At 59.8% G+C, this 47,967-nt stretch carries 51 protein-coding genes and 1 riboswitch; of the genes, 21 read left to right on the top strand and 30 right to left on the bottom strand.

The genetic code is table 11. The features are described from left to right. Positions 1-184: 184 nt before the first annotated feature. Positions 185-901 carry a histidine utilization repressor gene (hutC, locus tag JHD62_RS11260; RefSeq protein WP_231588830.1) on the bottom strand — a complete coding sequence of 239 codons (717 nt, stop codon included), beginning with the start codon at positions 899-901 and terminating at the stop codon, positions 185-187. Positions 902-1,084: 183 nt separating this feature from the next. Here hutC and JHD62_RS11255 point away from each other — a divergent pair, with 183 nt between their 5' ends. Both JHD62_RS11255 and JHD62_RS11250 read left to right on the top strand, forming a co-directional pair. Beyond that, positions 1,085-1,930, top strand: coding sequence for a D-hexose-6-phosphate mutarotase (locus JHD62_RS11255; RefSeq protein ID WP_199102965.1), 846 nt, complete (start codon positions 1,085-1,087; stop codon positions 1,928-1,930). Between the two features lie 88 nt (positions 1,931-2,018). After that, positions 2,019-2,588: a hypothetical protein gene (locus tag JHD62_RS11250; protein WP_199102964.1), complete on the top strand. Its 570-nt coding sequence runs from the start codon at positions 2,019-2,021 to the stop codon at positions 2,586-2,588. Between the two features lie 445 nt (positions 2,589-3,033). On the opposite strand, the gene JHD62_RS11245 is transcribed toward JHD62_RS11250, so the two are convergent. Continuing rightward, entirely contained in the window at positions 3,034-3,762 is a 729-nt protein-coding gene (locus JHD62_RS11245) for a 16S rRNA (uracil(1498)-N(3))-methyltransferase (RefSeq protein ID WP_199102963.1), read from the bottom strand. Positions 3,763-4,034: 272 nt separating this feature from the next. Between JHD62_RS11245 and JHD62_RS11240 the strand changes: the two genes are divergently transcribed. After that, positions 4,035-4,820: an inositol monophosphatase family protein gene (locus tag JHD62_RS11240; protein WP_199102970.1), complete on the top strand. Its 786-nt coding sequence runs from the start codon at positions 4,035-4,037 to the stop codon at positions 4,818-4,820. 65 nt (positions 4,821-4,885) lie between these two features. On the opposite strand, the gene gmhA is transcribed toward JHD62_RS11240, so the two are convergent. The 8 genes from gmhA to rarD form a co-directional block, all read right to left on the bottom strand. Then, positions 4,886-5,470 carry a D-sedoheptulose 7-phosphate isomerase gene (gene gmhA / locus JHD62_RS11235; RefSeq protein WP_062788943.1) on the bottom strand — a complete coding sequence of 195 codons (585 nt, stop codon included), beginning with the start codon at positions 5,468-5,470 and terminating at the stop codon, positions 4,886-4,888. Between the two features lie 129 nt (positions 5,471-5,599). Beyond that, positions 5,600-6,487 (bottom strand): DMT family transporter, encoded by an 888-nt coding sequence (locus JHD62_RS11230; protein WP_199102962.1) that lies wholly within the window; start codon positions 6,485-6,487, stop codon positions 5,600-5,602. A gap of 56 nt (positions 6,488-6,543) precedes the next feature. Further along, positions 6,544-6,939 carry a GFA family protein gene (locus JHD62_RS11225; protein ID WP_199102961.1) on the bottom strand — a complete coding sequence of 132 codons (396 nt, stop codon included), beginning with the start codon at positions 6,937-6,939 and terminating at the stop codon, positions 6,544-6,546. Beyond that, positions 6,933-7,586 (bottom strand): alanyl-tRNA editing protein, encoded by a 654-nt coding sequence (locus tag JHD62_RS11220; protein ID WP_199102960.1) that lies wholly within the window; start codon positions 7,584-7,586, stop codon positions 6,933-6,935. The genes JHD62_RS11225 and JHD62_RS11220 overlap by 7 nt, the downstream gene beginning before the upstream one ends. Then, positions 7,583-8,512, bottom strand: coding sequence for a class I SAM-dependent methyltransferase (locus tag JHD62_RS11215; protein WP_199102959.1), 930 nt, complete (start codon positions 8,510-8,512; stop codon positions 7,583-7,585). Before JHD62_RS11215 ends, JHD62_RS11220 begins: the two co-directional genes overlap by 4 nt. A 5-nt stretch (positions 8,513-8,517) precedes the next feature. Further along, positions 8,518-8,982, bottom strand: coding sequence for a GNAT family N-acetyltransferase (locus tag JHD62_RS11210; protein ID WP_233160858.1), 465 nt, complete (start codon positions 8,980-8,982; stop codon positions 8,518-8,520). 165 nt (positions 8,983-9,147) lie between these two features. Beyond that, positions 9,148-9,348, bottom strand: coding sequence for a hypothetical protein (locus JHD62_RS11205; RefSeq protein WP_199102958.1), 201 nt, complete (start codon positions 9,346-9,348; stop codon positions 9,148-9,150). Positions 9,349-9,488: 140 nt separating this feature from the next. Continuing rightward, positions 9,489-10,403: an EamA family transporter RarD gene (gene rarD / locus JHD62_RS11200; protein WP_199102957.1), complete on the bottom strand. Its 915-nt coding sequence runs from the start codon at positions 10,401-10,403 to the stop codon at positions 9,489-9,491. A gap of 391 nt (positions 10,404-10,794) precedes the next feature. Here rarD and JHD62_RS11195 point away from each other — a divergent pair, with 391 nt between their 5' ends. After that, positions 10,795-14,271, top strand: a complete 3,477-nt coding sequence (locus JHD62_RS11195; protein ID WP_199102956.1) for an indolepyruvate ferredoxin oxidoreductase family protein — start codon at positions 10,795-10,797, stop codon at positions 14,269-14,271. Between the two features lie 151 nt (positions 14,272-14,422). Here the strand turns inward: JHD62_RS11195 and JHD62_RS11190 are convergent, their stop codons facing one another. Further along, positions 14,423-14,662, bottom strand: a complete 240-nt coding sequence (locus JHD62_RS11190; protein WP_045845953.1) for a hypothetical protein — start codon at positions 14,660-14,662, stop codon at positions 14,423-14,425. A 172-nt stretch (positions 14,663-14,834) separates the two neighbouring features. Here JHD62_RS11190 and JHD62_RS11185 point away from each other — a divergent pair, with 172 nt between their 5' ends. Together JHD62_RS11185 and JHD62_RS11180 are read left to right on the top strand one after the other, a co-directional pair. Beyond that, positions 14,835-15,728, top strand: coding sequence for an NYN domain-containing protein (locus JHD62_RS11185; protein WP_199102955.1), 894 nt, complete (start codon positions 14,835-14,837; stop codon positions 15,726-15,728). A 65-nt stretch (positions 15,729-15,793) separates the two neighbouring features. Next, positions 15,794-16,306, top strand: coding sequence for a GNAT family N-acetyltransferase (locus tag JHD62_RS11180; protein WP_199102954.1), 513 nt, complete (start codon positions 15,794-15,796; stop codon positions 16,304-16,306). A gap of 123 nt (positions 16,307-16,429) precedes the next feature. On the opposite strand, the gene pyrI is transcribed toward JHD62_RS11180, so the two are convergent. The 4 genes from pyrI to JHD62_RS11160 form a co-directional block, all read right to left on the bottom strand. Next, entirely contained in the window at positions 16,430-16,888 is a 459-nt protein-coding gene (gene pyrI / locus JHD62_RS11175) for an aspartate carbamoyltransferase regulatory subunit (RefSeq protein ID WP_045845950.1), read from the bottom strand. An 18-nt stretch (positions 16,889-16,906) separates the two neighbouring features. After that, a complete protein-coding gene (gene pyrB / locus JHD62_RS11170; protein ID WP_199102953.1) occupies positions 16,907-17,827 on the bottom strand; it encodes an aspartate carbamoyltransferase in 921 nt (306 codons plus the stop codon). Positions 17,828-18,189: 362 nt separating this feature from the next. Next, positions 18,190-20,265 carry a methyl-accepting chemotaxis protein gene (locus tag JHD62_RS11165; protein ID WP_199102952.1) on the bottom strand — a complete coding sequence of 692 codons (2,076 nt, stop codon included), beginning with the start codon at positions 20,263-20,265 and terminating at the stop codon, positions 18,190-18,192. A gap of 196 nt (positions 20,266-20,461) precedes the next feature. Then, the gene (locus tag JHD62_RS11160) at positions 20,462-20,716 is read right to left on the bottom strand and encodes a YkgJ family cysteine cluster protein (RefSeq protein ID WP_233160857.1); all 255 of its coding nucleotides are present in this window, start codon (positions 20,714-20,716) and stop codon (positions 20,462-20,464) included. Between the two features lie 168 nt (positions 20,717-20,884). Between JHD62_RS11160 and JHD62_RS11155 the strand changes: the two genes are divergently transcribed. Continuing rightward, the gene (locus JHD62_RS11155) at positions 20,885-22,099 is read left to right on the top strand and encodes an HD-GYP domain-containing protein (RefSeq protein ID WP_199102951.1); all 1,215 of its coding nucleotides are present in this window, start codon (positions 20,885-20,887) and stop codon (positions 22,097-22,099) included. Between the two features lie 72 nt (positions 22,100-22,171). Here JHD62_RS11155 and JHD62_RS11150 read toward each other — a convergent pair whose 3' ends face one another. The 5 genes from JHD62_RS11150 to JHD62_RS11130 all read right to left on the bottom strand — a co-directional run bounded on the left by JHD62_RS11150 (position 22,172) and on the right by JHD62_RS11130 (position 25,353). Further along, on the bottom strand, positions 22,172-22,975 hold the full coding sequence (locus JHD62_RS11150) for a mechanosensitive ion channel family protein (protein WP_045845945.1): 804 nt from the start codon (positions 22,973-22,975) through the stop codon (positions 22,172-22,174). A gap of 93 nt (positions 22,976-23,068) precedes the next feature. Then, positions 23,069-23,803: an NAD-dependent protein deacylase gene (locus JHD62_RS11145; RefSeq protein WP_233160856.1), complete on the bottom strand. Its 735-nt coding sequence runs from the start codon at positions 23,801-23,803 to the stop codon at positions 23,069-23,071. A gap of 93 nt (positions 23,804-23,896) precedes the next feature. Continuing rightward, the gene (locus tag JHD62_RS11140; protein ID WP_199102950.1) at positions 23,897-24,253 is read right to left on the bottom strand and encodes a nucleotide pyrophosphohydrolase; all 357 of its coding nucleotides are present in this window, start codon (positions 24,251-24,253) and stop codon (positions 23,897-23,899) included. A 99-nt stretch (positions 24,254-24,352) separates the two neighbouring features. Next, a complete protein-coding gene (gene gstA / locus JHD62_RS11135; RefSeq protein ID WP_199102949.1) occupies positions 24,353-24,964 on the bottom strand; it encodes a glutathione transferase GstA in 612 nt (203 codons plus the stop codon). Between the two features lie 110 nt (positions 24,965-25,074). After that, complete coding sequence (locus tag JHD62_RS11130; protein WP_199102948.1) at positions 25,075-25,353, bottom strand: VF530 family DNA-binding protein; 279 nt, start codon at positions 25,351-25,353, stop codon at positions 25,075-25,077. A 213-nt stretch (positions 25,354-25,566) separates the two neighbouring features. On the opposite strand from JHD62_RS11130, the gene JHD62_RS11125 reads away from it, so the two are divergent. The 3 genes from JHD62_RS11125 (at position 25,567) to JHD62_RS11115 (ending at position 27,042) form a co-directional block, all read left to right on the top strand. Then, positions 25,567-26,061, top strand: coding sequence for a Spy/CpxP family protein refolding chaperone (locus tag JHD62_RS11125; RefSeq protein WP_199102947.1), 495 nt, complete (start codon positions 25,567-25,569; stop codon positions 26,059-26,061). 83 nt (positions 26,062-26,144) lie between these two features. Further along, positions 26,145-26,567, top strand: coding sequence for a hypothetical protein (locus JHD62_RS11120; RefSeq protein ID WP_199102946.1), 423 nt, complete (start codon positions 26,145-26,147; stop codon positions 26,565-26,567). Positions 26,568-26,583: 16 nt separating this feature from the next. Continuing rightward, complete coding sequence (locus tag JHD62_RS11115) at positions 26,584-27,042, top strand: glycine zipper family protein (protein ID WP_199102945.1); 459 nt, start codon at positions 26,584-26,586, stop codon at positions 27,040-27,042. Positions 27,043-27,113: 71 nt separating this feature from the next. Here JHD62_RS11115 and JHD62_RS11110 read toward each other — a convergent pair whose 3' ends face one another. From JHD62_RS11110 to JHD62_RS11100, 3 genes are read right to left on the bottom strand one after another with little or no spacing between them, the layout of a single operon-like run. Then, positions 27,114-27,578 carry a DMT family transporter gene (locus JHD62_RS11110; protein ID WP_199102944.1) on the bottom strand — a complete coding sequence of 155 codons (465 nt, stop codon included), beginning with the start codon at positions 27,576-27,578 and terminating at the stop codon, positions 27,114-27,116. Between the two features lie 52 nt (positions 27,579-27,630). Continuing rightward, positions 27,631-28,044, bottom strand: coding sequence for a YkgJ family cysteine cluster protein (locus JHD62_RS11105; RefSeq protein WP_199102943.1), 414 nt, complete (start codon positions 28,042-28,044; stop codon positions 27,631-27,633). A 10-nt stretch (positions 28,045-28,054) separates the two neighbouring features. Beyond that, positions 28,055-30,031 carry a U32 family peptidase gene (locus tag JHD62_RS11100; protein WP_199102942.1) on the bottom strand — a complete coding sequence of 659 codons (1,977 nt, stop codon included), beginning with the start codon at positions 30,029-30,031 and terminating at the stop codon, positions 28,055-28,057. Between the two features lie 292 nt (positions 30,032-30,323). Here JHD62_RS11100 and JHD62_RS11095 point away from each other — a divergent pair, with 292 nt between their 5' ends. Continuing rightward, a complete protein-coding gene (locus tag JHD62_RS11095) occupies positions 30,324-32,021 on the top strand; it encodes a methyl-accepting chemotaxis protein (RefSeq protein WP_199102941.1) in 1,698 nt (565 codons plus the stop codon). A gap of 77 nt (positions 32,022-32,098) precedes the next feature. Here the strand turns inward: JHD62_RS11095 and JHD62_RS11090 are convergent, their stop codons facing one another. Beyond that, complete coding sequence (locus tag JHD62_RS11090; RefSeq protein ID WP_231588828.1) at positions 32,099-32,380, bottom strand: DUF2789 domain-containing protein; 282 nt, start codon at positions 32,378-32,380, stop codon at positions 32,099-32,101. A 155-nt stretch (positions 32,381-32,535) separates the two neighbouring features. On the opposite strand from JHD62_RS11090, the gene JHD62_RS11085 reads away from it, so the two are divergent. Next, positions 32,536-33,747, top strand: coding sequence for a winged helix-turn-helix domain-containing protein (locus tag JHD62_RS11085; RefSeq protein WP_199102940.1), 1,212 nt, complete (start codon positions 32,536-32,538; stop codon positions 33,745-33,747). On the opposite strand, the gene JHD62_RS11080 is transcribed toward JHD62_RS11085, so the two are convergent. The 3 genes from JHD62_RS11080 to thiC form a co-directional block, all read right to left on the bottom strand. After that, positions 33,744-34,058 carry an EthD family reductase gene (locus JHD62_RS11080; protein WP_045845934.1) on the bottom strand — a complete coding sequence of 105 codons (315 nt, stop codon included), beginning with the start codon at positions 34,056-34,058 and terminating at the stop codon, positions 33,744-33,746. The two genes, JHD62_RS11085 and JHD62_RS11080, sit on opposite strands and share 4 nt — an antisense overlap. A 59-nt stretch (positions 34,059-34,117) precedes the next feature. Further along, positions 34,118-34,570, bottom strand: a complete 453-nt coding sequence (locus JHD62_RS11075) for a GNAT family N-acetyltransferase (protein ID WP_199102939.1) — start codon at positions 34,568-34,570, stop codon at positions 34,118-34,120. Positions 34,571-34,928: 358 nt separating this feature from the next. Next, entirely contained in the window at positions 34,929-36,839 is a 1,911-nt protein-coding gene (gene thiC / locus JHD62_RS11070) for a phosphomethylpyrimidine synthase ThiC (RefSeq protein ID WP_199102938.1), read from the bottom strand. A gap of 73 nt (positions 36,840-36,912) precedes the next feature. Beyond that, a riboswitch (TPP riboswitch) is annotated at positions 36,913-37,060 on the bottom strand. A 118-nt stretch (positions 37,061-37,178) separates the two neighbouring features. On the opposite strand from thiC, the gene JHD62_RS11065 reads away from it, so the two are divergent. The 4 genes from JHD62_RS11065 to JHD62_RS11050 all read left to right on the top strand — a co-directional run bounded on the left by JHD62_RS11065 (position 37,179) and on the right by JHD62_RS11050 (position 40,467). Then, complete coding sequence (locus JHD62_RS11065; protein WP_199102937.1) at positions 37,179-37,838, top strand: protein-L-isoaspartate O-methyltransferase; 660 nt, start codon at positions 37,179-37,181, stop codon at positions 37,836-37,838. After that, positions 37,835-38,164, top strand: coding sequence for a rhodanese-like domain-containing protein (locus tag JHD62_RS11060; protein ID WP_370302995.1), 330 nt, complete (start codon positions 37,835-37,837; stop codon positions 38,162-38,164). The genes JHD62_RS11065 and JHD62_RS11060 overlap by 4 nt, the downstream gene beginning before the upstream one ends. 141 nt (positions 38,165-38,305) lie before the next feature. Continuing rightward, the gene (gene ung, locus JHD62_RS11055) at positions 38,306-39,034 is read left to right on the top strand and encodes a uracil-DNA glycosylase (protein ID WP_255522937.1); all 729 of its coding nucleotides are present in this window, start codon (positions 38,306-38,308) and stop codon (positions 39,032-39,034) included. Between the two features lie 113 nt (positions 39,035-39,147). Continuing rightward, entirely contained in the window at positions 39,148-40,467 is a 1,320-nt protein-coding gene (locus JHD62_RS11050) for a hemolysin family protein (protein WP_199102935.1), read from the top strand. Between the two features lie 30 nt (positions 40,468-40,497). On the opposite strand, the gene JHD62_RS11045 is transcribed toward JHD62_RS11050, so the two are convergent. Then, positions 40,498-41,712, bottom strand: a complete 1,215-nt coding sequence (locus JHD62_RS11045; protein ID WP_199102934.1) for a cation:proton antiporter — start codon at positions 41,710-41,712, stop codon at positions 40,498-40,500. Between the two features lie 370 nt (positions 41,713-42,082). Between JHD62_RS11045 and JHD62_RS11040 the strand changes: the two genes are divergently transcribed. Then, positions 42,083-42,763: a hypothetical protein gene (locus tag JHD62_RS11040; protein WP_199102933.1), complete on the top strand. Its 681-nt coding sequence runs from the start codon at positions 42,083-42,085 to the stop codon at positions 42,761-42,763. Between the two features lie 29 nt (positions 42,764-42,792). On the opposite strand, the gene JHD62_RS11035 is transcribed toward JHD62_RS11040, so the two are convergent. Together JHD62_RS11035 and JHD62_RS11030 are read right to left on the bottom strand one after the other, a co-directional pair. After that, positions 42,793-43,290, bottom strand: a complete 498-nt coding sequence (locus JHD62_RS11035; protein ID WP_199102932.1) for a GNAT family N-acetyltransferase — start codon at positions 43,288-43,290, stop codon at positions 42,793-42,795. 220 nt (positions 43,291-43,510) lie between these two features. Then, positions 43,511-44,269: a glycosyltransferase family 2 protein gene (locus JHD62_RS11030; protein ID WP_199102931.1), complete on the bottom strand. Its 759-nt coding sequence runs from the start codon at positions 44,267-44,269 to the stop codon at positions 43,511-43,513. 509 nt (positions 44,270-44,778) lie between these two features. Here JHD62_RS11030 and waaC point away from each other — a divergent pair. The 4 genes from waaC to JHD62_RS11010 form a co-directional block, all read left to right on the top strand. Beyond that, positions 44,779-45,738, top strand: a complete 960-nt coding sequence (gene waaC, locus JHD62_RS11025; protein ID WP_199102966.1) for a lipopolysaccharide heptosyltransferase I — start codon at positions 44,779-44,781, stop codon at positions 45,736-45,738. Then, a complete protein-coding gene (gene waaA / locus JHD62_RS11020) occupies positions 45,735-46,991 on the top strand; it encodes a lipid IV(A) 3-deoxy-D-manno-octulosonic acid transferase (protein ID WP_199102930.1) in 1,257 nt (418 codons plus the stop codon). The genes waaC and waaA overlap by 4 nt, the downstream gene beginning before the upstream one ends. A gap of 124 nt (positions 46,992-47,115) precedes the next feature. Further along, entirely contained in the window at positions 47,116-47,760 is a 645-nt protein-coding gene (locus JHD62_RS11015) for a TetR/AcrR family transcriptional regulator (protein WP_199102929.1), read from the top strand. Continuing rightward, positions 47,757-47,967, top strand: a 211-nt coding sequence (locus JHD62_RS11010; protein ID WP_199102928.1) for a biotin/lipoyl-binding protein, incomplete at its 3' end; no start/stop codon positions are given. The genes JHD62_RS11015 and JHD62_RS11010, both read left to right, overlap by 4 nt.

The following is a 47,967-nucleotide window of genomic DNA, read 5'->3' as shown; positions in this document are numbered from 1 at the left end:
AAATTCGGTCAGCCCTTCGACAATGCCGAGAATGGCTGCCTTGAGCAAAAGCAGTGTGTCCATGATGTGATTGATTAAGTAGGCGGGTTAACAGGAAAAAGCAGAAAAATAAACCGCTAGCATAGCCTAGCGCGATGACAGAATCACAACTGACGTGCACCGCGGCTGCCACAGGCAGCCTGGCTTATTTCTTCACCCGGCTTTGCGAGCGTAATTTGTAACGCCCGCCCGGATGCACCAGCCGGGCAAAAGTCACCAGATTCTTGTACGACCAGGTACGGCGCAACACCAGCAGGCAGGGCTCACCGGCGGCGATATCCAGCATGGCCAGCTCGCGTGCATCCGGCAGAATGGCTTCCACGCTGTGCTCGATATCGGTCAGCGGGCAGGTTTCCATCAGGTATTCATTGGGCGTGCGGCGGGTGAAATCCTGCAGGATGTAATCCGGTGCCCAGGCCGGGTTCACATAGCGGTCTTCCAGCTGAATGGGCAGGCCGTCTTCGCGGTGTACCAGGATGGAGTGATAAATCGGCGTGCCCACCTTCACCCCCAGTTGCAGGGCAATCTCTTCACCTGCCGCAATGGTTTCCAGCTGATGCACGTCGGCACTGTGGGTGTGGCCGCGCGCCGCCACTTCGGCGGCGATATTGTTGATGTCCAGCAGCGGCGATTCGGCCTTGCGCTCGGCCACATAAGTACCGTCCCCGGCAAAACGCAGCAGGATGCCGGCCTCGGCCAGGTCGCGCACTGCCTTGTTGACGGTCATGCGCGACACGGAAAACTGGCTGGCCAGTTCCAGCTCGGGCGGAATCTTGCAGCCTGGCAGGAATTCCTTCTTGCGGATGCCTTCCAGAATGTATTCCTTGATACGCAGATAGCGCGGTTGAGCTGTGGCAGACACCTTGTATTCCATGCAAACGTTAAGATGAGGCATTCTAGACCGGACTGCGCCGGCTGTGGCTGATCCAGCGCATGGTAAAGCCAATGTACAACAGCCCTGCCCTGTCTGCCCATCACCCGCCAGGCAGTTGTCACGGCCACCTTGGGTTATGATTTGTCCATTTCCCGCCAGCGAGACATCCGAATGTCCATTTCCCTGCCCCCCGCCGCCCAGCTGATTCCGCTTGGCAATGCACTCACCCTGTTGCAACTGGATGGAGGCAGCTTCTCCGCCACCTTGTCCTTGCTGGGTGGGCAATTGCTCTCCTTCCAGCCCTATGGACAACAACCCTGGCTGTACATGTCGCCCCAGGCCAGCCTGCAACAGGGCAAGGCCATCCGTGGTGGCGTGCCGGTTTGCTGGCCCTGGTTCGGCCCGCACCCGACCGACACTGCCGCCCCGGCCCATGGCGTGGCGCGGCAGCAAGACTGGCAGCTGCTTTCAGTGGAGCAGGATGGCGATGCGTTTCACGTGAAACTGCAAGGCCCGCACTGGCAAGGGCTGGATGTTGAACTGGAATACACCCTGTCCGACCACATTGCCATGCAGCTGCACACCCATAACCGCAGCCAGCAGCCACACACGGTGAGCACGGCGCTGCACAGTTATCTCGCGGTCAGCGACAGCCGCCGCATTCAGCTGTCCGGGGTGGAAGAAGCCGTTTTCGAAGACAAGGTGGCTGCTCGCTTCAGCCGCATGCCATCCGCGGCACTGCAACTCAATGGCGAGTTCGATGCCATTGTCTACAGCGAGGCCGATATCATCCTGCACGACCCGCAATGGCAGCGTCGCCTGCGCATCAGCCGCAGCGGTTCTGGCAGCGTGGTATTGTGGAACCCCTGGCAGGACAAGGCTGCGCGGCTGGCCGACCTGCCGAACGAGGGCTGGCACGACTTTGTCTGCATCGAGGCAGCCAATGCGGGTGAAGACAGCTACACGCTGGAACCAGGCAACAGCCATACGCTGGGCTGCCAGATACGGGCCGACTGAGGCCGGCTTCCCGATGCCCCCATCCTTATGGACAGGGTATACTGCACAGCATCCCGCCATGCTTGGCGTTGTAGTGGACAGGTAGTCAATGGCAAGACAGAACACGATTTCCAGTTATCTCCCCGTCACCTTTTCCAATGGCAACCGGGTGCGCCGCTTTGGCAAGCACTGCCCGCATTGCCATGCCATGGTAGGGTGCGAACACATGTCAGGGCTGGCCAGCCTGCAGCAGGACAAGCTGTTTCTGGCCGCCAAAGGCACCTGCCCGGCGTGCCATCATCGCTTTCCCATAGCCTGCGTCATCACCGACGACAAACGGGTACACCGCGTGATGCTGCCCTTGTGGGCCTACCGCCTGTGGCTGCAACTGGCCACCCGCAACAGCCCGCAGCTGCCGGCGCGGGAAAACTGGGAAGTGGCCGAGGAAGTGCCGCTGCCGGTGGGCATTGTGGTGCCGGATGTGAATGCGGTGACACACTCCAGTGAAATCCTGGGGCGTTTTCATGACCAGACCATCAGCGCCTGGGTGGAATACGAAGGCCGCCGCTTCCTGTTTGAACGCGCCGCGCCGCCCGGTCAGTTTTCCCTGAGCGAGCACGAGTTGCTGCTGGCCGGTGCGCTGATTTACCGGCAACAGGAAATCGCCACCACAGCTTGAGCAAGCTTACGCTCTGATCGACATCATCCAGCCCGGTCTAACCGGGCTTTTTGTTGGCTGCACCTACCTGCCATCCCTGGCAGGAGTGCTAGTTTGTCCGCTACGCGGCGATGTTTGCATGGCGAGCAGTGGCAAGACCGGAAGCCATCACGCTGACGACGCAGCCCCCTCCCCGTGGCGCGCGCCGACTGGGGCGGGTTGGGCAAGGTTTTAAGCCGCCGCAATGTCTGAGCCATTCGACGATAGCGAATGGCGAGTTCGGCGGTGCCTTGCCCGGCCCGAAGCAGGCGGGGTTTCGCGCAACCCGGGGTCGCCCAGGGGTGCAGGGGAGCTGGCGAGGCAGCTCCCCTGCCTGCTCGGCGGGCAGCCCCGCCATGAAAAACAGCACCGCGAAGCGGTTCGCCATATTTCCAAACACGGTGGGAATGGCGCTACCGACCAAGCTCTAGATACAGTAATCCCCCCACACCGCCTGCACCGCCGCCACCGCCGCCAGCGCAGCGGTTTCGGTACGCAGGATGCGCGGCCCCAGTTTTAGCGGCGTCCAGCCGGCATCCAGCGCAGCACCTTCCTCGCGGGCGGAATAACCACCTTCCGGCCCTGCCATCAGCCAAGCCCGCTTGGGTGCGCTGGCGATGTCAGCCAGCTTTTGCGTCCCCAGTGGCGAAAGGATCAGCCGCGCATCCGCCTGCTGTTGCTGCTGCAGCCATTCATTCAGGCTGAGGATGGGCAGCACCTGCGGCAAGGTATTGCGGCCGCACTGCTCGCAGGCCGATTGCACGATTTCCTGCCAGCGCTGCACCCGCTTGTCGGCACGGTCGCCGGACAGTTTCACCACCGAGCGTTCGGCAGCAATCGGCTGAAACAGCGATACGCCCATTTCCACCCCCTTTTGCAGGGTGAATTCCATGCGGTCGCCACTGGAAATGGCCTGCGCCAGGCCCAGCCAGATGGGCGATTCGCGGCTGATGTCGTCAAAGCGGGTGATCTCACAGCTGGCATCGCGCTTTTGCAGTGACAGCAAGCTGGCCTGGTATTCCCCCCCCTGTCCGTTGAACAGGGTCAGACTGTCACCTTCCTTCAGGCGCAGCACCTGGATGTGACGGACAACGGCATCGGGCAGCGACAGGGTTTGGCCTGCCGCCAGGGCTGTTTCGATAAAAAACCTTGGCATGGCGTATTGAAAGTCCGTGGTGATAACGGTATTTTGCTTTGTTTGCTGCAGTTGCAACAACTCGTCTTTGGCAAGTGGCTATTCTGACAGCTTTTCCCGCCAGGCCCGGCCCTGACGACGCATGACGCGTCCGCATTCCTGATGAGCACCACCATTGAATGGGGGCATGGCATGCCGGATTTGCAACTATTCTTCCAGAGTGAGCCAAGCTTACCCTACCTTGCCCGCACCGGCTGACCGATAACAGCGGGACCCAGGAGAACATAATGCAGGTGGTTGAACAGGTGATGCAGGTTGTCCGTGACGTGGCACGCCAGGAGGTGATGCCGCGCTTTTTGCGCGTGGGTAAAACGCGCAAGGACGACGGCTCGCTGTTTACCGAAGCCGACATGGCCTGCCAGCAGGCACTGGGCGAGATGCTGCCGCGCGTGCTGCCGCACCCGGTGCTGGGCGAGGAAATGACGCGCGAAGAGCAGGATGCGCTGTGGCAGGACAACCCTGACGGCTTGTGGGTGGTGGACCCCATCGATGGCACCACCAACTTCGTCAACGGCCTGCCCTACTTTGCCATTTCCGTTGCGCTGGTGGTGCGCGGCGTCAGCGAGCTGGGGGTGATCTACAACCCGGTGTCCGACGAAATGTTCTATGCCCGCCGCGGCCAGGGGGCCTGGCTCAACGGCCGTCGCCTGCCCTTGAAAACCACCCGCAACAGCATGGGTGATGCCATTGCTGCGGTGGAAGTGAAATACCTGCGCTCCGGCAAACTGGCGGCACGCATGAGCAGCGTGGCACCGTTCGGCAGCCAGCGCAGCATGGGTTCCAGCACGCTGGATTGGTGCTTTCTGGCAGCAGGCCGTTACGACCTCTACCTGCATGGCGGTCAGCGGCTGTGGGATTACGCTGCCGGCGCGGTCATCCTGGAAGAAGCCGGCGGCAGGCTGGCCAGCCTGAATACCGACGACTACTGGACGGATACCGTGTGGAAACGTTCGGTGATTGCCGCCATCGATCCCGAGCTGTACTGCCAGTGGCACCGCTGGGTGCGGGCCAATCAGTAACAGGTGATATCAATGCAAAACGGCCCTCAAGGGGCCGTTTTTGCTGCAGTTGCCGAATACTGGAATCAGTAGTTTTCCGGGCAGAAATGCCGTTCCACCAGCTCGATCAGGATGTGCAGCACCTTGATGTGCAGCTCCTGCACGCGGTCGGCATACTGGCCGCCCGGGGTGTTGACGTAGACATCGGCCAGCGGTTCCAGCCGGGTTGCCGCACGGCCGGTGAGGATGATCACCTTCATGCCCAGCTCACGCGCCACCGTGGCGGCGTTGACGATGGTCTGGCTGTTGCCGCTGGTGCTGATGCCGATCAGCACATCGCCAGCACGGCCATGGCTTTCCAGATAGCGTGAAAACACGTGTTCGTAGCCAAAGTCGTTGGCCACACAGCTCATGTGGCTGGGGTCGGAAATGGCAATGGCAGCCATGCCGCGCCGGTTGTTGCGGTAACGGCCGGTCAGCTCTTCGGCAAAGTGCATGGCATCGCACATGGAGCCGCCATTGCCGCAGGAAAAGATGCGGCCACCGGCGGCCAGGCTGGCAATCAGTTGCTGCGCAGCGGCCTCGATGCTGGCCAGCGCCTCTGGATTGGCCAGCAGATTGTTGAGGGCAGTTTGCGCTTCAGTCAGGCTGGACTGGATATGGGAAATCATCAGCGATCCATCATGCTTGCGGGCAAAGGCACACTGCCATTGCCACCAGTAAACAGGGCTGGCTCATGTGCCAGCCCCGACATCATACCCCGAGGCCATCTGCCACAGGAAATGGCAGGCGGGTAAATTTCAGCGAAGCACGATCAAGGCCGTACCGGCACAGCTGACAAAAGCACCCAGCCAGGCCACCAGCGCCGGCGGCTGCTTGTTCACCCACCACAGCATGGGCAGGATCAACACCGGGCTGAGCGCGGAGAGCATGCCCACCGTGGCCACATTGGCATGTTGCAGTGCCAGCATGATCAGCGTCATGCCCAGGCCCAGCGCCACCACCCCGTTCAGCCCCGTCTGCCCCAGCATGCGCAGGCTGTATACGCCACGGCTTTTGGCCAGCGGCAGGCCACCCAGCCACAGCACATTGTGCGCAAGACAGGCCACGCCCATGCGGATGGCCGAGGCGGTGACCGGCTCCAGCCCGCCGGCAATGGCCGGTTTGGCAAAGAAGGTACCCAAGGCCTGGCATAGTGCTGCCGCCATGCCCAGTGCCACACCCAGCTTGAAGTGTGCCGGGTGCTCCCAGGCCTTGCCTTGCTGCTTGCCACGGCCAAAAGCCACCGCCAGCATCACGCCGCCAAACACCATCACGCTGCCGATAAAACCGGGCAGGCTGAGTTTTTCCTGCAAAAACAGCATGCCCAGCAGCACGGAAAACACCGAATGGGTAGCAAACAGCAGGCCGGAACGACGCGGCCCCAGCCGGTTCATTGCAGAAAAATACAGGGTGTCGCCCAGGAAAATGCCGGTCAGGCCGGAGAGCAAGGCGGGCAGCACATTGGCCCACTGCATGCTGTGCCAGCCGCCAATGGCCAGGCTGATGCCGCCCAACAGCAGCGTCATCAGGCTTAGCCGCAGGCGGGTAAAGGTGAAGGGGCCAAAATGCATGGCCGGGCCGGCGCCCAGAATGGCGCCCCAGGCCCAGCAGGCTGCCGCGCCCACGGCGGCAAGGTCGTACCACATGACAATCCAGTCAGTCCCCGGCGCAGAGCCGGACAGGGGTTGGGAAAAGCGCCAGCTTACCTGTCCGGCGGCCACTCCGGCCAGTGCGGTGCCGCTTCGGCTTGCAACCAGGGCCGGTCATGACTGGTCCAGATATGCTGGCTGGCCTGTTGTGCCGGTGCTTCGTCCAGCGTGGCCACGCGCAGGATGACATAAGGGCTGCCCTCGCGCTCGGCCAGCAAATGGCTGCCACACTGGCGGCAGAAATGGCGCAGCTTGCCGGGTGAGGACTGAAAACTGCCCAGCTGTTCCACACCACACAGCCAGCGGAAATGCTGGCGCAGCACCCCGGCCGTTGGCACAAAGGGCGCGGCATGGGCTTTCTGGCAAGTGTGGCAATGACAATGGCTGACGGGCAGGTCCAGTTGATCCGCTTCATACGTGATGGCACCGCACAGACAGCTGCCTAGCATGGCGCGTCATCCAGCAGGGTGATTTCCACCCGCTCCTTGCCCTTGCCGATATTCTTGCGCTTGAGCGCGATGCGGCCCACCTCGCCGGTGCGACGCAGGTGCGTGCCACCACAGGGCACCCGGCAATAGCCCGGCACTTCCCAGTAACGCCGTTCGGCCTCGATGTCGGAGAAGGCGCTGACAATCTCGCTGTCAGTATCAATCAGGCGCTGCACCCTGGCCGTGATGGCGGGCAGATGCGGGGTGATGGGTTCGGGCAGGGCAAAGTCGATGCGCGCCTTGTCCGCCGCAATGTGTGCGCCGATTTTCTCCACCCCGGCAAAGTCGCGGTAAATGGTTTCCAGCGTCAGTTCGGCGGCAAAGTGCAAGCGCATCAGGCGGTAGCGACGCGGCCAGTCAATAGCCACCGTCACCTGCGCCCCGGCAGTCAGACCATGCCCCGGCGGCAGGGTGTAGACAATGTCCTGTCCCTGTTTTTCCGCCAGCTCGACAGGCCAGCCGGCAATGGTGCCGGCATCGCTTTCCTGCCCGCCAGAAAAGGCATAGAAGATGGTGTCCTGCAGCCATAACTGCTGGCCGTCCACCCGCGCCACGGTGGTGGTGAGCGTGGTCTGGTAGGGATCGGTCCAGAACAGCTTGCCGGTCACAGCATGCGCGCCAGGTAGTCGACCAGGCTCATCGGGTAGCTGAATGGCTGGCCCAGCAGCTGCTGGTACACATTGCGGTACTCGGCATGCTTGGGCTGCAATACCAGTGCCTGAGTCAGCGACTGCACGGCCGCGCGCGAATCTCCCAGTTGCAACTGGGACATGGCCAGGATGAACCAGGCTTCATGAATGCGGAAATTCAGCGACAGGGCCTGGCGGGCCAGCAAGGCCGCCTCCTCATAGCGTTCGCTGCTGAAGGCGCTGCCCAGCTGGCCAACGCTGCCTTCCAGTACCGGCAAGCTGGTTTGCTTGCTCAGCACCAGGGTGTGGCCGTTACCGACATTGCTGTCGCTTTCCTCCTGCGCTTCCAGCAACCAGTAAGCGCCCAGACCTTGCTGGTTGAACCAGTTGAGCGCATCAAACAGGCCTTGCAGGGTGAACACGTGATAATGCGTGCGCCAGGGCAGTTCCGGCAGCAGGGATTGCGGCGTCACCCCTTGCTCGAAGGCCTCGACATGGGCCTGCAAGCCGGTAATCGGCCGTACGCTGTCTTCAATCAAGGCATCCCGCTTGGGGACAATCATGAAATTGATGCCGCCCGGACGTAGCACCCGCAACCATTCCTGCCAGGCGGTAAAGATGGCAGGCAGGTGCTCCAGCACATGCGAACTGGCCACGTAGTCCAGCTCGCCATTGGCAAACGGCAGCGCGGTGGCTTCAGCCACCACATCCACCTGATCCACCCCGCGGCCATGGCGTTGCTGTTCAGCGGCATATATCTGGTAGTCGGCCAGGTCGCGTTCGTCCACATAGCGCACCCCGTCACACGGCGCCACGCTGATGCAGTCGGCCGGGGCCAGCGGATTATGCGCGCCGCGCCCCAGCTCGATGCCCTTGCCCTGCAAATACTGTATTGCCAGTTCCATGCTGCTTATCCTTGTTGCGCGCTCAATTCAGCGGATAGCCGCTGATAGACCTGCTGATCCAGCTTTTCCATCATGCGCTGCGGGCTGGATAGCGCGGTAAACCCATATTGGGCATACAGGCCATGCGCATCCGCCGTGGCCAGCATCATGCGCCGCAGCTTCTGCAGGCCGGGATGCGCCATGATGAAGGCCATCAAGGCCTTGCTGATGCCCTGCCCGCGCCACTGGGGCAGCACAAAAACATCAGCCAGATAGGCAAAGGTGGCCTGGTCGGTAATCATGCGGGCAAAGGCCACTTGCTGACCGTCGGCATAAGCGCCAAAGCACAACGAGCCGGCCAGCGAGCGCTCGAAAATATCACGCGGCAGCCCGGCGGCCCAGTAGGACTGCTGGCTGAGGTAATGGTGAATCATGTCGCGGTCCAGCCGGGCCGGATCACAATCAAATTCCAGTGGCAGCGACTGAGGCATGCGCACGCTCCGTAATGGTCGGTGCCGGATGAGGCTGGCACGGTGTCTGCATTCAATGCCACGGCAATGGTTGCCGGATCAAGGCATTACTGCCCGACAAGGCGGTATGGACGCGCCGGTCAGGCCAACTGGCAGTGTCGACCGGAAGCCGTTTTCGGTCAACGGCTATTCACGGTGCATGCGCTGTTTACAGTATTGCCAGCAGCGTTGCAGCCAGCTATCCGGCGCGGCATGTGCCGCCACAGCTGTGGGCACTTCGCCTGAGGTCTGGCTCAGGCGGGCATATTCATGCGCCGACAGCTCTTCGGGCAAGGAGGAGGGCCGGGCTTGCCGCCTGTGCTTCACCCGGGAAAAGATGCGTACCATGCTGACATTTCCTGTGCAAAAACCCGGCCTGACTGCGAATAAAAGATGACAGGCCATGATCTGCACATTTAATGCCAAAGTCATTACAGTGCCAAGTCGTGGTGATTACCTACTGCTGCACAGCTGGCACTCGGGGGACATCAGGCGGCAGCTGTCCGCTTGTCGGCGCGCATTTGCAGCAGGCCGGCGGCCGAATACAGCAGCAAGGCCAGCCAGATCAGGCTGAAACCGAACAGCTTGCCGCTATCGAAGGGTTCACCAAACAACAACACGCCCAGCGCCAGCTGAATGGTGGGGCCGATGTACTGGATCAGTCCCACCGTGGCCAGCTTCAGCCGTCGCGCGCCAGCGGCAAACAGCAACAGCGGGATGGCAGTCACCACGCCGGCCCCCACCAGCAGCACATCCAGCGACAGGGCCTGATGCAGGAAAGCACCCTGCCCCTGCCATTGAAACCAGCCCAGCGCCAGCAAGGCCAGCGGTGCCATCAGGAAGGTTTCCAGCGCCAGTCCCTCCAGCGAGGCCAGCGGTGCTTTCTTGCGCAGCAGGCCGTACAGGCCGAAGGTGGCTGCCAGCGACAAGGCAATCAGCGGCAGCGTGCCGGTGCACCAGGTAATCCAGGCCACCCCTGCCGCCGCCAGAGCGACAGCAGTACGCTGTGTGGTGCTGAGTTTCTCGGCCAGGAACAAACGCCCCAGCAACACATTGAACAGCGGGTTGATGAAATAACCCAGGCTGGCTTCCACCACGTGGCCGGCATTCACCGCCCAGATGTAAATCAGCCAGTTCAGCGACAGCATCAGCGAGGACAAGCCGAAAATAGCCAGCTTTTGCGGCTGGCGCACTGCCTCGCCCAGCCAGGCCCAGTTGTGACGCACGGTGAGGATGCCGGCCACAAACACGGCAGACCAGACAATGCGGTGACAGAGAATCTGCAAGGCCGGCACCTGGTGCAGCGGCTTCCAGTAGAGCGGAAACAGGCCCCAGATGACGAAGGCAATAAACGCAAACAGGACGCCACGGGTGGCATCCTGACGGGAAGGGGTAGCGGACATGAAGCGCTCGATGGCTGGTTTTTTGATGTTGCAGCTTAACGGCTTCTGCCGCGCAAAAAAACCATGGCAGCCATAACATGCTGTTCTGCCAGACAAACAATCGGCCGCGGCAACACGGTCAGACCATGCTGCACTGGCACAATCGCCGCAGTTGCTCTGCCTGTCCGTCAATACCTTTGACGTTGACGTAAACGTAAGCTACAGTCCGCCACATGAAGCCCCTGCCACTGCACCTGTCAAAAGGCTGCGCTCTGGCAGCAAAACGGCCTACAACATAATGAAAGGCGGGTGCTTTCTTGCCGGAAAACCCGCCCCCGCCACAAGCGAAAACAAGCCGCAGGCCGTACCGGCCACCTTACCGGACAGGACCTGAGCGGCAGGAGGAGAAACCATGTCGATCCGTCATGTTGATCTGGAAGAAAAATACACCGCCCCCACCGGCCAGGTACTGATGACCGGCATCCAGGCGCTGGTTCGCCTGCCCATGCTGCAACAGGAGCTGGACCGTGCCGCCGGTCTGAATACCGCAGGCTATGTCACCGGCTATCGTGGCTCGCCGCTGGGCAATGTCGACCAGACCATGCAGAAGGCCGAGCCCTACCTCAAGCAACACAATGTGGTGTTTCATCCCGGCCTGAACGAAGACCTGGCCGCCACTGCGGTGTGGGGCACACAACAGGTCAACATGTTCGAAGGGGCCAAGTACGATGGCGTGTACGCCATGTGGTACGGCAAGGGCCCCGGTGTGGACCGCTCCGGCGACGTGATCAAGCACGGCAACGTGGCCGGTACCAGTGCCAAGGGCGGTGTGCTGCTGGTGGCCGGTGACGACCACGCGGCCAAATCCTCCACCTTTCCGCACCAGTCCGACCACATCCTCGCTGCCAGCATGATTCCGGTACTGTCCCCGTCCGGCGTACAGGAAGTGATCGACTTCGGCCTGCACGGCTGGGCGATGAGCCGCTACTCCGGCTGCTGGGTTTCCATCAAGGCCATCTCCGACACCATCGAAAGCTCGGCGGTGGTGGACATCTCCCCGGAACGCTTCAACTTTGTCATTCCACAGGACTTCCCCATTCCGGAAGGCGGCCTGTCCATCCGCTGGCCGGACCCGCCGCTGGTGCAGGAAAAACGCGTGCTGCACCACCGCCTGTATGCCGCGCTGGCTTATGCCCGCGCCAACAAGCTCAACCACATCACGCTGGATTCACCCAAACCGCGTCTGGGCATCATCACCTGTGGCAAGAGCTATCTGGACGTGATGCAGGCACTGGACGACCTGGGCATCGACGAAGCACTGGCCGCCGACATCGGCCTGCGCATCTTCAAGGTGGGCATGGTGTGGCCGCTGGAACCGGAAGGCGTGCGCCACTTTGCCGAAGGGCTGGATGAAATCCTGGTGGTGGAAGAAAAACGCCAAATCATCGAATACCAGTTGAAGGAACAGCTATACAACTGGCGTGACGATGTGCGCCCGCGCGTGGTGGGCAAGTTTGCCGAAAAAGGCGAATGGGCCTTGCCACACGGCGACTGGCTGCTGCCCGCTGCCGGCGAGCTGACCCCGGCCATGATTGCCCGCGCCATTGCCAGCCGCCTGGCGCTGATTTTCGACAGCCCGGTGATTCACGACCGGCTGAAGTTCTACGATGAAAAAGAAGCCCAGCTGGTAAAGCCGCGCGAAGCCATTGCCCGCGTGCCGCATTACTGCTCCGGCTGCCCGCACAACACCAGTACCCGCGTGCCGGAAGGCAGCCGCGCCGTGGCCGGCATCGGCTGCCACTACATGGCGCACTGGATTGAAGGCGACAGCACCAAAACCTTCACCCAGATGGGTGGCGAGGGCATTACCTGGGTGGGCCAGGCACCGTTCACCAATACCAGACACATCTTCACCAATCTGGGTGACGGCACTTACTTCCACTCCGGCCTGCTGGCGATCCGCGCCGCGGTCGCCGCCAAGGTCAACATCACTTACAAGATTCTGTACAACGATGCGGTGGCCATGACCGGCGGCCAGCATGTGGATGGTTATCTGGACGTGCCGATGATTACCCGCCAGCTGGCAGCCGAAGGCGTCAAACGCATCGTCATCACCAGTGACGACCCGGACAAATACCAGAGCGTGCAAGGCCTGGCACCCGGTGTGGACGTGTTCCACCGCCGCGAACTGGACCGTCTGCAAAAAGAGCTGCGTGAAACAGAAGGCACCACCGTGCTGATTCACGACCAGACCTGTGCCGCAGAAAAACGCCGCCGGCGCAAACGCGGTGAATTCCCCGACCCGGCCAAGCGCGCCTTCATCAACGAAAAAGTGTGCGAAGGCTGTGGCGACTGCAGCAAGAAATCCGGCTGCCTGTCGGTGCTGCCGGTGGAAACGGCACTGGGCCGCAAACGCAAGATCGACCAGTCCAGCTGCAACAAGGACTACTCCTGCGTGGAAGGTTTCTGCCCCAGCTTTGTCACCGTGGAAGGCGGCAAACTGAAAAAACAAAGCGGTGCCGGCGCCACGCTGGACAGCATGCCCGCCCTGCCTGCACCGCAGACTCCCGCGCTTGAAGACCCGTTCAGCATCATGATTACCGGCGTGGGCGGCACCGGTGTGGTCACCATCGGCCAGGTACTGGGCATGGCCGCTTATCTGGACAACAAGGGCGTCACCGTACTGGACATGGCAGGCCTCGCACAAAAAGGCGGCTCGGTGTGGTCGCACGTGCGTATTGCCAACAGCCAGCAGCAACTGCATGCCGTGCGCATTGCCGCTGGCGATGCCAACCTGGTGCTGGGCTGTGACCTGGTGGTCACCGCCGCGGAGGAAGCACTGGCCAAGATGCGCGAGGGCTTCAGCCACGCCATCGTCAACAGCTACGAATCCCCTACCAGCGCCTTCCTGAAGAACCCGGACGTACGCTTCCCCAGCCGTGCCATGAAGGATGCGGTGATCGAATCGGTCGGTGCCGGCCGCTTCTGGGAAGTCAATGCCACCCGCCTGGCCACCGCGCTGATGGGCGATGCCATTGCCAGCAATATGTTCATGCTGGGTTACGCCTGGCAGAAGGGTTTGGTGCCGGTCAGCGAAGAGGCGCTGATGGAAGCCATCCGCCTGAACGGTGCAGCGGTGAAATTCAATCAGCAGGCCTTTATCTGGGGGCGTCATGCTGCTCACGATCCGGGCCGGGTGGAAGCACTGACCAACCCGTCTTCCGTGGTGCAGTTTGTTCCACGTGAAACGCTGGATGGCGTACTGCATCACCGCGCCAAGGAACTGCTGAACTACCAGAACCAGGCGCTGGCCGAGCGTTACAAAGCGCTGGTGGGCAAGGTACAGGCAGCGGAACAGGGGCTGAACCCGGCCAGCAGCGCACTGTCGCTGGCGGTGGCCCGTGCCTACTTCCATGTGCTGGCCTACAAGGACGAGTACGAAGTGGCCCGCCTGTACACCGACGGCGACTTCCTGCGCGAGCTTGCCAGCCAGTTCGACGGTGATTACCAGCTGCGCTTCCATATTGGCGCCAGCTGGGTTACCGGTGGCGTGGCCAAGAAAATCGCCTTCGGCCCCTGGCTGTTCAAGGGCATGAAGTTGCTGGCCAAGCTGCGCTTCTTGCGCGGTACTGCACTGGACCCGTTTGGCTGGCAGAGCGACCGCAAGCTGGAACGTCGGCTGATTACCGAGTTCGAGCAGCTGGTTGACGGCCTGCTGTCTGGCTTGGGCCTGGACAATCTGGCAACGGCTACCGAGCTGGTGAAGCTATACGAAGGCGTGCGTGGCTTTGGTCATGTCAAGGAAGCGGCCTATCGTCAGGCCAGTGACAAGCAGAAAACCTTGCTGGAGCAGTTTCGCCAGCAGGCCGGCCAACGCAAGGTAGCCTGATGGAATTGTGAGTGTTGTAGCAGTAAAGAGAGGGTGGTTCAGGCGCGGATGACATCATCCGCGCCCTTTTTTTGATCAAAAAATCCCGGTTCTGGTGAATCACTGCACTGTTTCAAGGCAGTGCCGATGCGACAAAAGCCTCGCTGGGCCATCAGGACAGCATCAGGCTCAGGCGGCGCGCTTCATCCAGCGCCTGGTCCACACCATTGTATTCATCCTGCCAGACCCAGATGCCATGGACCGCATCCAGCGCCTCCACCAGCCACAGCCGGCCATTGCTGCCCAGTGCCACCTGACGGGCACGCACCGGACGACGGTAGTTGAACATCACGATATCACTGGTTTTTTGCACAGCGGGGGTATGCTTGCGCGGGCTTGAAAAGAAGGGCATGGCGAAACCTCCTGTTGGGCGATATGCCACTACTGGTACAGCAAATGCCGTGCCAGCTTTGTGCAAGGCAACATGAAAAGCCAGCGCGGCCGTCTGATCACAAGCTGCACAGTTTTTGACGTCCGCTTGCCTGCGGCTTAGCATGACCCATTGCCCCACGGGAAGCGCATGCATGGAAAACCGTAAACTCGCTGTACTGATTGATGCTGACAATGCCCAGGCCAGCCTCACCGCCGAACTGTTGGCCGAAGTGGCCAAATACGGCACGGCCATTGTCAAGCGCGCCTATGGCGACTGGACCACCACCCAGCTCAAAAGCTGGAAAGAGGTACTGCACAAACACGCCATTCACCCCATTCAGCAGTTTGCCTACACCAGCGGCAAGAACTCCACCGACTCGGCCCTCATCATCGACGCCATGGATTTGCTGTACACCGGCAATTTCGATGGCTTCTGCCTGGTGTCCTCCGACAGCGACTTCACCCGGCTGGCCACCCGCCTGCGCGAAGGTGGGCTCACTGTCATCGGCATAGGCGAAAAATCCAAGACGCCACGCCCCTTCATCGCCGCCTGCGACAAGTTTGTGTTTACCGAAATCCTGCGTCCGGAAAAAACACCGGAGGTGGCAGTCAGCAGCGACAAGCCCAAGGCACGCAGCACGCGCCAAAGCAAGAGCAAACCCGCAGCAGCCAAGGACATCCACCCGCTGCAGGCCATGTTTACCTCTGCCATCGATGCGGTGGCACGGGAAAGCGGCTGGGCCGAGCTATCCGCCGTGGGGTCTTACATCGCCAAGAACGACCCTTCGTTCGACCCGCGCAATTACGGCCATTCCCGCCTGTCGCAAATGGTAAAGAAGCTGGATTTCCTCACCGTGCAGGAGCAGCGCAACGGCTCCAAGCTGCACAGCGAAATCCGGCTCAAGGAAATCGACAGCAGCGAGACGGCCAACAACACGGCGACAAAACCGGACAGCACAGAGTCAGGCAGCGCCGGCAAGCCGGCCAGCGTGCGTAAAAAACGCAGCCCGCGCAAGAAAACCGATACCCCGGCCGAACAAGGCTGAAACAGACTATCGGCCGTGGCACTGCCCTGCCCGGCCCGGCCGCCAAGCAAGCAAGAGGAGAAACCATGCAAATTCGTGATGCCAAGCTGGAAGATCTGGCCGTCATCCTGGATATCTACAATGAGGTGATTGCCACCTCCACCGCCATCTACAATGACGATCCGCTCAATCCCGGCGAGTTTGCCGTCTGGTTCCAGGACCGTCTGGCCGCAGGCTATCCGGTGCTGGTAGCCGAAGAAAACGGCGAAATCCTGGGCTTTTCCAGCTTTGGTGATTTCCGCCCGCGTCCGGGTTTTCGCTTTACCGTGGAACACAGCGTGCACCTGACCCCGGCCGCCCGTGGCAAGGGTATTGGCAGTGCACTGGTCAGCGCCCTGTTCCCGCGTGCGCAAGCACTGGGCAAGCACACCATGCTGGGCGCGGTGGATGCCGCCAATGAAGGCTCGATCCGCTTTCACGAGAAACTGGGCTTCATCAAGGTAGGTGTGCTGCCGCAGGTGGGCTTCAAGTTTGGCCGCTGGCTGGACCTGGTCTACATGCAGAAATTCATCGACGGCCAGAGCGAAGGCCCGGTGTAATACACGCAAGGTATTGATGAAAAAGAAAAACGCCGCAGTTTCCTGCGGCGTTTTCTGTTCTGCTACTGCGCTGTTGAAACAGCGTCCGTTCTTGAAGTTCTCTATTCTCTGCCTCTGCACGACTTAGCGCACGACTGCAACAATATCCTTACTGAACACCTTTTCGCAATACTTGCATTTCATTTTCACGTCCTTGGATTGTGCGCGTACCGAGAAAAAGCTCTTTACCGGTTCGGCATGCGAAATGCAGTTGGAATTGGGGCAGGCGAAAATGCCTTCAATGCTTTCCGGCAATTCCAGCTTGTGCTTCTTCACCACTTCGAAGTTGTCGATCACGTTCACCGTGGCCTTGGGGGCAAACAGGGCCAGTTCGTTGGCCTGTTCTTCAGTCAGGGCAACGTTTTCCACCTTGATGATGTCCTTGGCACCCATGTGGCGCGAGGACAGGTTCAGGCCAACGGTAATGCGCTCGCCGGTTTCGGCCAGCTTGAACAGACGCAGGATGTTGACGCCCTGCCCGGCCGGAATGTGGTCGATGACGGTGCCTTGTTTCAGGGCTTCGACGGTACGGGTGTATTGCATGATGTTTCCTTCCCTGATTTAGACGGTTTCGTTCAGTACCAACGACAGCAGCGCCTGACGGGCATACACACCGTTCTTGGCCTGCTCGAAGTAATAGGCATGCGGGGTGGCATCCACATCCACAGTGATTTCATCCACGCGCGGCAGCGGGTGCATCACCTTCATATTGGTACGCGCGCTCTTGAGCATGTCGGCACGCAGCACGAACTGGCCCTGGATTTTCTTGAACTCGGCTTCGTCAAAGCGCTCGCGCTGCACACGGGTCATGTACATGATGTCCACCAGCGGAATCACATCGTCCAGGCTGTCCACCAGGGTGTATTCAATGCCCTTTTCGTCCAGCTCTTCGCAGATGTAGTCCGGCATGGCCAGCTGCTCGGGCGCAACAAAGTAGAAACGCGCGCCAAACAGCGACAGTGCCTGGGTCAGCGAATGCACGGTGCGGCCGTATTTCAGGTCGCCGACAAAGGCAATGGTGAGGTTTTCCAGCGTGCCCTGGGTTTCACGGATGGTGAACAAATCCAGCAGGGTTTGCGTGGGGTGCTGGTTGGAGCCGTCGCCACCGTTGATCACCGGTACGCTGGAGAACTCGCTGGCCAGTCGCGCCGCGCCTTCCTTGGGGTGGCGCATCACCACGGCATCGGCATAGGAGCTGATGATCTTGATGGAGTCGGCCAGGGTTTCGCCCTTCTTGGCGCTGGTATTGCCACCGTCGGCAAAGCCGATGATGTCGCCACCCAGGCGCTGTACCGCGGTTTCGAAGGACAGGCGGGTACGGGTGGACGGCTCGAAGAAACAGCTGCCCACCAGCTTGCCTTGCAGCAGGTCGTTGCGCGGCGCGCGTTTGAGCTTGCCCGCCGTTTCAACCACGAGCTCAAGCTCCTCGCGTGAGAAATCCGGGATGGAAATGATGTGTTTCCGATAGAGCGGGTTTGCCATGATAGGGGTCCTTGGTTCTGCGAATTCTGCGAATGTTGTTTTGCCCATAAAAAAAAAGCCCCTGAGCAATCAGGAGCTTTTTTTCTGGAATAGCCGGGGTTCGGGAACAGTCAGGCCTTGCAGCAACGCTTTTGCGCCACCCTCGCGGGTGGTGGTGAGGCGGGTGACAACAACTGCAAATGGCGACAAGACGGCTCCTCCGAACAAACCCCGCGATTCTAATCCCAAACCTTGCGCTTGATAAGAGCGGTGTCGCATTTTGCCAATTCCATGACCCCAGGCATGTTGATCGGCCAACTCAGCGCGCAAACAAAACGCCACCCCGGAAGGTGGCGTTGTCATCATCGGCAGCCAATCAGCAACTAGAGCTTGAAGTGGCTGACCAGGCTTTCCAGGTTGGCGGACAGCTCGCGCAACTGCGTTACCGAATCGGACACCTGCTGCACCACGTCAGCATTGCTTTGCGCCATGGCGCTGATGCGTTCCACGTTCTGGGCAATTTCCTGGCTGGCCGAGGATTGCTCGCGGGTGGAAGCGGCAATGTCCACAATGCTGGCCACCAGACCCTGGCTACGTCCCAGCACGGTATTCATCGCCGCATTGGCTTCGGCGGCAATCTCCACGCTCTGGCTGACCTGATCGCGGCTGTTTTTCACATCTGCCACTGCATCACGCGTTTCGCTGCTGATGGCATTGACGATGCGGGAGATCTGCACCGTGGCTTCGGCAGTGCGGCCCGCCAGGTTACGCACTTCGTCGGCCACCACGGCAAAGCCACGGCCCATTTCGCCAGCCCGCGCTGCTTCAATGGCTGCGTTCAGCGCCAACAGATTGGTCTGGTCGGCAATGTCCTTGATCACCCGTACGATGGTGCTGACTTCTTCGGAACGTTCGCCCAGGCCGTTCATGCGTTCGGCCAGCGCCTGCATGCTGTTCGTCATGCGCTCGATCTCGCCGGTGATGCGGGTTACCGTAGCCACGCTTTGCGTGGTCAGCTCGCCGGTTTCACGCGCGGTGTGCTCGGCTTCTTCGGCGGTATCGGCAATGTGGTGCACGCTCACGGTAACCTGCTCTACCCCGGCCGCCGTGGCACTGGCGGCATCGGTCTGGCTGGCAGAGGCCTGCTGCACCTGGCTGGCGGATTCAGCCAGGCTGGCAGCAGCCACGCTGACTTCGTGGCTTTGCTGCCGCACTTCGATGAACATCTCGCGCAGGCTGTCGATGAAACGGTTGAAGGCGTCGGCAGTACGGCCGATTTCATCGCGGTTGGCAATCTGCATGCGCACGGTCAGGTCGCCACGGCCGGAGGCCAGCTGGTCCATGGTATCTGCCAGTTTGTTGAGCGGTCGGGTCAGGGTGCGGACCACGGCGGTCAATACCAGCAGGATCACCACCAGCGCCACCACGCCAATCAGGATGGCAGTCAGCGATTGCCTTTTCGCATCGGCAGTAATGGCTGCCGTGGGAATGGAAACCCCCAGCGTCCAGAACTGGCCGGTATCACCCACTTTGACCGGGTGGAAGAAATGGGTGAAACCGCCATCCTCGTAAATGAAGGATTCGCCCTTCTTGATCTGATCCAGATGGCTGGCCAGTGCATCTTCCTTGGGCACCGGCTTGCCCAGGAGATCGGGCTTGTCGGACACCACGTACAGCCCGCCTTCGGACACCATGCGCACATAGCCGGTTTCAAACAGGTGGATGGCGCCAAAGCGCTTTTGCAGCTGGTCCAGTGCCACGTCGGTGGCCGACACGCCTAGAATCTTGCCGGCGGCATCCTTCATTACCACGGCCAGCGAGCTTTCCAGGATTTTCTTGTTCTGCACTTCGTACGGATAAGGCTCGGTAATGGTGTCGCGGCCACGCTGCTTGGGTACGTAGTAGAAATCACCCCAGCCCGGTTTTTCGTAGTCCGGCTGATAGGTTTCCGGGTGGTCCTTGAACTTGGGGAAATCCTTGACGCGGTCAGGCGACATCATGGTGTCCATCTGCGCCTTGCCCTGAGCATTCTTGGTGATGTAGGGCTGATAGCGCCCGGTAGGGTCATGCCGTGGCCAGTCCAGGCGGAAGGCATTATCGTTGCCATCAAAGGCATTCGGTTCCCACAACATCCACAGGCCGACCGACTGCGGGGCACCATCCAGCAATTGCTGGATCATGTTGTCAGCCAACTTGCGGTCTGGCGCGGCCACCCGCTTGATACCCAAAATGCTGTCAGCCAGATGATGCGGCAGGGTGAAACCCTGATTGAAATCGCCTTCGGCATCCTTGGCGTAGCTGCTGGCCTGCTCGGAAGCCAGCTTGTAGCCCACATCAACGGCTGCCGAATAACTTTGCCATGCAATCAGGCCTATCATCACCGCGAAACCCACCGCGATGGCTGCCGCAGCCACCACGATGATGCGTGTACTCAGATGACCCCACTTTTCCGTCGCCATACTCGTTTCCCCGAATCCAGTTGTGATGGTTGCGCTGGCTGTTTAGCTGCATGTTCTTGGTCGCATACCCTCTAGCATAATGGGGGAAATTTGTTTGTGCTGCCGTAATTTGTGATCAAAAAGCTATAAATCACATCAGCATAGCACAGCCCTGCCTTATTAATGACAAATTGATTTACATATTGATAACAATGAATTAGGGCGCAGTTCTGGCTTCCAGTTCGGTCAGCCAGTGCATGGCCTGGCTGTTGCTTTCTCCGCACATTTCAGCAGATGGCTGGAGGCCGGCGCAAACGGCGGGCCGCTCCGGATGACCGAACAGCAGGCACAGATTGTCCGCGCTCAACTGGATGCAACGTACGCCGGCAGGCTTGCCCGAAGGCATGCCCGGAATGGGTGAGGAAATGGATGGCGCGATGCAGCAGGCACCGCAATTCAGACGGCATTGCATGGAAACAGGGGGTACAGGGGCAGGAAAACGGGCCACCATACCACAAAGCAGATGCAAGCCAACTGTCAATCGGACACAGATAATTTACAATAACGAAAAACATCTTTCCGCGATTTACGGAACACCAAGCAACAGCCTCCCGCTGCCAACAAGTTTAGAGCACACGAAATGATCAAGTGCATCGACGTGTCCGACCTCAAGGTTGGCATGTACATTCACGACCTGAACTGCGACTGGATGTCTCACCCGTTTCTGCTGAAACGTTTTCTGGTCAAGGATGAAGCCGCAATCCGCAAGATTGCCGATGCGGGTATCCACGAAGTCTACATCGATACCGGCAAAGGCCTGGACCTGCCTCATGCCCCCACCATTTCCGAAGTCAAACACAAGCTGGAACAGGAAATCATCGACCTGGCCAGCCGCGAAGTGCCAACCGAACGCCGGGTGGATGCCGCAGCCGAATACGGCCGTGCACAGCTGATTCACAACGAAGCCAACCTGATCGTACGCAGCATCTTGCAGGATGTGCGCCTGGGCAAGCAGGTGCAGTTGGAAATGGTGGAGCCGTCCATCGAAAAAATGACCAGCTCCATCCTGCGCAACGGCGGTGCGCTGCTGTCGCTGTGCCGCATCAAGGACAAGGACAATTACACCTTCCAGCATTCGGTCAGCGTCGGCGCCCTGATGGTGAGCTTCTGCAATGCAATGAACATGAGCCGTGAGGTGATTCACCATGCCGGCATTGGCGGCATGCTGCACGATATCGGCAAGATGAAAGTACCGGACAGCATCCTCAACAAGCCGGGCAAGCTGACCGAACAGGAATTCGCGGTGATGAAATGCCATGTGGTGGAGAGCAAGCAGATCCTGCTCTCTACCCAGGGCATCTCCGATACCGCAGTGAAAGTAGCCGCCCAGCACCACGAACGGCATGATGGCAGCGGCTACCCCGAAGGGCTGAAAGGCGAGGAAATCTCCCAGCTGGGGCAGATGGCAGCCATTGTCGATGTGTACGATGCGCTGACCTCGGACCGCTGCTACCACAAGGGCATGTCGCCAACCGACGCCCTGCGCAAGATTTTCGAGTGGTCCAAGTTCCACTTCAACCCCGTGCTGGTGCAGGCCTTCATGCGCTGTATCGGCATTTATCCCATCGGCACCCTGGTGCGGCTGGAAAGCGGCAAACTTGGCGTGGTGATCGAACAGAATGACAATAATCTGGTATCGCCCAAGGTGAAGGTGTTTTTCAGCACCAAGAGCAATACCTACATCCCGCCGGAAGTGGTGGACCTGTCGCGCAGCATGGGGGCTGGCGGGGGCGACAAGATTGTCAGCCACGAATCGCCCACCAAGTGGCGCATCGACCCGATGCGTTTTCTGTAAGGCCGCCCCCCGCCTTCTGCCATCCAGCAAAAAGCCCGCCATCGGCGGGCTTTGTCATTGACATGATCACACTCAACCCTGGCGCACCACCATCGCGTGCTCGGGGCTGGGGAAACCGGCCTCGGCCAGCGCTTCGCGAATCACCCGGTTGCTGTCGAAATACACCTGCCAGTAGTCGGCAGGCTGGCAATAGGGTCGCACGGCCAGTACCGGGCCCAGGTTGGTGAATTCAAGCAGGGCAACCGTGGGCGCAGGCTCGGCCAGCACATTGGGAATGGCGGCAATCTTTTCCCGCAGCAGGCTGATGGCCTGGCCATGATCGGCACTGCCGGCCAGCTGGGCTTTCAGATCCACCCGGCGATAGTTGTTGGCGCTGAAATTCTGGATATTGTCGGAGAAGATCTTGTTGTTGCCGATCAGGGTCATCACATTGTCGGGGGTATCGATGATGGTGGAAAACAAGCCCACTTCACGCACCGTGCCGCTGATGCCGGCCACACTCACCACATCGCCCACCTTGAAGGGACGCAACACCACCAGGAAGATGCCGGCGGCAAAATTGGCCAGCAAGCCACTCCAGGCGAGGCCAATTGCCACGCCGGCAGCGCCGATGATGGCGGCAAAGCTGGCCGTCTGTACGCCAAAGAAGCCCAGCATGGCAATCACCAATACCACGGTCAGGCTGACGGACAGGAAGGAGTGGGCGTAACGGCGCAAGGTGGGGTCCAGTTTGCGGGCAACCAGCTGTTCATCCATCAGGCGGCCTGCCAGGCCGATGAACCAGCGGCCCACCACCCACAGCACGATGGCCGAAACGATATTGATGCCGGCTTGTACCGCCAGATCACCCCAATGAGTCCAGTTGATGTCTGTCATGGCTATCCTATTTAAGCTGTTGGTAGAAAACACTTAAAAATAGAATGAGCGCCGACAAAATGCCAGCCAGCACGGTCTGGCCGTGAGAATGGCTTATGGCAACAGGCTGCGCAGTTGCTGGCAGGTATCGCCAATACCGGCCTGTATGGTCAGGTCGAACACCCGGTCCATGCGGGTGGGTGTGTAGTTGATCAGCGCCGTCATCACTCCGGCGTGAGCGGCTTCCAGCGGGATATGGTTGACCGGGGAAACCTCCAGCGAGGAACCCAGCACCAGCAGCAGATCCGCCGTCACGGCCACGTCAAAAGCATGCTCGATCAGCGGTACCGGCTCGCCATACAGCACCACGTCCGGCTTGAGCACGTCCATGCAGTGAGTACACAGCGGCAGCACATGGTGATTGATGTATTCCAGCCCTTGCTGTCGCCCGCAGGACGGGCAGCTGGCCGTGCGCAAGGTGCCGTGCAACTCGGAAACATGACGGCTACCCGCCACGCCGTGCAGGCCGTCGATATTCTGCGTCAGTACCGACACCTGCTTGCCGGTTTCTTCCAGCCAGGCCAGAAACCGGTGTCCGGCATTGGGCTGGTAATTGCCCAGCAGCTTGGTGTGGAACAACTGCTTGAAGCTATGCCAGAAGGCTTCCGGGTCGGCACGGAAGTAATCGATGGACACCAGCTCCTCCAGCTGCATGCCCTGCTGCCACAAGCCCTTGGCCGAGCGGAAGTCCGGAATGCCCGATTCGGTGCTCATGCCGGCACCACTCAGTACCACGATATGCCCAGCCTGCCGGATGGCACTGGCCAGTTGCATGATGTCCTGCTGCATTTACTGTCTCCTGCACCTGCTTTTTATTGTTGCCAAGCTTAGTCGTGCATTGCTGTCACAGGCAAAAATCCAATGCAGCAAGCTTGCCCGACATCAAGCCGCTGGTGCATCTGCCGCCGGCGCAGGGTACTTGATGGCATTCTTTTGCAATTTGTCACGCACTGCAGCATTGATATCCAGCTTCAGCACGCTGGCCAGCCGCACCAGATACAGCAGCACATCGGCCACTTCTTCCTGCAAATGGGTGAAGCGGGCCGGGTCATCTGCCAGTTGGGCTACTTCCTCGTCGGTCAGCCACTGGAAGATCTCCGCCAGCTCACCCACCTCCCCGGTCAGGGCCAGCATCAGGTTGCGCGGCGTGTGATAGCGCTGCCAGTCACGCTCGTCGGCAAAACGCTGCAAGGCGGCTTCCAGCGCGGCGGTTTCAATCAAAGGGGTTTCGGCGGCCATGGTGTTACTCCTGCAAGGACGGTTTCACGTGAAACCGCACTGCCATATCAAAACAAAAACGCCCGCAAGCGCGGGCGCAATGGTTGGACTGCTGCCGGTTCAGCGCAGCAAGCCTTCGTCCTTCAGCGCAGCCTGTACCGCCGGTAGTGCATGAACCCAGTTCATGAAGGCGCTGATGGCCGGGAAGTCTTCCAGCGAACGATGCACCATGTGGGCCCAGTTCAGGCAGGTAAACAGGTAGGCATCCGCCACGCTGAAGTCATCGCCCAGCAGATAAGGCGTTTTTGCCAGCTGGGCTTCAATCACGCCAAAGCGGCTACGCAGCTTGTCCCAGGCGGCATTCTTCACCTCATCGCTGCCCGGATAGAACAGCGGAGAGAAACTCTTGTGAATCTCGGTGGCGGTGTAGTTCAGCCATTCTTGCAGACGGTAGCGCGCCAGTGTGCCATTGGCCGGAGCCAGCTTGCTCTGAGGCACCTGGTCGGCCAGGTACTGCACAATGGCCACCCCTTCACTCAGCACCGTGCCGTCTTCCAGCTGCAAGGCCGGTACATAGCCCTTGGCATTGATGCTGGCAAACTCGACACCGCTGGCAGTCAGGTGCGGGTTAACGCGCAGATTGACCTTTTCCACCGAAAACGGCAGGCCGCTGGCATGCAGCACGATATGTGGCGACAGGGAGCAGGCTCCCGGCGAGTAGTAGAGTTTCATCCCATCTCCTGATCAACAGAACGCGCAACAAGGTGCCCATTACGGTAGCGGCACCGCCATCTACTGCAGTTGGGGCAGTTTCGCCTCATTTTCAAGCTGCAATACCTGCATCACTTCTGCCGTGCCGAAAACAGCCTGGGCCGCATGTCCTTGCCAGCTGCGCTGGCCGGGCGGTTTTTCATTTCGACAAACAAGGCTTCCACCTGGCTGCGCGCCCACGGCGTGCGACGCAGGAAAACCAGGCTGGACTTGATGCTGGGCTCGTGATTGAAACAGCGGATGGCGATGCGCCGCCCCAGTTCCGGCCAGCCAAAATGTTCCACCAGCGCCTGCAGTATCTTTTCCAGCGTCATGCCGTGCATCGGGTCGGCGGACTGTTTTTCACTCATGTCTATCATCCTGTTATGGACAGCAAACACGCTGCTGCCAGAGAAACCGACGCAGTGTAGCCCCGCCCGCGACAAACAGCCAGCAGACTGCTGCTTGACATGAATTTGCATGTTTCATCATTGCTAACAATTGGCTGATGACAGGCAATATTTGGCTGACATCTGTGTCTGATACTGCAAACGTCAACAATGACCTGCACGAGGAAACGCATCATGAAACTGATCAAATCGCTGTTGATTGTCGGCCTCCTGGGCGGCGCAGCTGCCACCACCGTTCATGCCATGGACAATGATTGTCCGATGGGCGGCAAGGACATGTCCGCACACATGTGGCAGATGGACCCGGCCAAACGTCAGGCCATGATGGAACAACACCTGCACATGCTGCATGACAGGCTGAAAATCCAGCCGGCCCAGGAAGCCAGCTGGAAAAGCTATGTCGATGCCCTGAAACCGGCCGCCATGCCTGCCATGCCGGCAGCCAGACCAGATGCCACCCTGCCCGAACAGCTGGATGGCCGCATCAAGATGATGCAACAACACCTGGACATGATGCAGCAGCATGCCGCTGCCACCAAGGCGCTGTACCAGAAACTGAGCCCGGAACAGCAAAAGCTGTTCGACCAGGAAGCACGGCGCATGCATGAAGGCATGCAGCGCCGCATGCCGCATCACCGTCCGGCATCCGCCCCCATGCCGAACAACTGAAAACGCGCGGATGGAACAGACCAGCCCCGGTAGCGTGTACGGCAGCTGGTCTGCCCGCCAGCCTTGCGCATGAGGAAAGCAATATGACAACGCTAGCGCGCATGACAAGCCTGGCCTTGCTGTTGGGCTGTGCCATCAGCGGCATCCCGGTCGCGCAAGCACACCCGCGCTTTTATGAAGGCCCGCCGCTGATCAACCATTGGCATGACGGCTACTGGCATCACGGCTATTACCATGGCCAACTGGGCTGGTGGTGGATAGCCGGTGGCGTGTGGTACTGGTATGACGCACCGGTCTACCCCTATCCGGCACCCTATCCGCCTGCCGTGGTGGTGGCAGCCCCGGCAGTGCCGCCAGCGCCTCCGGCACCAGCCCCGGTGCAGGAAACGCCCAGCCCGCCGCCAGCCCAGGTCTGGTACTACTGCAAGGCGGCCAGGCAGTACTACCCCTATGTCAGCGAATGTCCCGGTGGCTGGAAGACTGTCCCGGCACAGCCACCCAAATAATCCAGGAAGCAAGATCATGAACAAACTGCTGTGGTTGCCATTGACGGCTATCGGGCTGACGGCATGCAGTACCGTGCAGCTTGGTCCGACGGTGGCGGTGATGCCTGCGCCCGGCAAACCCTTTGATGTGTTTGCCCAGGAAGAACAGCAATGCCGCCAGTATGCCCAGGCAAGCAGCGGCGGCAGCAGCGCCGATGCCTCCACCAGTGCCATGGCCGGCAATATGGCGCTGGGCACGGTTGTCGGCGCTGCCGCAGGTGCGCTGATGGGTGGCCATCAGGGTGCCGGTGTCGGCGCAGGCGCGGGCCTGATTGCCGGCACGGCAGCCGGTAGCGGTGAAGCACGCTACAGCGGCCACGATGCGCAGTATCGCTACAACCTGGCTTACAGCCAGTGCATGTATGCCAAGGGCAATCAGGTTCCCGGTCAGCAGCGTTACAGCTCGCCCTACTATCCGCCACCGCGTCTGCCCTGATCTGGCAGTAAAAGACAAAGGGGCTGGTCTGTCAGACCAGCCCCTTTCCCATTTCACACCGGCTCAGCACATCAGCGGCTGAACCATTTGTCGCCAAAGTTCACCAGCAGCACACCAGCCACCACCAGCGCCGCGCCCGCCAGCCGCGGCAGGTTGATGTCACGCAGCGGCATGGCCAGCCAGCCAAAGCGGTCGAACAGCAAGGACGCACACACCTGCCCGGCAATGATCAGCGACAGCATCGCCGCCACGCCCAACCGGGGTGCCAGCAAGGTGGTGCCGAATACGAAAAACGCGCCCAGCAGGCCGCCGATGAACATCCACCACTCGCCGCGTACCAGCTGGCTCAAGCCGCTGAATTTCTGCCCGCTGAACACGGCCAGCAAGGCCAGGCTGATGGTTCCCACCGCAAAGGAAATCATCGCCGCCAGCACTGTACTGCCGCCCAGCAACAGCTTGAGCTGATTGTTGACCGCGGCCTGCAAGGGCACCACCACACCGATGGCAAAGGCCATCAGGGCAAAAACCGGATTCATGTTTGTCCTTTGCTTGGAAATAAGCGTGGTTTCACGTGAAACCGCCGCCACATCAACCAGATAGCTTCACCGCCGGTGCCGGACGCGCGGCCTTCGGGTTGCGGGTATAGGCACAAAAGCCTGGCTTGGGGCCGACCTTGGGATGGTTGCGGCAAGTATTGGGCCGTCGCTCGTAAATAGTGCACAAACGGGTTTGCTGGTCCAGATACTGGCAGTCACCATTGGCGCGCCGCGCCAGGGTGAAAATGCCGTGCTTGAAATTGAAATGCTGGATCACCCGCTGCTTTTCCAGCCGTTTGGCAATGTTCTTGACCGGCTCTTCCAGCTCGAATTCGTCCACCACCCCCATGCGTACCAGGTCCGGCAGGCGCACTTCCACCGGCATCGAGCAGCAACTGCCCATGCAATCGCTGCACAGGCCGTTCTTGTACTTGACCCAGGTTTCCAGTCGTTCGATATCGGCCATCTTGCCTGCCTTATTGCGGACGTTGCTTGAAGAAGGTCAGCGGTGCGGTATACGGCACTTCGCTGGGGGCCGGTGCTTTCAGGATGTGCTTTTTCATCTTGCCCATCACATGCATTTCACAGGGGCGGCACTCAAACTTCAGCGTGTAGGTTTCATTGCCGGATTTCAGCGTCATCGGCTCGGCGCGCACCTGACCCATCACCCCCTTCACGCCCTTGGCCTGCTTGGGACACAGATTGTAGGAAAAGCGCAGGCAGTGCTTGGTAATCATCAGGCTGACTTCGCCCTCTTCCTGGTGCGCCTCGTAGGCGGCGTCGATCACCTCCACCCCGTGTTTGCGGTAGAACTGCCAGGCCAGCTGGTTATAGACATTGGCCAGGTAGCTCAGCGTCTTTTCCGGATATTCCACCGGCGGCTCCACCGCCAGCTTGCGCGGCGGACGCACCCATGCACTCAGGCGGGCTTGTTCCAGCTGCTCGATGGCCTCACGGCGCAGGGCATTGATGGCGGAAGCGGGTACAAACCATGGCTGGCTCAGGTTCAGTGCCACATCATTGGCCACGAACATGGTATTGCCCAGCTTGGCCAGGTTGTCACGCAGGCCGCTTTCCGCCTTGGCGGCATCCTTGGCCGGTTCCAGTGCCAGCACCGCGCTGGCAGTGGCGCTACAGCCATCCTCATCGGTCACGGTCAGGCGCAGGCCGTCGGCCTGTTCGTCCAGGGTCAGCCACACCCCTACCTTGCGCTCGGCCGATTTCTTCAATAGAGCCAGCTCCCAGGCGTGGTCGCGGTTGCGGCACAAATCGGTTCCCGGCTTCAGGGCTTGTAACAAGGCCGGATCATTCGGCTGGCAACGCCACAGCAGGTCGCCGCCCGGCACATGGCCGATCTGCTTCACGGTATTGAGCTGCATGCCCACCACTTCACGCTTTTTCATGAAGTTGATGCCGTCGCCATTGCTCATGGTTTCCGGGGTGGCAATCTCCAGCCAGTCCGGCCCTACCTTGTGCACCACACCCAGCGCCACACCAACAAATTTGGGCGAATCAAAGGCGCCGATGTCGATCTTGCGGCCGGTGGCAAAGTAGTCGGTGCTGCCACGGTGGAAGGTCTTGTCCGGGTCCGGTGCGAAGAAGATTTCGCTGCTGCCGCTGGAGGCGCGCGCCAGTTCCGGGCGGCGTTCGATGATTTCATCCAGCAGCAGACGGTAGTGCGCGGTGATGTTCTTCACATAACTCACGTCCTTGTAGCGGCCTTCGATCTTGAGCGAACGCACGCCGGCATCCAGCAGCGCTTCCAGGTTCTTGCTCTGGTTATTGTCCTTCATCGACAGCAAGTGCTTGTCGAAAGCCACTACACCACCGTCCTTGTCAGTCAGGGTGTAAGGCAGGCGACAGGCTTGCGAGCAATCACCGCGGTTGGCGCTGCGGCCGGTGTCGGCATGGCTGATGTAGCACTGGCCGGAGAAGGCCACGCACAGCGCGCCGTGGATGAAGTATTCGATGGTAGCGGCATCGCCCACGCGGGCGGCAATGCGCTTGATGTCGGGAATGCTCAGTTCCCGTGCCAGCACCAGTTGCGACAGGCCGGCATCGGCCAGAAAGCGCGCCTTGTCGGCATCGCGGATATCGCACTGGGTGGAGGCATGCAGCTGGATGGGCGGCAGGTCCATCTGCAGGATGCCCATGTCCTGGATGATCAGCGCATCCACTCCGGCGTCGTACAGCTGCCAGATCAGCTTGCGCGCGGCTTCCAGCTCGGCGTCATGCAGGATGGTGTTGAGCGTGGCAAAAATGCGCGCATGGTAGCGGTGGGCAAACTGCGTCAGCCCGGCAATATCCTCCAGACTGTTGCTGGCATTATGCCGGGCACCGAAACCGGGGCCGCCGATATACACCGCATCCGCGCCATGCAGGATGGCTTCACGGCCGATTTCGGCAGTTTTGGCGGGGGACAGCAGCTCGATCTGGTGCGACAACAGACTCATGACGATTCCTGACTTGTAAAAAGGGCTTTCCTGCAAGCAATACCAGTGGCAGGAAGGGGCGGAATTATAACGTAATCAGTGGCTTATAGATAGCAGCAACATATTGCAAGGCGAGAGCCATGTTGAGGAAACATGCAAGGAAAATGACAGGCTGATGACATGCTGCGCAGGCTTACTAAGTGCGCTTACTTAAAGCCAAAACAGCACTTGGCATGACATGAAACTGGCCGCTAAAACTAAATACCACAATAACACCACTCACCGCGCCACATTGCTTTCAAGGGGTTTAACCATGCTGGACCGACTCACCATAGGGCAAAAACTGTTTGCCCTCATCCTGTTGTTGCAACTGGTTACGCTGGGCGTCGGCAGCTTTGGCTGGCTGACCCAGCAGAATATCCTTACCGACTTTGCCACCACCTACAACGACAGGGTGGTATGCCTGAAGCAGCTGAAACAGGCTGGTGACAGCTATGCGGTCAACATTGTCGATGCCGCCCACAAACTGCGCGCCGGCAGCATGAGCAACAGCGACTTCCTGCACGGTCTGGACGCTGCGCAAGCCACCCTGAAGCAGCAATGGGGCAGCTATCGGGCTACCTACCTGACCGACGAAGAAAAAGGCCTGGCCGACGCAGCCGAAGCCGCCATGCACAATGCCGACGGACAGATCCGGCAATTGCGCCAGATCGTGCAAGGCCACGACCAGACTGCGCTGCAGCAATTTGTCGACAAGAGCCTCTACCCTGCCATCGACCCCATCTCCAGCCGCATCGATGCGCTGATCGACCTGCAACTGCGTGTGGCAGCGGAAAACTTTGCCAAATCCCAACAGCAGGCCCACCAGTTTTCCATCCTGTCCTTGTTGCTGATGTGCGCCGGCATTGTCGCAGGCGCAGTGGTGGCCACCATCATCATCCGCCGCCTGCTGGCGGAACTGGGCGGGGAACCGCGCGATGTGGTGGCGCTGGCCAGCCGTATTGCCCAGGGCAACCTGGCGGAAAAACTGCAAACAGATCAAGCCAGACAGGGCAGCATCGTGATGTCCATGGCCCACATGCAGACAGAGCTGATACGCCTGGTGCGCCATATCGACGGCATCACCGGCAAGCTCACCGTGCATGCCAGCGAACTGGCCAGCGCATCCGAACAGGTGGCGGTCAGTGCCGAAGAGCAAACCCGGGCCGCCTCTTCCATGTCCGCCTCGGTGGAACAGTTGTCGGTCAGCATTTGCTCGGTCAGCGACAATTCCCAGGATGTGGCCAAGGATGCCCGCATGTCCGGCGAACTGGCAGAAGCCGGTGAACAGGTGATTGTGGAAACACTGGGCACCATCCAGTCGGTGGCCGAGCTGGCGCAACAATCCCAGCAACAGGCCGACCTGATGGGCGACCGCTCGCAAAAGATTTCCAATGTGGTGGCGATGATCCGCGATGTGGCCGACCAGACCAACCTCTTGGCGCTAAATGCCGCCATCGAAGCCGCCCGCGCCGGCGAACAGGGCCGTGGTTTTGCCGTGGTGGCCGACGAAGTGCGCAAGCTATCGGAGCGCACCGGCCAGTCCACCACCGAAATCAGCAGCATGATCCGCGAAATGCTGGAGAGCAGCGAACTGGTGATCAACAATGTGCACGCCACGGTGGAACGCATGGAAGCCGGGCTGCGTCAGGCTGGTCAGGCAAGGGATACGGTCAGCCGCATCAACGACAATGTGAACAGCATCAAGCAGTCGGTGAGTGCCATTTCGGTGGCACTGGCCGAACAGCAGGCAGCCGGTAGCGGCATTGCCAGCAATGTGGAGCAAGTGGCGCAGATGTCGGAAGAAACCAGTACCGCGGCCAATCAGACCGCCAGTTCTGCGAGTGCCATGGAGCAAATGGCACACGAACTGCAAGCTGCCATCAGCTATTTCACCCTGCCGCAAGCCGGCCAGCCGCTGCGTCAGCAGCAGCCACCTGCCGGTGCGGTACAACTTGCCCTGTCCCGCTGAAGCTGACACGGCGGGCAGCATGCAAAAGCGGGCAGTCGCCGTCTGGCCACTGCCCGCCTTGATTGACTTGCCAGGGTTTATTTCTGGCTCAGCAATACCGCCAGTTCGTCCACTGCCTCGGCCCATTCGGCGTCGCTGGCCAGCGCCTGACGCAAAAAGTCGGCCTGCGCCGGGTTCCAGAACGCTGCTTCGGGTAATGCCTGGCCTGGCTCCAGCCAGTGGCGGGCCAGAAACACCTTGATGGCGGTGACGTCGTTATCCAGCCCAAGCTGGGCGAATAGTTGTTCCAGCTGATGCTTGCCGGTATCCATGATCTTGTTTTCCTCTTGCTCCAGTGCAGAGGTGCAGGATGGCCCCATTTCACACCGGCATGCAATGCGCAAATGCAGACTGCACCCATGCAGCGCAAGGGTTGTTGCCTGCTACCGACAGATGGGAAAGCACCAACAGCACGGGCCCCATCACCTTCACCGCCTTGATATAGTGTGTTCACCCACCACTTACGCCGCCCCTCATGACCCTGCATCTTTCACTCGCCCAGACACGACTTCTGCATCTGGCCGCCCAGGGGCTGTTACAGCCAGCACGGCGCAAAGCCACGTCTGCCGATGTGCTGGCCACCATCCGGCGCATGGCCTTGCTGCAGATAGATACCATCAGCGTGGTGGCGCGCAGCCCCTATCTGGTGCTGTTCAGCCGGCTGGGGCAGTACGACCCCGTCTGGCTGGATGACTGCCTGGCAGCGGGCAAGCTGTTCGAATACTGGGCGCACGAAGCATGCTTTGTGCCACGCGAGGATTACCGCCTGCTGCGCCACCGCATGCTGGACCCAACGCAAATGGGCTGGAAATACCCGCAGCGCTGGCTGGAACAACACCAGCCCGCCGTTGACGATCTGCTGCAGACAATCCGCACCCACGGCCCGGTGCGCTCTGCCGATTTCAAACGCAGTGGCGGCAAGGGGGATGGCTGGTGGGACTGGAAGCCGGAAAAACGCCATCTGGAAGTGCTGTTCACGCTGGGGCAGTTGATGGTGAAGGAGCGACGCAGCTTTCAGCGCGTTTACGATGTGGCAGAACGGGTGATGCCGGACTGGGACGATGTGCGCGACCTGCCCAGCCAGGAAACAGCGCAGCGCGACATGGTGCGCAACAGCTGCCGGGCGCTGGGTGTGGTCAAGGCGGGCTGGGTGGCAGATTACTACCGGCTGCGTCGGGGCAAGTACGATGCTTTGCTACACCAGCTGGCGGATGAGGGGGAGCTGATTCCCGCCCGCATCGAAGGCTGGCAGCACGATGTTTTCGTCCATCACAGCCTGCAGGCCGAGCTGCAACAGGCTGCGGCAGGGAAGCTCAAATCCACTCATACCGCCGCGCTGTCGCCGTTTGACCCGGTAGTATGGGACCGCAAGCGCGCCAGCGAATTGTTCGGCTTCGATTACCGCATTGAATGCTACACCCCGGCCGCCAAGCGCCGCTTTGGCTATTTCGTGCTGCCACTGCTCAACCGTGGCCGGCTGGTGGGGCGCATGGATGCCAAGGCCCACCGTCAGCAGGGCGTGTTTGAAATCAGGAATCTGTACCTGGAACCCGGCATCAGGCCCGCCGCGCAGCTATGTCGCGATCTGGCAGCCATGCTGCACAAACTGGCCGCCTGGCATGGCACGCCACGGCTGGTGTTGCAGCAAGGGCCGGGCGAACTGGCCGCTTATCTTGAAACAAACTAGCCCAGCAGGATTTCGCTGTACTGGATCTGCGGCGTGATATCGGTGTAATTGGCGATATCGCCCTGCAGTTGTTCCGCGATCGGCATGAAAGCACCCAGAAACGACTCCACCGATTCAAACTGCAACTGGCACAGCGCGGTGAAACTGGGGGTACTGCCCGGCTCACTGCCGCTGATGCCCTTCTCCACCCGCATGTCCAGCAAGGCCGGGGCCAGCAGCTTGCTGGCCAGCGGCATGTGCTGTTGCAGGTAGTAGTCGAAATCGAAACGGGCAGTTGCGCTATACGGATAGAGAATGCTGACGTTGATCATGACCATTTCCTTGGTGGTGAGGCCATCAGCATAATCGCATCGCAGCCGGCACTCCAGCCTCAGCCCACCTGTTTGCGGTACTGGATGTAACCCAGGTTTTCCGCCAGCCGGTCGTACAGTTGGCGCGCCGTGGCATTGCTTTCATGGGTGAGCCAGTACACCCGGCTGCAGCCGGCATCTGCCGCATAGGCATACACCTGCTCGATCAGCGCCCGCCCGGCCCCCGTGCCGCGCACATCAGGCTGTACATACAAATCCTGCAGATAACAGTAATTGCCCGGCGTCCAGCTACTGCGATGCAATACCGTATGCACCAGGCCCACCGCGCGCTCACCCTGCCAGGCCAGCCAGGCCTGCATCGGTTCGGCCGCATCGAGAAAGCGCTGCCAGGTAATGGCGGTATCTGCTTTGCTCTGGCTGCTGTGATAAAAATCCAGATAGCCCTGCCACAAGGGTAGCCAGGCAGCAAAATCGTCGGCGGCAAGCGGGCGGATGGAAACGGCTTGGGTCATGGCACTCTCCTGTGGATAAGCCTTTATGCTGCACGGCTTATGGCTCCTTGAGCAGAGCCAGTGAACACAAGATGGATGGAACCACTTTGCAAAGTGGCGAGCTGCTTATCCACAGCAAGATGCAGAGCTGTCATTTATCCACAGTCAGCCTTGATTCATCAATACATTGAAATTAAAAGGATTTGATTCTGCACACCAGCAAGTCCAGCAATCGCGACTCTTTCTTGCAATCCAGATTCAACACCAGCAGCAGGCTGCGCGCATCGTCGATGGTTGTGGATAAAACCCGGACACAAAAAACGGCAGCCGCAGCTGCCGTTTTTTCCAGACCTGTGGATAAGTCAGGTGATGAACAGGATCAGATCTTGTCGTACAGCTTGGCTCCCCCCTTCACAAACTCCACCGACTTCACTTCCATGCCCTTCTGCAGCGCGGCTTCATCGCTGATGCCCTGCTGGGCGGCGAATTCGCGCACGTCCTGGGTAATTTTCATGCTGCAGAAATGCGGGCCGCACATGGAACAGAAGTGCGCCACCTTGGCACTGTCCTTGGGCAGGGTTTCGTCATGGAAGCTGCGCGCCTTGTCCGGGTCCAGGCCCAGATTGAACTGGTCTTCCCAGCGGAATTCGAAACGCGCCTTGGACAGGGCGTTATCGCGAATCTGCGCGCCGGGGTGGCCCTTGGCCAGGTCGGCGGCATGGGCGGCCAGCTTGTAGGTGATGATGCCTTCCTTGACGTCATCCTTGTTGGGCAGGCCCAGATGTTCCTTCTGGGTGACGTAGCACAGCATGGCAGTGCCATACCAGCCGATCTGCGCTGCGCCAATGGCGGAAGTGATGTGGTCGTAACCCGGAGCGATGTCGGTGGTCAGCGGGCCCAGGGTGTAGAACGGCGCTTCGTGGCACCACTCCAGTTCCTTGTCCATGTTTTCCTTGATCAGCTGCATCGGCACATGGCCGGGGCCTTCAATCATCACCTGCACATCGTGTTTCCAGGCAAGCTGCGTCAGCTCGCCCAGGGTTTTCAGTTCACCCAGCTGGGCGGCATCGTTGGCATCCCACACGCTGCCCGGACGCAGGCCGTCGCCCAGGCTGAAGGCCACGTCGTAGGCCTTCATGATTTCGCAAATCTCTTCGAAATGGGTGTACAGGAAGTTTTCCTGGTGATGCGCCAGACACCACTTGGCCATGATGGAACCACCGCGCGACACGATGCCGGTCATGCGGTTGGCAGTCAGCGGCACATAGCGCAGCAGCACACCGGCGTGGATGGTGAAGTAGTCCACCCCCTGCTCGGCCTGCTCGATCAGCGTGTCCTTGAAGATTTCCCAAGTCAGGTCTTCGGCCTTGCCATTCACCTTTTCCAGCGCCTGGTAGATGGGCACCGTGCCGATGGGTACCGGCGAGTTGCGCAGAATCCACTCGCGGGTTTCATGGATGTTCTTGCCGGTGGACAAATCCATGATGGTGTCGGCACCCCAGCGGATGCCCCAGGTCATTTTGTCCACTTCTTCGGAAATGGACGACGTTACCGCGCTATTGCCGATATTGCCGTTGATTTTCACCAGGAAGTTACGGCCGATGATCATCGGCTCGGATTCCGGGTGGTTGATGTTACACGGAATGATGGCGCGGCCAGAGGCCACTTCCTGGCGCACGAATTCCGGGGTGATTTCTTCCGGCAGTGCAGCGCCATAGCTGTGACCGGCATGCTGACGGGTCATCAGTTCCAGCAGTTTGGCGTTCTTGCCACCTGCCGCTTGCAGGCTCTCGATATAGGCCTTGCGGTTCAGGCTTTCGCGGATGGCAACGTATTCCATTTCCGGGGTGATGATGCCCTGGCGCGCATAGTGCATCTGGCTGACATTCTTGCCCGGCAAAGCGCGACGCGGCTTGCGTGTCAGGTTGAAGCGCAGGTCGTCCAGCTTGCTGTCGGCCTCGCGGGCACGGCCATATTCACTGGACAGGCCGGCCAACTGCTCGGTGTCGGCTCGTTCGGCAATCCAGGCAGCGCGCAAGGCAGGCAGGCCGCTCTGGATGTCGATCTTGGCGGCCGGGTCGGAATAAATACCGCTGGTGTCATACACATAAATGGGCGGGTTTTGCTCGCCACCAAACTGGGTGGGAGTGTCGCTCTGGCTGATTTCGCGCATCGGCACGCGGATGTCGTCACGGCTGCCTTGCACGTAAATCTTGCGGGAATTGGGCAGCGGCTGGATGGCGGCAGTATCTACCGTCATCGCTTCGTTGAGTTTGGTGGGCGCGTTCATCGGGTTTCCTCCATGCGATGAAACGGCGCAAGGAGCGAAATCCGGCAAGACCGGCTGCAAGGAAGGGGTGAAAACCAAGCAGATGACGCTTCCCTACGCCGGGATTAACCGGGTCAGGTTCCAAGGGTATTTCTCACCCATGCAACATGAAGCGGCAACATTCCACAATCAGACTGGATATGGACACCACAACACAGCGCACAGGACCCCTAGCGATGCTGTGAAGGTAAGGTAAATGTGGGATAATCGCAAGTTATCGTCATGACACGCTGTCCGGGCGGCCGGTTTTTCGGGATACCGATTGACTGCTGCTGGCAGCCAGCCCTTCGGAGTAAGCTGATGGATTTTGAAAATGCCCGTTTCAACATGGTCGAGCAGCAGATTCGTCCGTGGGACGTACTTGACCCCAAGATTCTGGACCTGCTGTTTCACGTGAAACGCGAAGATTTCGTCGCTGCCGACAAGCGCCAGCTGGCCTTTGTCGACACCGAACTGCCGCTGCCCAATGGCGGCAAGATGCTGCAACCGAAGCTGGAAGCACGTCTGGCACAGGATGTCGCCGTACAGCCGCAAGACAAGATTCTGGAAGTCGGCACCGGCGCCGGTTACCTGACCGCCCTGCTGGCCAAGCTGGGCCGCCACGTATATAGCGTCGAGATTAATGCCACCACCCGCGAAGCGGCTGCCGCCAACCTGAAAAAAGCCGGCATCGGCAATGTCACCCTGGTGGAAGGCAACGGCCTGGATGGCCTGAAGGAACAAGCCCCGTTCGACGTGATCGTGGTGGGTGGTTCGCTGCCGGTGGTGCCGGAAACCCTGAAAGCCCAGCTGGCTGTAGGTGGCCGCATGATTGTGGTGGTGGGTGACCTGCCGGCCATGAGCTGCAAGCTGATCAAGCGCGTCAGCGAGTCCGCTTTCAGCGAAACCAATCTGTTCGAAACCTGTATTTCCCGTCTGGCCAAGGCTGAAGCCATCGAGCCGGAACGTTTCGTATTCTGATGATTCGCGAGATCTCCGCCCGCGACCTGGCCGCCTGGCGCGCCGACAGCACGGCAGCACAGCCGTTGTTGCTGGACGTGCGCGAGGACTGGGAAGTGCAGCTGGCCAGCATTGCCGGTTCGCTGCACATCCCGATGAACCTGATTCCGCTGCGCATGAGCGAACTGCCGGATGACCAGCCGATTGTCACCGTCTGCCATCATGGCGTACGCAGCTTCCAGGTTGGCCTGTATCTGGCCAATGCCGGTTTCGAACAGGTGCTGAGCCTGCAAGGTGGCGTGGAAGCCTGGGCCAATGATGTAGACCCGGGCATGGCGCATTACTGAGCCGGACAGTCCGGTACAGACAGCAGCAACAGATCGCAGCACAAGCAAGCCATTCCTGCCAGCGGGAATGGCTTTTGTTTTGGAACCGTCCCCTGTTTGCCCCATCCAAACCGGCAATCAATCGACAAAATGGAATCCGTTTTGAGTCAGCAATCCCTCCCCTATCTTGCTCCGGCCCTGGCCCCGGTACACCCGGCCTGGGAAGCGGTCCTCAATACGCCGGACATCTTTGCCCGCCTGCGCCAGATCGACCAGCAACTGCAACAACAAGCCAGTCAGGGCAAAACGCTGTTTCCGCCGCAGCCGCTCATTTTCAACAGCCTGCGCACCATGGCGCCGGCTGACATCAAGGTGGTGATTCTGGGGCAGGACCCTTACCACGGAGCAGGAGAAGCGATGGGCCTGTCCTTTTCGGTTCCGCCCGGCGTGCGTATTCCGCCCAGCCTGCGCAATATTTACAAGGAACTGGTGGCAGACCTGGGTGGTGGCATGCCGGCCAGTGGCGACCTGACACACTGGGCCGAACAGGGGGTGTTATTGCTCAACAGCCTGCTGACCGTGGAAATGGACAAGGCAGGCAGCCATGGCAAGCTGGGCTGGCAGGCCATCACCGACGCGCTGATTGATGCGGTCAACCAGCAAAACCCCGGCTGTGTATTCTTGCTATGGGGCAACTGGGCACAGACCAAGGCCGAGCGGATTGATACCGGCCGCCACCTGGTACTGACTGCAGCGCATCCCTCGCCGCTATCCGCCAGCCGCGGCTTTCACGGCTGTCGGCATTTCTCGCAGGTAAATGCCTGGCTGGCCGCCCATGGCCGCGACACCATCCGCTGGATGCCCGTCAGCAGCCAGAACAGCCTGTTCTGATACGGAATTGCTGCAGGGTTGCCCAGCACAACCTTGCAGCGCAAAACCCGGCTTTTCAGCCAGTCAGCATTGCCCTAAGCTAGCAAGGGTCATCTTCCTCCCCGCCGCCCATCGTGGATATTTTCTTTCTGTTTGTATTGATTGTGCTGAATGGCGCATTTGCCATGTCTGAAATTGCGATTGTTTCTTCGCGCAAGATCCGCCTGCAGCAATGGGCAGAAGAAGGCCGCCGCGGGGCGCGCTCGGCACTGCGTCTGGCAGAGGAACCCACCCGTTTCCTGTCAACGGTGCAGATCGGTATCACCAGCATCAGCATTTTCTCCGGCGTGTACGGTGAAGCGGCGCTGTCCGAACATTTGCAGGACTGGCTGGAGATGAACCTGCCACAGCTGCATGCCTATAACAAGCCGCTGTCCGTGGCACTGATGGTGGCCGCCATCACCGCCTTGTCGCTGGTGTTTGGCGAGCTGGTACCCAAGCGGCTGGCCATGCTGAACCCGGAAGGCATCGCCAGCACCCTGGCCCCTCCCATGCTGCTGCTCTCGCGCCTGGCCGCCCCGCTGGTGCGCCTGCTGTCACGGCTGACCGACACCCTGCTGCGACTGATCGGCGCGCGCAAGAGCAATGAACCCTCCATTACCGAAGAAGAAATCCGGGTGCTGATGGAACAGGGCGCGGACGAAGGCATTTTCGACCGTGCCGAGCAGGAGTTGGTGGAAAACATCTTCCGGCTGGACGATCGCAAGGTAGCCGCGGTGATGACCCCGCGCAAGGACATCGTTTCCATTGATATCGAAGACCAGCAACACGACAACCGCCAGTTGCTGATATCGCACGCTTACAGCCATTTCCCGGTGTGCAAGGGCGGCATGGAACATGTGCTGGGCATTCTGGACACCAAACGCATGCTGGACCGGGTACTGGCCGGGCAAAGCGTGGATTTCATTGCCGACCTGCAAATACCGCTCTACGTTCCGGCCACGGTAACGCTGATGCAACTGATGGAACAGTTCCGTCTGGCACACACCCATCTGGCACTGGTGGTGGACGAATACGGCGAACTGGAAGGCCTGGTCACCATGAATGATGTGCTGGAAACGGTGGTAGGCGATTTGCCCTCCATCCATGCCGATGGCGAAGACGACGAGATCGTGCGGCGCGAGGATGGCAGCTATCTGGTGGACGGCATGGTGACGCTGGACAGCTTCCGCCAGTATTTTGAGGTCGAGCAGTCACTGCCGGGAGAAGACACCGGCAATATCCACACGCTGGGCGGCGTGATGATGTTCCAGCTGGGCCGGGTGCCATCAGCGGCAGACCGCTTCGACTGGCAAGGCTTCAGTTTTGAAGTGATGGACATGGACAAGACCCGGGTGGACAAAATCCTCGTCAGCCGGCTGCCCTCCAGCCGCCTGGAACAAAACGATAACTGAGAAAGTGAAAAACCGCCCAAGGGCGGTTTTTTATTGACCGGGCTGCGGTTCCAGACGCTTGCGGCAGCGCTCGGTCCACAAGAACAACAGCGGATTGAGCAGAATGGACAGAATGGCACCGGCCAGAATCAGCGAATGACTGTGTTCGTTCATCAGACCCAGCGCAATACCCAGCCCGGCCAGAATGAAAGAAAACTCGCCAATCTGCGCCAGACTGGCAGCAATGGTCAATGCGGTAGCCGGGCTGCGGCCAAACAGCCGCACAATGCCGTACGCGCCCAGCGATTTGCCCACCACGATGATCAGCAGTGTTCCCAGCACTTCCCAGAAGTTATGCAGCAACACCGACGGGTTGAGCAGCATGCCGACAGAAACAAAAAACAGCACGGAAAAAGCGTCGCGCAGCGGCAGAGATTCTTCGGCCGCACGGTGGCTCAGTGGCGATTCGGCCAGCACCATGCCGGCAAAGAATGCGCCCAGCGCAAACGACACATCAAACAGCAAGGATGCGCCGTAGGCCACACCCAGTGCGGTGGACAACACGGCGAGGCGAAACAGTTCGCGGCTGCCGGTGTAGACAATGCGCTCCAGCATCCATGGCAAAAAACGTCGGCCAAACACCAGCATCAGCGCGACAAAAGCCGCCACCTTGCCCAGCGTCAGCAGGATGGTCCACAGCACCGCGCTGCCGCTGATCACCACCTCCGCGCCCTTGCCACCCAGCACACCGGCAAAGATGGGCAGCAACACCAGCGTCAGCACCATCACCAGGTCTTCCACCACCAGCCAGCCAATGGCGATCTTGCCATCGTCAGTCTGTTCCAGATTCTTTTCCTGCAAGGCCTTGAGCAATACCACCGTGCTGGCGGTGGACAGTGCCAGGCCAAACACCACGCCCTCGCCCACAGGCCAGCCCAATAGCTGCGACATGCCAAGCCCCAGCACGGTGGCCAGCAGGATCTGCCCGATGGCACCGGGCAGCGCAATGGTTTTTACCGCCAGCAAGTCTCGGACCGAAAAATGCAAACCCACACCGAACATCAGCAAAATCACGCCCATCTCCGCCAATTGTGGTGCGATCTGGCTGTCCGCAGTAAAACCCGGGGTGAACGGACCGGCCACGATGCCGGCACACAGATAGCCGATCAGCGGCGGCAAACGCAGGCGGAAGGCCAGCGTGCCCAGCATGAAGGCAAATACCAGACTGCCGACAATGGTGGCAATCAGGGGTGAATGATGAAGCATGGCTCAGCCCTCCATTCCAGTTTCAATGCATGACAGATTGCCGGAATATCGATGTAGTTCCACTTAATATCAAAATTTCAGCAAAATATAAAAATTAACTTATTTTGCATAAAATTTCCTGCTGGCAGTTTGCCTACCAATCCGCGCTTATCCTTGTGAATTCATCCACTTGTAGCGGATTTTCCAGCATGGAATGGCCCTGGTAAAAAACAAGCAGCATGCAGTCATGCGGACATGTCATCCTGCCTTGTCCAGCCCCATTCTGCCCCTGTCATTGCATGCGCTGCGGTTTGCAGCACCCGGGCGGAAGCGTATGCTCCGAGCACTTGCAATCCCCTTCAATCCCCATTTTTCCAGCCCCGGAGCCTGCATGCGTTGCCCTGCCGCGTTGATGTTGTTGCCCGCCCTGCTTTGCTGCCAGTCGGTATTTGCCGACGAGCCCGTACACAGCATGACACTGAGCCTGGACGGCAATCTGTACCAGACGGATGCAGGCACCGGCAGCAAGCTGCAACCCTCACTGTCGCTACGCCACGATACCGCCTATGGCAGCCTGTTCGTGCAACAAGGTGAAGCCGGACTAGGCCTGCCCGCGCCGGGCGGCTGGATGACGCTGGCAGCCGCCAATGAAAGCCAGTGGGAGCTGGGGGCCAACTCCAGCCACTGGATGGGCGTGCTGCGCTATGGCGTGGATCTGCCGCAGGATGGCTCGGTGTCCATCGGCTATGCCAACAGGCTGGGCAATAGCAGTCCGGGCAAGATGCTGCTGATGAATCTGGATCTCACCCTGGGCAACTGGCGCAACCAGCGCATCAGCCTGCTGGGCTGGGCCAGCCTGGCCAACACACAACGGGCACAAAGCCTGGGGCACCAGGCCATTGGTGGTGGCTGGCATCTGGAACAAAGCAATCTGCTGCTGATGCTGAACCACCCGTTCAACCCGCGCTGGTCGCTGGATGTGGGTGCAGGTTCACGCTGGATGGCAGATCAACAGGCCAGCCACAGCGCGGGCTGGCAAGCGGTACTCGGCATCAACTGCAAGTTGTACTGAGCACGGCTCGCAATATGGCGTCAGCGGGGTTACAAGCGCCTGCCACACACCGTACTCATGCGCGAGCCGCTCCAGCGTCGTTCCGGGTCGGCAAAACTCTCCAGTTCCTGTAAACCCGCCTTCTGCATCATGCCGGCCGAGCCGGCATTTTGCTGATGCCTGTCCGCACACAGCCAGCGACAGCCTTGCTGGCGCAATACCTCGCATACCATCAGCAACAAACGGCTGCCCAGGCCTTGTCCTGCCGCCTCACGGCTTACCACTGCTTCAATCAGAAAAGCAGCCTCGCTGGCTGCGATGTCAGCCGGACGATGTGCCGGGTAGGCATCAGAACGGTCAAACAGCATCACCGCCAGCAACTGGCCCTGCTCTTCTGCCAGCAAGCCTTGCACGGTTCCGCTGGCCAGGCCGGACAGTGTCTGTTCCACCCCTTGTTGCGGCAGGTAGTTCCAGTCATTCGGGCCATGGCTCATGATCAATTGCAGTAATGCAGCCTGATCGGCAGGCTGTGCCGCACGAATTTCCATGCTTTTCCCCTCTTCGCTGTCCCGCCTCATGCCAAACACTGCTTTAAACGGCCAGAAACGGCGTTTACCGGCTTGCAGTGCTTTTCAGCAGTCAGCGTTGGTCAGAGCGCTCAGAACGGCTTAAAACCGTGTTGTTGTCCAGGCACGGCCCATGTGAAGCATGGTTACACTCTGGTTTGCATTTCGTTTGCTACTGCGACAAGCGGGTATTGGCCACGATTCAGTCTTTTTTGCCCAGCCGGTGCAGCTCATTGAGCTTGGCGTATTTGATATAGCTGTTGAAGCAACCAATGCTGATGTGGACAAGTCCGGGCAAACCGTCCAGAAAACCACGGCGTACCAGGTAAAACTTGGTAAAGCGCAACAGCGGGCTGAACACCAGCTTGCTCCATCCCGCCTTTTTCCCGCGTTTATACAGCATTTCGGCTTGCAAACTGGTGTAGCGATTCTGCTTGGCAAGGTAAAGCGCAATGTCCTCGCCGGATTCATGCATCAGGTCGCCGGACAGTTTTTCCACAGTGCCATCGCACTGCACGTACTCATGCACCACATCATCCGACCAGCGTGCCTGGCGTCGGTCAAACAGCCGCAAGCTCCAGTCCGGATAACCTTCTCCATGCTTCAGAAAACGACCCATGAAACGGTTGCTGCGGGCAAAACGGTAGGCAGCTGCCTGTGGATTGTTCAGTATCTGTTTGATTTGATTGGTCAATTCTGCTGATGGCCATTCGTCTGCATCCAGACACAATACCCAGTCATGACTGGCAGTCTGTACGGCAAATTGCTTCTGCGGACCAAATCCCAGCCAGTCCTGGTGGATAACTTTTGCCTTATAGGCAGAAGCTATCGCCACGGTTTCATCTGTACTGCCTGAATCCACCACCACGATTTCGTCTGCCCATTGCACGCTGGCCAGTGTTTTTTCCAGTTGTGCAGCTGCATTTTTGGTGATGAGTACAACGCTGAGCGGCTCTCGCATCTTTTCTTGTTATTCCCATATGTATATGGAAGAAACTGGTAGAAGAAGGTCATTTGTTGTGGATAACCTTGTTTTTACCAGTCTGTTCAATGATTTAGGCTACTGCAAAAGGTGTTGAACAGCGCATTGTGCTGTCCATGACGGTTTGTGGATAACTTGTCGTCCAGTGTGAAAACCCGGTTTATCCACATGCTGTCAGTCGCATGCCCATGCCACCCTGTGAGCAGGCATTTTTGTGCTGCTTCCCTTATTTATCTTAAACCGAATTTTATTATGAAGAGACTAATGAGAGGAGAACGTTTCTGTTGATAACCCTGAAAAACTCATGTTCTGTCAGTAGTTTGCCTTGTTGATGGCACTGGGATTAATCAGGCGGACGGGCAGGTGGCTGATTGTGGATAAATCAGCACATTTTTATTCACAGGCGTTTATCCACAATACTTGCCTGTGGATTCAGCCAGCTTAATCACAACGGTTTGGCGCAAGCTTCGGTTACAATGCGCGCCATGATGAACGTACTGATCGTGCGTACCTCGTCGATGGGCGACCTTATCCACACCTGGCCTGCCATTACCGAGCTGAAAACGCACTACCCCAACCTTCGCATCAGCTGGCTGGCTGAAGAAAACTTTGCCGACATCCCGCGTTTGCACCCGGCGGTGGAGCAGGTTATTCCCATGGCATGGCGTCGCTGGCGCAAGCGCCTGTTTGCGGCGGAAACCCGGGCGGAAATGAAGGCGGTTTATCAACAGCTGCAAGCCACACAGTGGGATCTGGTGGTGGATTGCCAGGGCCTGTTGAAAAGTGCCATTCCAGCCAAGTTCAGCCGTGGCCCGCTGGCGGGTTACGACCGGCACAGCATTCGCGAACCGCTGGCCTGCCTGTTGTACGACAAGACCCACCGGGTGGACTGGTCCTTGTCTGCGGTGGAACGCTGCCGTTTGCTGCTGGCCAAGGTGTTTGGCTACCAGCCGGAAGGCAGCCCGCGTTTTGGCGTACCGGCTGCAGCCCGTCCTGACTGGTTGCCGCAAGGCGAATACGCGGTGCTGCTGCATGCCACCAGCCGTGCATCCAAGGAATGGCCGGAACAACACTGGATTGCGCTGGGTGAAAAACTTGCAGCACGACATGGCCTGCAGCTGATCATCCCCTGGGGTAATACCGCCGAGCTGCAAAGGGCTGAGCGGCTGGCCGCGGCCATGCCGCAGGCAGTGGTGGCACCACGCATGAACCTGATCGAAGCCTGTGGCTTGCTCGGCCATGCCTGCGCTGTCATCGGCGTGGATACCGGCCTGTGCCATCTGGCCAATGCGCTGAATGTGCCGCTGGTAGCCATTTATACCGATACCGACCCAAGCAAGACCGGGGTGGTGGAAACCGCCTGGGCGACCAATCTGGGCAATATCGGTCAGTGCCCGACGGTGGAAGCGGTGTATCAGGCATTGCTGGCACGCAAGGACATGGCATGAACTGGCGGCGCGGGCTGTATTCCATGCTGTGGTGGGCTGCCACGCCGCTGATTCGCCGTTATCTGAAAAAACGCGCACGCAAGGCACCGGCCTATCTGCAGCACTGGGACGAACGCTTTGGCGAGGCTCGCCAGCCTCAAGCTACCGGGGCGATCTGGATTCACGCGGTATCGGTGGGCGAAACCCGTGCCGCCCTGCCGCTGATCCAGGCCATTCGCCAGCACTGGCCGGATGCGCCGCTGCTGCTCACCCAGATGACCCCCACCGGTCGCGATACCGCCTGCCAGCTCTACCCCGATGCCGAAGTGCGTTATCTGCCCTACGACTATCCCGCTGCGGTGCGCGATTTTCTGGCCGTGTGGCAGCCACGCTTTGGCGTGCTGATGGAAACCGAGCTATGGCCCAATCTGCTGCATGCGGCGCGCCAGCAAGGCGTGCCGGTTTTCCTGGCCAATGCGCGGCTGTCAGAAAAATCGCTGCGCGGTTATCGCCGCATTCAGGGGCTGATTGGCCCGGCCCTGCGCAGTTTGACCGCCATTGCTGCACAAAGCCCGCAAGATGCCGAACGTTTGCAGCAATTGGCCGCTGTTTTCCCGCAAGTCTGTGGCAATACCAAGTACGATTTCACCCCACCCGCCGCCATGGCGGAACTGGCCGCACATTTTCGCCAGCGTATAGGCAACCGTCCGGTATTCATTTGCGCCAGTACGCGCGATGGCGAGGAACAGCTGATCCTGCAGGCCTGGCAACAGGCCGAGGTGGGCAATACCCTGCTGCTGCTGGTGCCGCGTCACCCGGAACGCTTCGACAGCGTGGCCACGCTGGCACAGGACATGGGCTTTGCCGTGCAGCGGCGCAGTGACAACAGCAAGATTGCTGCCGCTACCCGCGTGTGGCTGGGCGACAGCATGGGCGAGCTGTTTGCCTACTATGGCTGTGCCGATGTGGCTTTTGTCGGTGGCAGCCTGCTGCCGCTGGGTGGTCAGAACCTGATCGAGCCGGCCAGCCTGGGCCTGCCGGTCTTGTTTGGCCCATCCATGTTCAATTTTGCCCAGGCCAGTGAATTGGCGCTGGAGGCTGGCGCTGCCTGGCAAGTGGCAGATGCTGCGGCCCTGGTGCAGCAGGTGCTGGGCTTGTTGCAGGACGATGCCCGCCGTCAGCAGATGCACAGCGCTGCGCTGGCGTTTACCGCGGCGCACCGTGGTGCCAGCCAGCGCATTGTCCAGTTACTGCAGGCGCATCTGCCTGCCTGAAACAGCGGCCCGGCCATGGGCCGCTGTTGCCTGCCCGCCACGGCGGGCCAGCCATTTCCTGTCCTGCATCAATTTTTGCCGAATATTGCTTTGCCATTTTTATACGCATGTATAAATTGGCAGCATGAACAGCGAAACAGCTTCTCATCCCACCCGTAGCCTGCTGCTGCAACATGGCTTGCAGCATTTGCGTCAGCATGGCCTGCGCCAGTTGACCGTGCGCGGTATCTGCCAGCAGGCCGGGGTCAATCCCGGTGGTTTTGTCTATCACTTTGGCAACCGCCAGCACTATGTCAGTACCCTGCTGGAGCTGTGGTATGCGCCCTTGTACCGTCAATTGCAGGACAGCCTGCAGCAGCAGGGCGAACCCTTGAGCCGCCTGTCGGCCATGCTGCTGCAACTGGTGGCTTTTGCCAACGCCGAGGGCGGGGTGATCAGCCAGTTGCTGCTGGATGCCGGCGCGGGCGAGGTGGCCGCGGTGGAATTCATCCGCAATCTGGCGCCGCGTCATCCACAGTTGTTATTGCAATGCCTGAGCGAGGCGCAACAGGCTGGTCAGCTGTGTCAGGCACCGCCCTTGCACCAGCTGATGTATCTGATGTCGGCATTGGGTTTTCCGGTGTTGTTGCAACAGCTGAGCAGCGGCAAGCACATCCTGCCCACGCTGCTGGAGCAGGGTTTGGCCAGCTATGCGCTGGAACCGGAACATTTGCAGCAAAGATTGCACTGGGCCCTGAAAGGCCTCAGTGCCAGGGAGCTGGCGCAATGAACAAGAAACGCATGGTGGCAGGGCTGCTGGTGTTGGGGCTGCTGGCCGCAGGCATCTGGCACTGGCAGCAGGGCAAGGATGGTGCTGAGCTGGTGCTGTCCGGCAATGTGGATATCCGCGAAGTGAATTTGTCTTTTCGCGTGGGTGGCCGCCTGCAGCAAGTACTGGTGGACGAAGGCGCAACGGTGAAGGCCGGGCAGATACTGG

It is taken from the genome of Aquitalea sp. ASV11 (assembly GCF_016429185.1).
Taxonomy (GTDB): domain Bacteria; phylum Pseudomonadota; class Gammaproteobacteria; order Burkholderiales; family Chromobacteriaceae; genus Aquitalea; species Aquitalea pelogenes.
The sequence above is the reverse complement of the archived record's forward strand: the minus strand, read 5'-3'. Positions and strand labels throughout refer to the sequence as shown.

Excerpts from the sequence above, each read along its gene's own strand:
- JHD62_RS11255 (WP_199102965.1), top strand. The coding sequence starts at position 1,085 with ATGTCCATTTCCCTGCCCCCCGCCGCCCAGCTGATTCCGCTTGGCAAT.
- JHD62_RS11250 (WP_199102964.1), top strand. The coding sequence starts at position 2,019 with ATGGCAAGACAGAACACGATTTCCAGTTATCTCCCCGTCACCTTTTCC.
- JHD62_RS11245 (WP_199102963.1), bottom strand. The coding sequence starts at position 3,762 with ATGCCAAGGTTTTTTATCGAAACAGCCCTGGCGGCAGGCCAAACCCTG.
- gmhA (WP_062788943.1), bottom strand. The coding sequence starts at position 5,470 with ATGATTTCCCATATCCAGTCCAGCCTGACTGAAGCGCAAACTGCCCTC.
- JHD62_RS11230 (WP_199102962.1), bottom strand. The coding sequence starts at position 6,487 with ATGTGGTACGACCTTGCCGCCGTGGGCGCGGCAGCCTGCTGGGCCTGG.
- JHD62_RS11225 (WP_199102961.1), bottom strand. The coding sequence starts at position 6,939 with ATGCTAGGCAGCTGTCTGTGCGGTGCCATCACGTATGAAGCGGATCAA.
- JHD62_RS11215 (WP_199102959.1), bottom strand. The coding sequence starts at position 8,512 with ATGGAACTGGCAATACAGTATTTGCAGGGCAAGGGCATCGAGCTGGGG.
- JHD62_RS11210 (WP_233160858.1), bottom strand. The coding sequence starts at position 8,982 with ATGCCTCAGTCGCTGCCACTGGAATTTGATTGTGATCCGGCCCGGCTG.
- JHD62_RS11205 (WP_199102958.1), bottom strand. The coding sequence starts at position 9,348 with ATGGTACGCATCTTTTCCCGGGTGAAGCACAGGCGGCAAGCCCGGCCC.
- rarD (WP_199102957.1), bottom strand. The coding sequence starts at position 10,403 with ATGTCCGCTACCCCTTCCCGTCAGGATGCCACCCGTGGCGTCCTGTTT.
- JHD62_RS11195 (WP_199102956.1), top strand. The coding sequence starts at position 10,795 with ATGTCGATCCGTCATGTTGATCTGGAAGAAAAATACACCGCCCCCACC.
- JHD62_RS11190 (WP_045845953.1), bottom strand. The coding sequence starts at position 14,662 with ATGCCCTTCTTTTCAAGCCCGCGCAAGCATACCCCCGCTGTGCAAAAA.
- JHD62_RS11185 (WP_199102955.1), top strand. The coding sequence starts at position 14,835 with ATGGAAAACCGTAAACTCGCTGTACTGATTGATGCTGACAATGCCCAG.
- JHD62_RS11180 (WP_199102954.1), top strand. The coding sequence starts at position 15,794 with ATGCAAATTCGTGATGCCAAGCTGGAAGATCTGGCCGTCATCCTGGAT.
- pyrI (WP_045845950.1), bottom strand. The coding sequence starts at position 16,888 with ATGCAATACACCCGTACCGTCGAAGCCCTGAAACAAGGCACCGTCATC.
- pyrB (WP_199102953.1), bottom strand. The coding sequence starts at position 17,827 with ATGGCAAACCCGCTCTATCGGAAACACATCATTTCCATCCCGGATTTC.
- JHD62_RS11165 (WP_199102952.1), bottom strand. The coding sequence starts at position 20,265 with ATGGCGACGGAAAAGTGGGGTCATCTGAGTACACGCATCATCGTGGTG.
- JHD62_RS11160 (WP_233160857.1), bottom strand. The coding sequence starts at position 20,716 with ATGCAATGCCGTCTGAATTGCGGTGCCTGCTGCATCGCGCCATCCATT.
- JHD62_RS11155 (WP_199102951.1), top strand. The coding sequence starts at position 20,885 with ATGATCAAGTGCATCGACGTGTCCGACCTCAAGGTTGGCATGTACATT.
- JHD62_RS11150 (WP_045845945.1), bottom strand. The coding sequence starts at position 22,975 with ATGACAGACATCAACTGGACTCATTGGGGTGATCTGGCGGTACAAGCC.
- JHD62_RS11145 (WP_233160856.1), bottom strand. The coding sequence starts at position 23,803 with ATGCAGCAGGACATCATGCAACTGGCCAGTGCCATCCGGCAGGCTGGG.
- JHD62_RS11140 (WP_199102950.1), bottom strand. The coding sequence starts at position 24,253 with ATGGCCGCCGAAACCCCTTTGATTGAAACCGCCGCGCTGGAAGCCGCC.
- gstA (WP_199102949.1), bottom strand. The coding sequence starts at position 24,964 with ATGAAACTCTACTACTCGCCGGGAGCCTGCTCCCTGTCGCCACATATC.
- JHD62_RS11130 (WP_199102948.1), bottom strand. The coding sequence starts at position 25,353 with ATGAGTGAAAAACAGTCCGCCGACCCGATGCACGGCATGACGCTGGAA.
- JHD62_RS11125 (WP_199102947.1), top strand. The coding sequence starts at position 25,567 with ATGAAACTGATCAAATCGCTGTTGATTGTCGGCCTCCTGGGCGGCGCA.
- JHD62_RS11120 (WP_199102946.1), top strand. The coding sequence starts at position 26,145 with ATGACAACGCTAGCGCGCATGACAAGCCTGGCCTTGCTGTTGGGCTGT.
- JHD62_RS11115 (WP_199102945.1), top strand. The coding sequence starts at position 26,584 with ATGAACAAACTGCTGTGGTTGCCATTGACGGCTATCGGGCTGACGGCA.
- JHD62_RS11110 (WP_199102944.1), bottom strand. The coding sequence starts at position 27,578 with ATGAATCCGGTTTTTGCCCTGATGGCCTTTGCCATCGGTGTGGTGGTG.
- JHD62_RS11105 (WP_199102943.1), bottom strand. The coding sequence starts at position 28,044 with ATGGCCGATATCGAACGACTGGAAACCTGGGTCAAGTACAAGAACGGC.
- JHD62_RS11100 (WP_199102942.1), bottom strand. The coding sequence starts at position 30,031 with ATGAGTCTGTTGTCGCACCAGATCGAGCTGCTGTCCCCCGCCAAAACT.
- JHD62_RS11095 (WP_199102941.1), top strand. The coding sequence starts at position 30,324 with ATGCTGGACCGACTCACCATAGGGCAAAAACTGTTTGCCCTCATCCTG.
- JHD62_RS11090 (WP_231588828.1), bottom strand. The coding sequence starts at position 32,380 with ATGGGGCCATCCTGCACCTCTGCACTGGAGCAAGAGGAAAACAAGATC.
- JHD62_RS11085 (WP_199102940.1), top strand. The coding sequence starts at position 32,536 with ATGACCCTGCATCTTTCACTCGCCCAGACACGACTTCTGCATCTGGCC.
- JHD62_RS11080 (WP_045845934.1), bottom strand. The coding sequence starts at position 34,058 with ATGATCAACGTCAGCATTCTCTATCCGTATAGCGCAACTGCCCGTTTC.
- JHD62_RS11075 (WP_199102939.1), bottom strand. The coding sequence starts at position 34,570 with ATGACCCAAGCCGTTTCCATCCGCCCGCTTGCCGCCGACGATTTTGCT.
- thiC (WP_199102938.1), bottom strand. The coding sequence starts at position 36,839 with ATGAACGCGCCCACCAAACTCAACGAAGCGATGACGGTAGATACTGCC.
- JHD62_RS11065 (WP_199102937.1), top strand. The coding sequence starts at position 37,179 with ATGGATTTTGAAAATGCCCGTTTCAACATGGTCGAGCAGCAGATTCGT.
- JHD62_RS11045 (WP_199102934.1), bottom strand. The coding sequence starts at position 41,712 with ATGCTTCATCATTCACCCCTGATTGCCACCATTGTCGGCAGTCTGGTA.
- JHD62_RS11040 (WP_199102933.1), top strand. The coding sequence starts at position 42,083 with ATGCGTTGCCCTGCCGCGTTGATGTTGTTGCCCGCCCTGCTTTGCTGC.
- JHD62_RS11035 (WP_199102932.1), bottom strand. The coding sequence starts at position 43,290 with ATGGAAATTCGTGCGGCACAGCCTGCCGATCAGGCTGCATTACTGCAA.
- JHD62_RS11030 (WP_199102931.1), bottom strand. The coding sequence starts at position 44,269 with ATGCGAGAGCCGCTCAGCGTTGTACTCATCACCAAAAATGCAGCTGCA.
- waaC (WP_199102966.1), top strand. The coding sequence starts at position 44,779 with ATGAACGTACTGATCGTGCGTACCTCGTCGATGGGCGACCTTATCCAC.
- waaA (WP_199102930.1), top strand. The coding sequence starts at position 45,735 with ATGAACTGGCGGCGCGGGCTGTATTCCATGCTGTGGTGGGCTGCCACG.
- JHD62_RS11015 (WP_199102929.1), top strand. The coding sequence starts at position 47,116 with ATGAACAGCGAAACAGCTTCTCATCCCACCCGTAGCCTGCTGCTGCAA.